A 55,258-nucleotide genomic window follows, 5' to 3' on the forward strand; every position below is an offset into this window, starting at 1 on the left:
GGATCCCGATGGGCGCCGGTTTCCGCTCGGGCCGCTCGGTAGGGCGAAACCGCAGGTCAGCGCGGTGTGAGGGAGCGGGATGGCCACGCAGCGTGGCTGTCGCCGCACGCGGCGGGTTCGGGGCGTTGTGCAACCCTTTTCCGAGTTTCTCCGTCTGACCCGGCGGAGCGACGATGGAGCGGAGACGACCGCGCCCGACCCTGATCACAGGGGGTACCCGACCGCCGAGACCTAGGAGCGATGTGGTCGCCGAGAGCACTCAGCCCGCCATACCCGACCCGGACGCCGGTCCGCGCCGCCGGGGCAGGGGACGCCGCCGCAAGGCGCCCAGCACCGGCCGCAGGGCGTTGCGCGCGACGGCATGGACGGCCGCGGGTGTGGTCGTCCTGGGCGGCGCCGGCGCCGGGTACGTCTACTTCAAGCTCAACGGCAACCTCCACAGCGTCGACATCGACCAGGCGCTCGGCAGCGACCGGCCCACGAAGATCGACAACGGCTCCCAGAACATCCTGGTCCTGGGCTCGGACAGCCGCTCCGGCAAGAACAAGAAGCTCGGCGGCGGCACGGACGACGGCAGCGCCCGCTCCGACACGGCGATGATCGTCCACGTCTACGAGGGCCACAAGAAGGCCAGCGTGGTCTCCATCCCCCGGGACACCCTCGTCGACCGCCCCCAGTGCACCGACACCAAGGGCACCGCCCACCCCGCCGCGTCCGGCGTGATGTTCAACGAGGCGTACTCCACCGGCGGCGCGGCCTGCGCGGTGAAGACGGTGGAGTCGATCACCGGTATCCGCATGGACCACTACCTGGAGGTCGACTTCGAGGGCTTCCAGCGGCTCATCAACGACCTCGGCGGGGTCGACGTCACCACCACCCGGCCCATCCGGGACCCGCAGAGCCACCTGGACCTCAAGGCCGGCACCCACACCCTGGACGGCGAGCAGGCCCTCGGCCTGGTCCGCACCCGGCACGGCGTGGGCGACGGCTCCGACCTGGGCCGCATCCAGCTCCAGCAGGCCTTCGTCAAGGCCCTGATCGACCAGGTCAAGCACGTCGGCGTCTTCACCGACCCGAAGAAGCTGTACGACCTCGCCGACACCGCCACCAAGGCCGTCACCACCGACTCCGACCTCGGCTCGGTCAACTCCCTGATCGACTTCGCCGACGGCCTCAAGGGCATCAGCTCGTCCCACATGAAGATGGTCACGATGCCCGTCGAGTACGACCCGGCCAACCCCAACCGCGTCCTGCTGGCCAAGTCCAAGGCCCAGCTGGTCTGGAACGCCCTGAAGAACGACAGGCCGATCCCGGCGTCGGCCACGAAGGGCACGGCCACCGGCGAGGCCAAGGGCGTCGTCAGCGCCGGCTAGGGGCGCCTCGGCGAACCCCACCCACCCGGGCCGGAATAGAACAGCCGCACCCCCGGTTTGGGAGGATGGCACCAGTCCTGGCAGACTGGTACGTCGGCTCCGGTTCACGCCACCGCACCCCGCGGCAGCGACCCGGCGCCCTCCCGAAACCTAGGAGACACCTTGAAGCGCGACATCCACCCCGAGTACGTCGAGACGCAGGTCAGCTGCACCTGCGGTGCGTCGTTCACCACCCGTAGCACCATCGAGTCCGGCACCATCCGGGCCGAGGTCTGCTCCGAGTGCCACCCGTTCTACACGGGCAAGCAGAAGATCCTCGACACCGGTGGCCGTGTGGCCCGCTTCGAGGCCCGCTTCGGCAAGGCTGCCGCCGGCTCCAAGAAGTAGCGAGCCCCATTTCGCCGGTCCACGGTCACGCCCCCGCGGGGGTGTGCCCGGGACCGGCGTTTTTGGTCGCCCGCCCTTCCCTTCACCGCAGTACAGGAGCCCAAGATGTTCGAGGCCGTCGAGGAACTCGTCGCCGAGCACGCCGACCTGGAGAAGAAGCTCGCCGACCCGTCGGTCCACTCCGACCAGGCCAACGCGCGCAGGCTGAACAAGCGCTACGCCGAGCTGACCCCGATCGTCGCCACGTACCGCTCCTGGAAGCAGACCGGCGACGACATCGAGACCGCGCGCGAGTTCGCCGCCGACGACCCCGACTTCGCGGCCGAGGTCAAGGACCTGGAGAAGCAGCGCGAGGAGCTGACCGAGAAGCTGCGCCTGCTGCTCGTACCCCGCGACCCCAGCGACGACAAGGACGTCATCCTGGAGATCAAGGCGGGCGCGGGCGGCGACGAGTCGGCGCTGTTCGCCGGCGACCTGCTGCGCATGTACCTGCGCTACGCCGAGCGCGTCGGCTGGAAGACCGAGATCATCGACGCCACCGAGTCCGAGCTGGGCGGCTACAAGGACGTCCAGGTCGCGGTGAAGACCAAGGGCGGCCAGGGCGCCACCGAGCCCGGCCAGGGCGTGTGGGCCCGGCTGAAGTACGAGGGCGGGGTGCACCGGGTGCAGCGCGTCCCGGCCACCGAGTCCCAGGGCCGTATCCACACCTCCGCGGCCGGTGTGCTGGTCACGCCGGAGGCCGAGGAGGTCGACGTCGAGATCAACCCCAACGACCTGCGCATCGACGTCTACCGGTCCTCCGGCCCGGGCGGCCAGTCCGTCAACACCACCGACTCCGCCGTGCGCATCACGCACATCCCGACCGGGGTCGTCGCCTCCTGCCAGAACGAGAAGAGCCAGCTGCAGAACAAGGAGCAGGCGCTGCGCATCCTGCGCTCCAGGCTGCTCGCCATCGCGCAGGAGGAGGCCGAGCGGGAGGCCGCGGACGCCCGCCGCAGCCAGGTCCGCACCGTGGACCGCTCCGAGAAGATCCGCACCTACAACTTCCCCGAGAACCGCATCTCCGACCACCGCGTCGGCTTCAAGGCGTACAACCTGGACCAGGTCCTGGACGGTGACCTCGACGCGGTCATCCAGGCCTGCGTCGACGCCGACTCGGCGGCGAAGCTCGCCGCCGCGTAACACCCGTACGCACGAGTACGACACGGAGGACTCGCGTGAACCTGCTGCTCGCGGAGGTGGCCCAGGCCACCCAGCGGCTGGCCGACGCCGGCGTGCCCTCGCCGCGCACCGACGCGGAGGAGCTGGCCGCGTTCGTGCACGGCGTGAAGCGCGGCGAACTGCACTCCGTGAAGGACGCCGACTTCGACGCCCGGTACTGGGAGGTCATCGCCCGGCGCGAGCAGCGCGAGCCGCTGCAGCACATCACCGGGCGCGCCTACTTCCGGTACCTGGAACTCCAGGTCGGCCCGGGGGTGTTCGTGCCCCGGCCGGAGACCGAGTCGGTGGTCGGCTGGGCCATAGACGCCGTGCGCGCCATGGACGTGGTCGAGCCGTGCATCGTCGACCTGTGCACCGGCTCCGGCGCCATCGCGCTCGCCCTCGCCCAGGAGGTGCCGCGCTCGCGCGTGCACGCCGTGGAGCTGTCCGAGGACGCCCTGGTGTGGACCCGGAAGAACGTGGCCGGCTCCCGCGTCGACCTGCGCCAGGGCGACGCGCTGAGCGCCTTCCCCGACCTGGACGGCCAGGTCGACCTGGTCATCTCCAACCCGCCGTACATCCCGCTCACCGAGTGGGAGTACGTCGCCCCGGAGGCCCGCGACTACGACCCCGAGCTGGCGCTCTTCTCCGGCGAGGACGGTCTCGACCTGATCCGCGGCATCGAGCGCACCGCGCACCGGCTGCTGCGCCCCGGCGGTGTCGTCGTCATCGAGCACGCCGACACCCAGGGCGGCCAGGTGCCGTGGATCTTCACCGAGGAGCGGGGCTGGGCCGACGCGGCCGACCACCCCGACCTCAACAACCGCCCGCGCTTCGCCACCGCCCGCAAGGCGCTGCCGTGAGCACCCCGCAGACTTCGACCCCGCAGCACGTGTACGAGGAGGCCAGCTAGACATGGCACGGCGATACGACACCAACGACGCGACCGACCGCGTGACGGGTCTGCGCGAGGCCGCGTCCGCCGTCCGCCGGGGCGAGCTGGTGGTGCTGCCGACCGACACGGTGTACGGCATCGGCGCCGACGCGTTCTCCTCCGAGGCCGTCACCGACCTGCTGGCCGCCAAGGGCCGGGGCCGCACCATGCCCACGCCCGTCCTCATCGGCTCCCCGAACACCCTGCACGGCCTGGTCACGGACTTCTCCGAGCTGGCCTGGGAACTGGTCGACGCGTTCTGGCCGGGCGCCCTGACGATCGTCGCCAAGCACCAGCCGTCCCTCCAGTGGGACCTCGGCGACACCCGGGGCACGGTCGCCGTGCGCATGCCCCTGCACCCGGTCGCCATCGAGCTGCTCACCGAGGTCGGCCCGATGGCCGTCTCCTCGGCGAACCTCACCGGCCACCCGGCGCCGGAGGACTGCGACGCCGCCCAGGAGATGCTCGGCGACTCCGTCTCCGTCTACCTCGACGGCGGCCCCACCCCGGCCAACGTGCCGTCGTCCATCGTGGACGTCTCGCGCGAGGTCCCGGTGCTGCTGCGCGCCGGCGCGCTCTCCGCGGAGGAGCTGCGCAAGGTCGTACCCGACCTCGAGGTGGCGAATTGACGGCCCCTGAAGCGGGGCGTGGCATAGGCGGCGGGGGCTACGGCGCGGAGGAGACGACGACGTTCGGGTTCCCCCGCGACACCTTCCGCATCCTCCACGTCAGCACCGGCAACGTGTGCCGCTCGCCCATCACCGAGCGGCTGACCCGCCACTTCGTCACGGAGCGGCTCGGCGTGCTCGGCGGCGGGCTGATCGTGGAGAGCGCCGGCACCTGGGGCCACGAGGGCGCGCCCATGGAGTCCCACGCGGAGACCGTGCTGGCCGAGTTCGGCGCGGACGCCTCCGGGTTCGTCGGCCGGGAGCTGCTGGACGAGCACGTCATCATGGCCGACCTGGTGCTGACCGCGACCCGCGACCACCGCGCCCAGGTCATCTCCATGGGCCACTCGGCGGGTCTGCGCACCTTCACGCTGAAGGAGTTCACCCGGCTGGTGCGGGCGATAGACCCGACCACCCTGCCGCCGCTGGAGGACGGCGTGGTCCTGCGCGCCCGGGCACTGGTACGCGCGGCGGCGGCGCTGCGCGGCTGGCTGCTCGCGCCGACCGCGGAGGCGGACGAGGTGTACGACCCGTACGGCGCCCCCCTGACCTTCTTCCGCTCGATCGGCGACGAGATAAGGGACGCGCTGGACCCGGTGGTGACGGCGCTCACGGGCGTACCGGCACGCACCTAGGCACGGTCGGCCCCGGCGCGGGCGGACACGGGCGGGTGGGACGGCCGCGCGGGTGCGGTGGCCCGGGCCTACATTGGGGTTACGTCACCGTCGACCGCCCGGGAGCCCGCCATGTCGGTCACCCACACCCTCGAGACCGACGTCCTGCGGCACCAGGACCCCGCGATGGCCGAGCTGCTCCTGACCGAGCTGGAGAGGCAGTCGACCACCCTTCAGCTGATCGCCGCCGAGAACTTCTGCTCGCCGGCCGTGCTCGCCGCCCTCGGCTCGGCGTTCGCCAACAAGTACGCCGAGGGCTATCCCGGCGCCCGGCACCACGGCGGCTGCGAGATCGTCGACGTCGCCGAACGCGCCGCCATCGACCGGGCCAAGGCCCTGTTCGGCGCCGAGCACGCCAACGTGCAGGCCCACTCCGGCTCCTCGGCCGTGCTGGCCGCCTACGCGGCCCTGCTGCGCCCCGGTGACACCGTCCTCGCCCTCGGCCTGCCCTACGGCGGCCACCTCACGCACGGCTCGCCGGCCAACTTCTCCGGCCGCTGGTTCGACTTCGTCGGCTACGGCGTCGACGCCGAGAGCGGGCTGATCGACCACGACCAGGTGCGCCACCTGGCGCGGGGCCACCGGCCCAAGGCGATCGTGTGCGGCTCCATCGCCTACCCCCGGCACATCGACTACGGCTTCTTCCGCGAGGTCGCCGACGAGGTCGGGGCCTATCTGATCGCGGACGCGGCGCACCCGATCGGGCTGGTGGCCGGCGGCGCGGCGCCCAACCCGGTGCCGTACGCGGACATCGTGTGCGCGACCACGCACAAGGTGCTGCGCGGCCCGCGCGGCGGGATGCTCCTGTGCGGGGCCGAACTGGCCGAGCGCGTCGACCGGGCGGTGTTCCCCTTCACCCAGGGCGGCGCCCAGATGCACACCATCGCCGCCAAGGCCGTCGCGTTCGGCGAGGCGGCGACACCGGCGTTCGCCGCGTACGCCCATCAGGTGGTCGCCAACGCCCGGGTGCTCGCCGGTCACCTGGCCGCGGAGGGGCTGGCGGTGACCACCGGCGGCACGGACACCCACCTGATCACCGCGGACCCGGCGCCGCTCGGCGTGGACGGCCGCGACGCCCGGGGCCGGCTCCTGGCGGCCGGTCTGGTGCTGGACTGCTGCGCGCTGCCGCACGGCGACGGCCGCGGCCTGCGCCTGGGCACGGCGGCGGTGACCACCCAGGGCATGGGCGAGCCGGAGATGGTGCGGATCGCGGCGCTGCTGGCGGCCGTGCTGCGGGGTGCGGCGGAGCCGGCGGCGGCGCGGGAGGAGGTGCGTGCCCTCACCGGCCGGTTCCCGCCGTATCCCGGCTGAGCCGGGGGGCCGGCCCGGGTGCACAGCCAGGCGTGCAACCATCGTCGCTACCCGGAAGTCCTCATCCATATGCGTCCGTCGCTAGGGTGTGAGGCTGTGATGGCCAGCGAGACCTGTGGGGAAGCCCGTGCGTGAATACCTGCTGACGCTCTGCATCACGGCCGCGGTGACGTATCTGCTGACAGGGCCGGTACGCAAGTTCGCGATCGTGGCCGGGGCGATGCCGGAGATCCGGGCCCGGGACGTGCACCGGGAACCGACCCCGCGTCTCGGCGGTATCGCCATGTTCTTCGGGCTGTGCGCGGGTCTGCTGGTCGCGGACCACCTGAGCAATCTGAACGAGGTCTTCGCGAAGTCGAACGAGCCGCGGGCGCTGCTCTCCGGGGCCGCCCTGATCTGGCTGATCGGCGTCCTGGACGACAAGTTCGAGATCGACGCGCTGATCAAGCTGGGCGGCCAGATGATCGCCGCGGGTGTGATGGTCATGCAGGGTCTGACGATCCTGTGGCTGCCCATCCCGGGCGTCGGCAACGTCGCGCTGACCCAGTGGCAGGGCACCCTGCTGACGGTCGCCCTGGTGGTCATCACGATCAACGCGGTGAACTTCGTGGACGGCCTGGACGGCCTCGCGGCCGGCATGGTGTGCATCGCGGCCGGCGCGTTCTTCCTGTACGCCTACCGGATCTGGTACTCGTACGGCATCGAGGCGGCCGCCCCCGGCACGCTGTTCGCGGCGATCCTGATGGGCATGTGCCTGGGCTTCCTGCCGCACAACATGCACCCGGCGCGGATCTTCATGGGCGACTCCGGCTCGATGCTGATCGGCCTGGTGCTGTCGGCCGGCGCGATCTCCATCACCGGCCAGGTGGACCCGGACGCCCTCGCCCTGTTCACCGGTTCGGAGAAGGCGGCGGTCCACCAGACGGTCCCGGTCTACATCCCGCTGCTGCTGCCGCTGACGATCATCGCGGTGCCGGCCGCCGACCTGGTCCTGGCGATCGTCCGGCGCACCTGGCGCGGCCAGTCGCCGTTCGCCGCCGACCGCGGGCATCTGCACCACCGCCTGCTGGAGATCGGGCACTCGCACAGCCGGGCCGTGCTGATCATGTACTTCTGGTCGGCGCTGATCGGTTTCGGGGCGCTGGCGTACTCGGTCAACTCGGCGTCGATGTGGATCGTCCTGGGCGTGGTGTTCCTCAGCTCGGTGGGCCTGGTCCTGCTGCTGCTCCCGCGCTTCACCCCGCGGGTGCCGGTGTGGGCCCAGCGGTTCGTGCCGCCGCGGTACCGCAGGCGGCGACCGGCCGAGGAGGCCGTCACCGCCCTGGAAGCGGCGGTCGCGGACGGCGAGGGCGAGGAGCGGTCCCCGGTCCCGGCGGGTGTCTCGGGCGTCAACGGGGCGACCGCCATCGGCGCCCGATCGCGTTTCATCGACCGTCGTTGAGATGACCAAGGTAAGAATCTGACTAGAGCATTGCCAACTCGTGGGGGAGCGAACACCCCCAATACCAGACAAGTCGGCTCGGTTTTTGCGCAGACGGGCACTGTCACTCTCATGTGTGACAGCAAGCACACCGAACAGGTAAAGACCTCATCAAATAGTTTGTGATACGGTTCACGAGAACCCCGGATAGAGCCGAAGGACCTGAGTGCGACGGTCCATTGGTGTGAGGTCTCGACCACTCAGCCCGGGACTACGCTCGTCCATGACGACACCTGCCCCCTGTGAAAGCGGAGTTGCCGCCATGCCGTCCAATGACGCCCGGAACCTCCTGCGGATCGCTGTGCCCACAGCGGCCGTGGGCGCGATCACCGTCGCCGTGAGCGCCGCGGTCGCGGGGGGCAAGGGTGCTCTCGGCGCGGCTGTCGGCGCGGTGCTGGCCGTCCTGTTCATGGGAGTCGGCCTCCTCGTGCTGCAGTGGACGGCAAAAACGCTCCCGCAGCTCTTCCAGGCGATGGGGCTGATGCTCTACGTCGCCCAGTTGTTGCTCCTCCTGATCTTCGTCGCCGTCTTCAAGGACACCTCCCTCTTCGACGCGAAGGCGTTCGCGCTGTCGCTCGTCGTCGCGACCGTCGTGTGGATGGCCGCGCAGGCGCGCGCCCACATGAAGGCCAAGATCTTCTACGTCGATCCGGACTCCGATCCGAACTCCGCGCAGAGTGGGAAAGCCGAGAAGACAGGGCCGAAGCCGTGAGGCGTAGGGGCGGGATAAAGGCTTGTGAGATCTCCTGCTATCGTCCGGTGCCAACTGCGGCATCGCGGGCGCGGGCATCTGAGCTGACGCCTGCTCGATCGCGAGGCTCGATGCCCCCCAGCCGCCCCCACATCCGTAACACCAGTCCGGTGCCGATCCGCGGCCGCGTGCCGCGCCGACACAACGAGGTTGCCGTACCCATGCGTCACGCCGAAGGAGCCCGCGGTGAGTGCTGACCAGACCCAGCTCGCCTTTGACTGGAGTTGTCGGATCATGTCCGACAACGGGTGCGGCTTCCCGGCTCCGGGCCTTCAGTCGTTCCTCTTCAAGCCGCTCGCCACGGTCGGGGGCTTCGAGTTCAACAAGGTGATGCTGCTCGCGCTCATCACCACCGTCCTCGTGATCGCCTTCTTCTGGGCCGCGTTCGGCAAGGCCAAGGTCGTCCCGGGCAAGCTCCAGATGGTCGGCGAGGCCGGCTACGACTTCGTGCGCCGCGGCATCGTCTACGAGACGCTCGGCAAGCGCGAGGGCGAGAAGTACGTCCCGTTCATGGTCTCGCTGTTCTTCTTCATCTGGATCATGAACATCTGGTCCGTGATCCCGCTGGCGCAGTTCCCGGTGGCCTCGGTGATCGCCTTCCCGATGGTGCTGGCCGCGGTCGTCTACATCACGTGGGTGGCGCTCACCTTCAAGAAGCACGGCTTCGTCGGCTTCTTCAAGAACGTCACGGGCTACGACAAGTCGCTCGGCGCCGTCCTCCCGCTGGTCATGGTCATCGAGTTCTTCTCGAACCTGCTGGTCCGCCCCTTCACGCACGCCGTGCGACTGTTCGCCAACATGTTCGCCGGTCACCTGATGCTGGTCATGTTCACCGTGGCCTCCTGGTACCTGCTGAACAGCTGGCTGGTCGTGGGCGCCGGTGTGTCGTTCCTGATGACCATCGCCATGATCCTCTTCGAGCTTTTCGTCCAGGCCGTCCAGGCGTACGTCTTCGTGCTGCTGGCCTGCTCCTACATTCAGGGCGCTCTCGCCGAGCACCACTGAGCCGAACCACCCGCCCCCATCCCAGTCGTCCGGTGGCCAACCCCCACCGGTCCGTAAAAGAGAAGGAAGAAACGGCATGTCCGCTGCCATCGACCTCGCCGCCGGCGTCTCCGGTTCCCTCGGTTCCATCGGCTACGGCCTCGCGGCCATCGGCCCCGGCATCGGCGTCGGCATCATCTTCGGTAACGGCACCCAGGCCCTGGCCCGCCAGCCCGAGGCCGCCGGTCTGATCCGCGCCAACCAGATCCTCGGCTTCGCCTTCTGTGAGGCGCTCGCCCTCATCGGCATCGTTATGCCGTTCGTGTTCGGTCGGTAATCACCCCTCCACCGACACGTTTCGACGAAAGGCACTGATGTGATCGCCAACCTGGCACAGCTGGCGGCCGAGGAGACGGAGCAGAACCCGCTCATCCCGGCCGGCCCCGAGCTGCTCGTCGGCACCATCGCCTTCGCCATCGTGTTCTTCTTCTTCTGGAAGAAGCTGCTTCCGAACATCAACAAGGTTCTGGAGGAGCGTCGCGCGGCGATCGAAGGCGGCATCGAAGAGGCCGACGCCATGAAGGTCGAGGCCCAGAGCGTCCTTGAGCAGTACAAGGCCCAGCTCGCCGAGGCCCGGCACGAGGCCGCGCGCCTGCGCCAGGAGGCGCAGGAGCAGGGTGCCGCGCTCATCGCCGAGATGCGGGCCGAGGGCCAGCGGCAGCGCGAGGAGATCGTCGCCGCCGGTCACGCCCAGATCGAGGCCGACCGCAAGGCCGCCGCGTCGACGCTGCGTCAGGACGTCGGCAAGCTCGCCACCGACCTGGCCGGCAAGCTCGTCGGCGAGTCCCTCGAGGACCACGCCCGCCAGAGCCGTGTGATCGACCGCTTCCTCGACGACCTCGAGGAGAAGGCCGAGGCCACGCGATGAACGGAGCGAGCCGCGAGGCCCTGGCAGCCGCGCGCGAGCGTCTCGACGCGCTGACGGACTCCACGTCCGTGGACGCCGGGCGGCTCGCCGACGAGCTGGCGGCCGTCACCGCGCTGCTCGACCGCGAGGCCGGCCTGCGCCGGGTCCTCACCGACCCGGCGCAGCCCGGGGAGGCGAAGGCGCAGCTGGTCCAGCGCCTGCTCGGCGGCCAGGTCAGCGGCACCACCGCCGACCTGGTGTCCGGACTGGCCCGGTCCCGCTGGTCGCAGCCCCGCGACCTGGTGGACGCGCTGGAGGAGCTGGCGGGCATCGCCGACCTCACGGCCGCGGAGAAGACCGGCACCCTCGACGACGTCGAGGACGAGCTGTTCCGGTTCGGCCGGATCGTCTCCTCCAGCACCGAGCTGCGCGCCGCGCTCACCGACCGTGCCGCCGGCACCTCGGCCAAGACCGAGCTGCTGCACCGGCTCCTCGGCGGGCGGGCCAAGCCCACCACCGAGCGTTTGGTGACGCGTCTGGTCACCGCACCGCGTGGACGTAGCCTGGAAGCGGGACTGGAGTCCCTGTCCAAGCTCGCCGCCGATCGCCGGAACCGCATGGTCGCCGTCGTCACCTCGGCGGTGCCCCTGAGCGACGGGCAGAAGCAGCGCCTCGGCGCCGCCCTGACCAAGCTCTACGGTCGTCGGATGCACCTGAACCTCGACGTCGACCCCGAGGTCGTCGGCGGTGTCCGGGTGCGGGTCGGTGACGAGGTCATCAACGGTTCCCTCGCGGACCGGCTGGACGAGGCCGCCCGCCGCATGGCGAGCTAGCCGACAGCAACTCGATATCTCGAGAAAAGTAGTACGTACTTACGGCCCTGGTTGGGCCGTGCAGAGGATTCACCTCCTGTTGGGGGGAGTCCCCATCCCCCCAAAGTGAAACTTCGGGCCCAACAAGGAGAGCAGGGAACCCAGATGGCGGAGCTCACGATCCGGCCGGAGGAGATCCGGGACGCACTGGAGACCTTCGTCCAGTCGTACAAGCCGGACGCGGCCTCGCGCGAGGAGGTCGGGACGGTCACCGTTGCCGGCGACGGCATCGCCAAGATCGAGGGACTGCCCTCGGCCATGGCGAACGAACTGCTGAAGTTCGAGGACGGATCCCTCGGTCTCGCGCTGAACCTGGAAGAGCGCGAGATCGGTGCGGTCGTCCTCGGTGAGTTCAGCGGCATCGAGGAGGGTCAGCCGGTCACCCGCACCGGTGAGGTCCTCTCCGTCGCGGTCGGCGAGGGCTACCTCGGCCGCGTCGTCGACCCGCTCGGCAACCCGATCGACGGCCTCGGCGAGATCGAGACGTCCGGCCGCCGTGCGCTGGAACTGCAGGCCCCCACGGTCATGCAGCGCAAGTCGGTGCACGAGCCGATGGAGACCGGCTACAAGGCCGTCGACGCGATGACCCCGATCGGCCGCGGCCAGCGCCAGCTGATCATCGGTGACCGCCAGACCGGCAAGACCGCGCTGGCCATCGACACGATCATCAACCAGCGCGACAACTGGCGCTCGGGCGACCCGAAGAAGCAGGTCCGCTGCATCTACGTCGCCATCGGCCAGAAGGGCTCCACCATCGCCGGCGTGCGCCGCGCGCTGGAGGAGAACAACGCCCTGGAGTACACGACCATCGTCGCCGCCCCGGCGTCCGACCCGGCCGGCTTCAAGTACCTGGCGCCGTACACCGGTTCGGCCATCGGCCAGCAGTGGATGTACGAGGGCAAGCACGTCCTCATCATCTTCGACGACCTCTCGAAGCAGGCCGACGCCTACCGCGCCGTGTCCCTGCTGCTGCGCCGCCCGCCGGGCCGTGAGGCCTACCCGGGTGACGTCTTCTACCTGCACTCCCGTCTGCTGGAGCGCTGCGCCAAGCTCTCCGACGACATGGGTGCCGGTTCGATGACCGGTCTGCCGATCGTCGAGACCAAGGCCAACGACGTCTCGGCGTTCATCCCGACCAACGTCATCTCCATCACCGACGGCCAGTGCTTCCTGGAGTCGGACCTGTTCAACGCCGGTCAGCGCCCCGCGCTGAACGTCGGTATCTCCGTCTCCCGAGTCGGTGGATCCGCGCAGCACAAGGCGATGAAGCAGGTCTCCGGCCGCCTCCGTGTCGACCTCGCCCAGTTCCGTGAGCTGGAGGCGTTCGCCGCCTTCGGTTCCGACCTGGACGCGGCCTCGAAGGCCCAGCTGGAGCGCGGTCAGCGCATGGTCGAGCTGCTGAAGCAGGACCAGTACCAGCCGATGTCCACCGAGGACCAGGTCGTCTCCGTCTGGGCCGGCACCACCGGCAAGATGGACGAGGTGCCCGTCGCCGACATCCGCCGCTTCGAGAAGGAGCTGCTGGAGTACCTGCACCGCAAGGAGCAGGGCCTCATGACCTCCATCCGCGAGGGCGGCAAGATGTCCGACGACACGCTGACGGCCGTGGCCGACGCGATCGTCGAGTTCAAGAAGCAGTTCGAGACCTCGGACGGCAAGCTGCTCGGCGAGGACACTCCTGCCGCTGCCGCCAAGTGACGTAAGGAAGGGACCTGACTCATGGGAGCCCAGCTCCGGGTCTACAAGCGTCGCATCCGATCCGTCAGCGCGACCAAGAAGATCACCAAGGCGATGGAGATGATCGCCGCCTCGCGCGTCGTCAAGGCGCAGCGCAAGGTGGCGGCCTCCACGCCGTACGCGACCGAGCTGACGCGCGCGGTCACGGCGGTCGGTACGGGGTCGAACACCAAGCACCCGCTCACCACGGAGGCCGAGAACCCGACCCGTGCCGCGGTCCTGCTCCTCACGAGCGACCGCGGTCTGGCCGGCGCCTTCAACTCCAACGCCATCAAGGCGGCGGAGCAGCTGACCGAGCGCCTGGAGCGCGAGGGCAAGCAGGTCGAGACGTACATCGTCGGCCGGCGGGGTGTCGCCCACTACAACTTCCGTGAGCGCAGGATCGCGGAATCGTGGACGGGCTTCACGGACGAGCCGACGTACGCGGACGCCAAGAAGGTGGCGGCGCCTCTGATCGAGGCGATCGAGAAGGACACGGACGACGGTGGTGTGGACGAACTCCACATCGTCTTCACCGAGTTCGTCTCGATGATGACGCAGACGGCGCTGGACGCCCGGCTGCTGCCGCTGCGCCTCGAAGAGGTCGCCGAGGAGGCCGCGCCGAAGGGCGAGATCCTCCCGCTGTACGACTTCGAGCCGTCGGCGGAGGACGTCCTCGACGCCCTGCTGCCGCGCTACGTGGAGAGCCGCATCTACAACGCGCTGCTCCAGTCGGCCGCTTCGAAGCACGCCGCCACGCGGCGCGCGATGAAGTCGGCCACCGACAACGCGGGTGAGCTGATCAACACGCTCTCCCGGCTTGCCAACGCGGCCCGCCAGGCCGAAATCACCCAGGAAATCAGCGAGATCGTCGGTGGCGCGAGCGCCCTGGCCGACGCGACCGCGGGGAGTGACCGCTAATGACCACCACTGTTGAGACCGCGACGGCTACGGGCCGCGTCGCCCGGGTCATCGGCCCGGTCGTCGACGTGGAGTTCCCCGTCGACGCGATGCCGGACATCTACCAGGCGCTGCACGTCGAGGTGGCCGACCCGGCCAACGCCGGCGAGAAGAAGACGCTGACCCTGGAGGTCGCCCAGCACCTGGGTGACGGCCTGGTCCGCACCATCTCCATGCAGCCGACCGACGGTCTGGTCCGCCAGGCCCCGGTCATCGACACCGGCGCGCCGATCTCGGTGCCGGTCGGCGACTTCACCAAGGGCAAGGTGTTCAACACCCTCGGTGAGGTGCTCAACGTCGACGAGCAGTACGACGGCGAGCGCTGGCCGATCCACCGCAAGGCCCCGAACTTCGACGAGCTCGAGTCGAAGACCGAGATGTTCGAGACGGGTGTCAAGGTCATCGACCTGCTCACCCCGTACGTCAAGGGCGGCAAGATCGGCCTGTTCGGCGGCGCCGGCGTCGGCAAGACGGTGCTCATCCAGGAGATGATCTACCGTGTCGCCAACAACCACGACGGTGTCTCCGTGTTCGCCGGTGTCGGCGAGCGCACCCGTGAGGGCAACGACCTCATCGAGGAGATGACCGACTCGGGCGTCATCGACAAGACCGCGCTGGTCTTCGGTCAGATGGACGAGCCCCCGGGCACCCGTCTGCGCGTCGCGCTGGCCGGCCTCACCATGGCCGAGTACTTCCGTGACGTCCAGAAGCAGGACGTGCTGTTCTTCATCGACAACATCTTCCGCTTCACGCAGGCCGGTTCCGAGGTCTCCACGCTGCTCGGCCGGATGCCGTCCGCGGTGGGTTACCAGCCGAACCTGGCCGACGAGATGGGCCTCCTCCAGGAGCGCATCACCTCGACCCGCGGTCACTCGATCACCTCGATGCAGGCGATCTACGTCCCCGCCGACGACCTGACCGACCCGGCCCCGGCGACCACCTTCGCCCACCTCGACGCGACGACGGTGCTCTCCCGTCCGATCTCCGAGAAGGGCATCTACCCGGCCGTGGACCCGCTGGACTCCACGTCCCGGATCCTGGACCCGCGCTACATCACGCAGGACCACTACAACGCGGCCATGCGCGTGAAGACGATCCTGCAGAAGTACAAGGACCTCCAGGACATCATCGCGATCCTCGGTATCGACGAGCTCGGCGAGGAGGACAAGCTCGTCGTCCACCGTGCCCGTCGCGTGGAGCGCTTCCTGTCCCAGAACACCCACGTCGCCAAGCAGTTCACCGGCGTGGACGGTTCGGACGTGCCGCTGGACGAGTCGATCGCCGCGTTCAACGCGATCTGCGACGGCGAGTACGACCACTTCCCGGAGCAGGCGTTCTTCATGTGCGGTGGTCTTGAGGACCTCAAGGCCAACGCCAAGGAGCTGGGCGTCTCCTGAGCCCCGTGCTCATGTGAGGGGGCGGGTGCGTCCCGCCCCCTCATCCACGCCCCCTAGAATTGACCCCAACACCCGGCACCCCCGCCGGGTGGTGACCCGAGGAGCCACCCTTGGCTGCTGAGCTGCACGTCGAGCTGGTCGCCGCCGACCGCCAGGTCTGGTCCGGCGAGGCCACCCTGGTCGTCGCGCGCACCACGTCCGGCGACATCGGCGTCATGCCCGGTCACCAGCCGCTGCTCGGTGTGCTGGAGTCGGGCCCGGTGACCATCCGTACGAGTGATGGTGGAACGGTCGTCGCCGCGGTGCACGGCGGTTTCATCTCGTTCGCGGACGACAAGCTCTCGCTGCTGGCCGAGATCGCCGAGCTGTCGGACGAGATCGACGTCCAGCGCACGGAGCGGGAGCTGGAGCGCGCGAAGGCGGAGGGCGACGCCGCCGCCGAGCGCCGCGCGGACGTCCGACTGCGTGCTGCGACGGCGCGCTGAACAGGCGCCGTACGTTGACGTGACTCAGCCGCGGCTGGGACCTTTCGGTCCCAGCCGCGGCTGAAGTAGATGTGGGTGTTTTTTCCGTTCCATTACCTAGGAGACGAGGAGGTCGGTGCCGATGGTCCTCGCTCTGACTGTGTGCGGGATCGTGGTCGCGCTCGTGGTGGTGGGGCTGTTCCTGTTCGGGCTGCGCCGCCGGCTCATCCAACGCTCCGGCGGTACCTTCGACTGCTCGCTGCGCTGGGACGTGTCCGGGAAACCGGACACGGGCGGCAAGGGCTGGTCCTACGGCGTCGCCCGCTACAACGGGGACCGCATCGAGTGGTACCGGGTCTTCTCCTACGCCCTGCGTCCCCGCCGCGTCCTGGAACGGGCGCAGATCGAGGTGGCCGGCCGCCGGCTGCCCGAGGGCGAGGAGGAGCTGGCGCTGCTGTCGGACGCGGTGGTGCTGGCCTGTACGCATCGGGGCACACGCCTCGAACTCGCCATGAGCGAGGACGCGCTGACCGGATTCCTCGCGTGGCTCGAAGCGGCCCCGCCCGGACAACGAGTGAACGTGGCGTAGCCACGTTCACTCGTTGGAGGATTTTCTACAGGTTGCTGCTGATGGCGTTCACCAGCTCACCGTCGCCGGTGTCGCCGCTGAACTCCCAGAAGAACGCGCCGCCCAGGCCCTGGCTGTTGGCCCAGGCCATCTTGGACTTGATGGTGGCGGGGGTGTCGTACGACCACCAGTTGCTGCCGCAGTGGGCGTACGCCGTGTCGGCGATGGTGCCGGTGACCGGGCAGGACGTCTTGAGGACCTTGTAGTCCTCGATGCCCTGCTCGTAGGTGCCGGCCGCCGGTCCGGTGGCCGTGCCGCCGGGAGCGTCCTGGGTGACGCCGGTCCAGCCGCGGCCGTAGAAACCGATGCCGATGAGCAGCTTCTTCGCGGGGACGCCGGCGGACCTGTACTTGGCGATCGCGTCGGCGGTGGTGAAGCCCGCCTTGGGAATGCCGTCGTACGAGGTGAGCGGGGAGTGCGGGGCCGTCGGGCCCTTGGCGTCCCAGGCGCCGAAGAAGTCGTACGTCATCACGTTGTACCAGTCGACGGAGGCGGCGGCGCCCGCGTAGTCGGCGGCCTCGATCTTGCCGCCGGCCGAGCCGTCGGCCGTGGTGGCCGCGGTGACCAGGTTGTTCGCGCCGAACTTGGCGCGCAGCGCGGACATCAGGTTCTTGAAGGCCGCGGCCCCGCTGGTGTCACAGGACAGACCGCAGGCGTTGGGGTACTCCCAGTCGATGTCGATGCCGTCGAAGACGTCGGCCCAGCGCGGGTCCTCGACCAGGTCGTAGCAGGACTGGGCGAAGGCGGCCGGGTTCTTCGCGGCCTCGCCGAACCCGCCGGACCAGGTCCAGCCGCCGAAGGACCACAGCACCTTGATGTTCGGGTACTTGGCCTTCAGCTCGCGCAGCTGGTTGAAGTTGCCGCGCAGCGGCTGGTCCCAGGTGTCGGCGACGCCGCTGACCGACTGGTCGGCGGTGAAGGCCTTGTCGTAGTCGGCGTAGGAGTCGCCGATCGCGCACTTGCCGCCGGTGACGTTGCCGAAGGCGTAGTTGATGTGCGTGATCCTGGCGGCGGAGCCGGACGTCACCAGGTTCTTGACGTTGTAGTTGCGGCCGTAGATGCCCCACTCGGTGAAGTAGCCGAGCTTGACCTTGCCGCCGGTGGGCGGGGGAGTGGTGCCGCCGCCGGTCGTGTGCACCTTGACCGCGCCGCTGGCGGGGCCGGTCTGGTCGGCGGTGTCGCGGGCGCGCACGGTGTAGGAGTAGTCGGTGCCTGCGGTCAGGCCGGTGTCGGTGTACGACGTAGTGGTGACCGTGGCGACCTTGGTGCCGTCGCGCAGTACGTCGTAGTTCTTGACGCCCTTGTCGTCGGTGGCCGCGCTCCAGCCGAGCTTCACCGAGGTGTCGGTGACGGAGGAGGCGGTGGGGGTGCCGGGCGCGGAGGGGGCCGCGTCGCCCGGGACCGTCGTACCGTCGCAGCTGTCGCCGTTCAGCCTGCAGTTGGACGGGGAGCCGGGGCCCGTGCCGTTGAAACCGAAGGAGACGGTGGCGCCGGGGGCGATGGTGCCGTTGTAGGACTTGTTCTTCGCGGTCCAGTGGGTGCCGGAGCCGGTGACGTCCGCGTCCCAGGCGGAGCCGACCGAGGTGCCGGAGGGGAAGTCCCACTCGACGGTCCAGGAGCTGATGCTGCTGGTGCCGGTGTTCTTGATGGTCCACTGGCCGCCGAAGCCGGTGCCCCAGTCGCTGGTCTTGGTGAAGCTCGCCGTGGCGTTCGCGGCGGCCTGCGCGGGGCTCGCGAGACCGACCAGGCCGGCCAGGGGGAGCAACAGGGTCGCGAACCCTGCCGCGGCTCTGTGTCTGAAGCGCATGCTGCGCCTCCCTCGTCGTCGGGGGTGTCCGGGGCATGACTGAGCCTTCACGCCCCACGGTGCTGCGAGGGTAGAAAGGTCTGGACCACAGGTCAATAGGTCTGGACCACTTCGGGACAGGACGGGACTAGAGGCCCAACTCGCGTGCCAGGACCGCCGCTTGCACCCGGCTGCGCAGCCCCAGCTTCGCCAGCACCCGGCTGACGTGTGTCTTCACCGTGCCCTCCGCCATGTCCAGCCGGGCCCCGATCTGCGCGTTCGACAGCCCCTCGCCGATACGGCCCAGCACCTCGCGCTCCCGCCGGGTGAGGCCCTCCAGCACGGCCGCACCGGCCCCCCGCACCGGCGTCGCGGCGAACTCCGCGATCAGCCGCCGCGTCACGGCCGGCGCCACGATCCCCTCGCCGCGCGCCACCGTCCGCACCGCCTCCAGCAGCTCCCGCGCCTCGGCGTCCTTCAGCAGGAAACCGGCCGCGCCCGCCCGCAGCGCCCCGAACACGTACGCGTCCAGGTCGAAGGTGGTCAGCACGAGCACGTCCGCGAGCCCCTCGGCGACGATCAGCCGGGTCGCGGACACACCGTCCAGCCGCGGCATCTGAACGTCCATCAGCACGACGTCCGGCCGGGTGCCGCGGGCCAGCTCGACCGCGCGCTCGCCGTCCGCGGCCTCGCCGACCACCTCGATGTCCGGCGCGCTGCGCAGGATCAGCACCAGCCCGGCCCGGACGGCGGACTGGTCCTCGGCGACCACGACACGGATCACGCGGGATCTCCTTCGGTGAGGGGAAGCACGGCGCGTACGGTCCACAGCGCGCCCCGCGCCCCGGCCTCGAACGTGCCGCCGAGCAGCGCGGCCCGCTCCCGCATGCCGGTGAGACCGGCACCGGAACCGGGCACCCGCGGGGCGTCGCCGGGCCGGTAGGGACTGGTCACGCGGATCTCCAGCATTCCGTCCCGCTGCCGCAGCGACACCCGGACGCCTCCCTCCGCCGCGTGCTTCAGCGCGTTGGTCAGCGACTCCTGCACGATCCGGTACGCGGCCAGCTCCACCGGCACCGGCACCCTGCCGTGGCCGGCGTCGAGCGTGACGTCCAGACCGTTGGCCCGGGCTCCGTCGACCAGGGCACCGAGACCGTCCAGCGTCGGGGACGCGGCGGGCTCCCGGTCCCCGGTGCCGTCCCGCAGGATGCCGATCAGCCGGCGCATCTCGGCCAGCCCCGCCACGCTGTTCTCCCGGATGACGGCCAGCGCCTGCCGGGAGGTCGCCGGGTCGTCCAGGGAGAGCGCCGCCGTGGAGTGCAGGGCGATGGCCGAGAGGTGGTTGGCGACCATGTCGTGCAACTCGCGCGCCATCCGGGCGCGTTCGGCGCCGACCGCCTGGGTGCGGTCCATCTCGGCCAGCAGCGCGGTCTGTTCGGCACGCAGCCGGGCCGCTTCGGCGGCGTCACGGTGGTTGCGCACCAGCGCGCCGGTCGCGGCCGGCGCCAGCGCGACCACGCCGACGCCCACGCCGATCAGCAGCCCCTGCGGGTCGCGCCACAGCGTCGCCGGGACGATCCCGCCGATGACCGTCAGCATGCCGGTGATCCACGGGATGCGGCGGGCGGCGGCCGGGGTGCCGTACAGGACGGCCGCGTACACCAGGTCGGTGTACAGCACGATCGTGACGATGCTGCCGAGCGTCACCGTGTCCAGGGCCAGCGCGGCCGTGCCGGCCAGCAGCCCGGCACCCGGCCGGATGCGGCGCAGCGGCTCGCACGCGGCGGTCAGCGCCAGCGGCACCAGCGGTGCCCAGGGCGCGTGCCACAGCACCAGGGGATCGGACGCCAGGCGGGGACTGATGCCGAGCGCCCACAGCAGCACCCCGCCGAGCAGTCCGCCCACGGCGATGCGCAGGTCGTCGCGGTGCGGGCGGGGGAGCGGGCGGGGCATGGCCCCATCCAACACGGCCGCGCGACGGGCCGCCTGCCCCTGGGGAAGGAGGCCGTACTACGACTTTCGCTTACGGCCCTCTCCTCTGCGCCGACGACGTGAGCGGCGGGCCGGGGCGGGAGCCTGGGAAGGTGGACGAGGGGAGCGAACCGTGATCGTCGGGATGATCATCGCCTGCGAGGTGGCGTTCTGGGTGCTGCTGGCCGCCGGTCTGGCGTTCCGGTACGCGCTGCGGATGCCGCGCACCGGCCTGGCCCTGTTGCTGTGCGAACCGCTCCTGGAGGTGGTGCTCTTCGCCGTCACCGCGATCGACCTGAGGAACGGCGCCGCACCGGACTGGCGGCACGGGCTGGCCGCGGTGTACATCGGCTTCACGGTCGGCCTCGGCCACTCCACCCTCGCCTGGGCCGACGCCCGGGTGGCCCACCGCTTCGCCGGCGGGCCGCCCCCGGTCCGGCCGCCGAGGTACGGCACCGCCCGGGCCGTGCACGAGTGGAAGGTCGCGGGCCGCTGGATCCTGGCCTCGGTCGTCGCCCTCGCTCTGCTCCAGGCCGCCGTCTGGTACGTCGGCGACGCCGGGGACACCGGCCCGCTGCGGGTGTGGCAGCTGCGCATGCTGTGGGTGATCGGCGTCAACCTGGTCATCGCCGCCAGTTACACCGTCTTCCCCAAGCGCGACAAGCACGAGCCGAAGGACGGGTCCGCCGGAAAACCCCTCGACACCGACGCGGAGGCCGGGAGATCATCCCGGCGATGACACGCACCGACACGCCTCCCGCCTGGGACGAACGCACCCAGCTGACCACCTTCCTCACCTACGTCCGGGCCACCGCGCGCGCCAAGTGCGAGGGGCTCTCCGACGAGGACGCCCGCAGGGCGCACCTGCCCGGCTCACCGCTGATGACCCTGAGCGGGCTGATCAGCCACCTGCGCTGGGTCGAGTACCACTGGTTCCGGGTCGTCTTCCTGGGGGAGGAGGACCAGGGCCCCTGGACCGACGAGGACCCCGACCGCGAGATGCGGATCGCCGTGGACATCCCGCTGTCCCGGCTGCTCGCGGAGTACGCCGAGGAGGCCGCGCGGCACGACGAACTGATCGCCGCGCACGACCTGGACACCAAGGCGCGCCGGAAGCGGAGGGACGGCAGCCCGGTCGACCTGCGCTGGATCCTGCTCCACCTCGTCGAGGAGACGGCCCGGCACAACGGCCACCTCGACATCCTGCGCGAGCTGACCGACGGCAGCACCGGCGACTGACCGGGGGCCCGGAGGCCGGGGGCGGGGGGCCGGAGGGGCTGGGGCCTAGCGTTCCCCGCCCGGGACCCACAGCACGTCGCCGGTCTCCCCGTTGGCGCTGCGGGCCAGGATGAACAGCAGGTCGGAGAGACGGTTGAGGTAGGTCGCGGTGAGCGGGTTCATCGTCTCGCCGTGCACCTCCAGGGCCGCCCAGGTGGACCGCTCGGCCCGGCGCACGACCGTGCAGGCCTGGTGCAGGAGCGCGGCGCCCGGGGTGCCGCCCGGCAGGATGAAGGAGCGCAGCTTCTCCAGCCGCTCGTTGAAGCGGTCGCAGTCCGCCTCCAGCCGGTCGACGTAGAACTGCTCCACCCGCAGCGGCGGGAACTCCGGGTTCTCGGCCACCGGCGTCGACAGGTCCGCACCCACGTCGAACAGGTCGTTCTGGACGCGGGTGAGGACGGTGGTGATCTCCTCGTCCAGTCCGCCCAGCGCGATGGCGGTGCCGATCACCGCGTTCGCCTCGTTGGCGTCCGCGTAGGCGGAGATCCTGAGGTCCGTCTTGGGCACCCGGCTCATGTCGCCGAGACTCGTGGTGCCCTGGTCGCCGGTCCTGGTGTAGATGCGCGTCAGATTGACCATAAGGCCAGCGTAGTTACGTCCCGGCGGTCCGGGACACCCGTGTGCCCACCGTCACGGACACCACGGTGAGCCCGACGGCCACGAGAAGGCCGTAGCGCATGCGCGCACGGGCGTACCGGCCGGCGTACGCGTCCCGCGCCGCGTCCACCGGACAGCGCATGCCGAGCGCGTACGACAGCGACGCCGGCGACGGCGTGAGCAGGGCGACGCAGCCGAAGCCGATGAGGACCTCACCATCGGCCGCGAGACGCCCGCCGGGCGCAAACCGGCCGAAGTGTCACGAGAGGTACTCGTCCTCCTGGACGACATCGAGGACCTGTTGAGCGAAAAGGTGCTCAACTACGCCGTCCGAGGCGCGGAATGACCCCTGCCGGTGTGATGTCCGTCAAATGAGACGTGACGCGCGTTACTTACCGGTCACACAGCGGTGCCGGAGCGCTAGGGTCCGCCGGAGAGGCAGACCTTCAGCGCGTTCATAGGGAGTCGGAGTGGCACGGAAGCTCGCCGTCATCGGGGCCGGTCTCATGGGAGCCGGCATCGCTCAGGTCTCCGCGCAGGCGGGCTGGGAGGTCGTCCTGCGGGACGTCACCGACGAGGCGCTGAAGCGCGGCACCGACGGCATCAAGGCCTCGTACGACAAGTTCGTCGGCAAGGGCAGGCTGGCGGCCGAGGACGCCGAGGCCGCCCTCGCGCGCATCACCGCGACCACCGACCTGGACGCCGCCGCCGACGCCGACATCGTCGTCGAGGCCGTCTTCGAGAAGCTGGAGGTCAAGCACGAGATCTTCCGCACGCTCGACAAGCTCGTGCGCGAGGACACCGTGCTCGCCTCCAACACCTCCGCCATCCCGATCACCAAGATCGCGGCCGCCACCGAGCACCCCGAGCGGGTCGTCGGCGTGCACTTCTTCTCGCCGGTGCCGATGATGCAGCTCGTCGAACTCGTCCGCGGCTACAAGACCAGCGACGAAACCCTGGCCGCCGCCCGGGAGTTCGCCGAGTCCGTCGGCAAGACCTGCATCGTCGTCAACCGGGACGTCGCCGGCTTCGTCACCACCCGGCTGATCTCCGCCCTCGTCGTCGAGGCCACCAAGCTCTACGAGTCCGGCGTCGCGACCGCCGAGGACATCGACCTCGCCTGCAAGCTGGGCTTCGGCCACGCCATGGGCCCGCTCGCCACCGCCGACCTCACCGGCGTCGACATCCTGCTGCACGCCGCGAGCAACATCTACACCGAGTCCCAGGACGAGAAGTTCGCCCCGCCGGAGCTGATGCGCCGGATGGTGGACGCCGGTGACATCGGCCGCAAGAGCGGGCAGGGCTTCTACAAGTACTGAGCCGTCCATCCCGGAACAAAAACCCCGGGGGGATCACTCCCGGGGGTGAATCCGGTATCGGTTCGCTTACAAGCAGCAACCGCACCGCCACCCGCACAGTCAGACGTTGCACAGCACCGTCACCCAGTACGCCGTCCGCACTCAACGGGGAGCGCATATGTACATCAGGGGCGACCACGCCGAGCTGGTCGTCGGGGGCCGCCTCGACGTCCGCAGCGCGGCGGACGCCCGTACGGCCCTGCACTCGGCCGTCGACACCGGAGTCGGCGACCTGGTGCTCGACCTGTCCGAACTGGACTCCTGGGACGCCACCGGACTCGGGGTGATCATGGGTGCCCACCGGCGGGCCGGTCGCTGCGGGCGCCGCCTGGTGCTGCGGGGCGTGCCACCCCAGATGCAGCGCCTGCTGGTCGCCACCCGGCTGCACCGCATCCTCGCCATCGAGGGCGGCATCGGGGTGGAGTCGCTGCCCCGGGTGTGACGCCCGTACGACGGTGCGGTGCGCGTGGGGCAGAGGCGCGCACGAGGGGCGGCGGGCGACGGGACGGACCCGGGTGCACCCGTCGAAGCGCACGTCAGCGCCGTGTGAGGGCAATCCTCACAAGACCGTGACGTCTCGGACCGCATGGCACCCCGCCCTGTCGGAGATACTGAGCCAAGGTTTAGGGTGCGGTCGCCCGCCGCCTCGCAACCCTCGACCGAGCGGGCCCGGACCAGAAGCGACAGCGCGGTGTGCGACAAGGCCGGGAGGGGCCGGAACGCGAGCACACGACGCTTTTGGGGGGCACGAACCCATGGACCCGATCGACCAGGGACCCGAGGAGCACGGTCAGGCGCACAGCCGCCGCCCGCCCCGGGACCCCCTCACCGCCGACTTCGCCCCGGGTACGGCCGCACCCGCCCGCATGGCCCAGCTCGTCTCCGGCGACCTCCAGCTGACCGTCAACCCGGTCGACGGCAGCGAGATAGAGCCCTGCCCGCCCTCCCGGCGGCCCGGCCCGCCCCGCAGGCGCACCGCCGCCGAACGCGCCGAGACCGAACGCGCCGCGCGCCCACCCGTACCGCCCGGCCCCGCCCAGCCGGCGCTCTCCCTGCTGGAACGCCAGGACGAACGCGAACGCCTGGTCCGCCTGCTGTCCCGCGGCCGCTCCGTCCGTCTCACCGGACCGGCCGGCTCCGGCCGCACCGCCCTGCTCGACCTGGTCGCCGAGGACTGCCTCGACCTCGCCCCGGACGGCGTGGTCCGCCTCAGTGGCTTCCACCGCACGGCCGGCGACCTCCTGCACGACCTGTTCCACGCCGTCTACGACGCCCCCGGCCACCGCCCCGACCCGGCGGAGCTCCTCGCCCACGTCCAGGAGATAGGCGCCGTCGTCGTCCTGGACGACCTGGAGTTCGGCGGCGCCGCCCTGGAGGAACTGCTCGACGCCACCCCCGAGTGCGCGTTCCTGTTCGGCGCCACCCCCGACGTGCCCGCGCCCTCCGCCGAGTCCGAGGTGGAGGAGGTCTTCCTCGCCGGCCTCGACCGCGCCGCCGGCGTGGAGATCCTGGAGCGGACCATCGGCCGGGTGCTCACCGAGGAGGAGGCCAACTGGGCCGGCGACCTGTGGTTCGAGTCCGAGGGGCTCCCCCTGCGGTTCGTCCAGGCCGGCGCCCTGCTCCGGCAGCGCGACGAGCTGCGGGCCGGCACCGGCGCGGTGGACGAGTACGGCGTCTTCGCGGACGTACGCCCGCCGGTGGACGTACCGGTGGACCTGGAGGACCCGGCCGCGCTGCCCTCCCTCGGCGAGGCCGCGGCCCCCGCCCCGCTGCTCGCCTCCCGGCTCGGCCCCTCCGCCCGCTCCGCCCTCCGCTTCGCGGTCGCCCTCGGCGGCGAGATACCCCACCAGGCGCACCTGCCCGCGCTGGTCGGCGACACCCACGCGGACGCCGCGCTCGGCGAGCTGGCCGCGTGCGGCCTGGTCTCCCCGGTCGGCTCCCGCTACCGGCTCGCGGCCGGTGTGAAGACCCAGCTGGAGGCCGCCGGATACGCCGCCGACGCCGTCGAGCACGCCCGCACCGCCGCCCGGCACTACGCCTGGTGGGCCGGCCATCCCTCGGTCACCCCGGAACGGGTCTGCGCGGAGGCCGACGCGGTGCTGGCCGCGCTCGCCGCCGTCGTACCGCGCACGTGCCCGCCCGAGGAGGGCGAGGAGAGCGGCGCCCTGCCGCTGGCCCGTACGGCCGCGCCCGCCTTCGCCGCCGGACTGCACTGGAGCGCCTGGGAACGCGCCCTGCGGTCCGGCGCGGAGGCCTCCCGGCTCGCCGGAGACGTCACTGAACAAGCCTATTTCCACCACGAGTTGGGCATCCTCGCGCTCTGCACCGGACAGTTCGACCGGGCCCGCGCCGAGTTGGAGGCCTCCGGTGGGCTGCGCGGCGCCCTCGCCGACAAGCGGGGCGCGGTGGCCGGCCGCCGCGCGCTGGCCCTGCTCGCCGACCGGTCCGGGGAGGTGCCCGGCCCGCCGGCGCTCCCGGCGGGGGAGGAACCGGCGCAGCCGCGTCCCGCGGAGCCGACGCCCACGCCCTTGGGCCCCGCCGGGGACACCCTGGTCACCCGGCGGCTCCCGCGGCCGGCGGCGCAGAGCGGCGGCCTGCGGCGGCTCGCCCGGCGCAACGTCGTGGCGGCCGGTTCCGGCGCGCTGCTCGCCGCCGTGCTCGGCACGGTCGTCGCGCTCGGCATGACGTCCCCCGACGACACCGGGCGGAACCCGGCCGGCAAGGTCGACGCCAACCCGTCCGCGACCCAGGGCCTGACCGACGGCGGCATGAGCGAGGCCCCGGCCGACACCGGCGACGTCGGCGTCCGTCCCACGTCACCGGGGCCCGACGGTGCCTACGGCACGGCCCACGACCCCGTCCCGCCGGCCCGTACCCCCGGGCCGTCCCAGAGCGCCGAGCCGTCCCCCTCCGGCACGTCGCCCTCCGGCTCCCCGTCCAAGTCGCCCAAGCCGAGCGGCTCGTCGGGCAGGCCCTCGACGGGCGGCACGACGACCGGTGGCGGTGGTACGTCGACCGGGGGTACGACTTCGGGCGGCAGCGGAACCGGCGGCACGACCGGCACGACGGGCGGCGGCACCACCGGAGGCTCCTCGGGAAGCACGACGAACGGTGGCACCACGAACGGCGGCACGACGAACGGCGGCACGACGAACGGCGGCACCACGAACGGCGGTTCGGGGGACGCCACGGGCGGCGGCACCGGTGACACCGGCGGGGCCGGCGGGACGACCGCGGGTGGTGCGGACGGCTCCGCCGGGGGTACGTCGAGCGGCGCGTCGGCGTCGCAGAGCGCCCCGGACGCGACCGGCACGGCGGCGTGACGCCGGCCCCGGGGCGGGGGGTCAGAACAGGCGGAGCTTGTCGTCCTCGATGCCGCGCAGGGCGTCGTAGTCCAGGATCTGGCAGTTGATGCCGCGGTCGGTGGCGAGGACGCGGGCCTGGGGCTTGATCTCCTGGGCGGCGAAGACACCGCGGACCGGTGCGAGGTGCGGGTCGCGGTTGAGGAGTTCGAGGTAGCGCGTGAGCTGCTCGACGCCGTCGATCTCGCCCCGGCGCTTGATCTCGACCGCGACCGTCCCCCCGTCGGCGTCCCGGCACAGGATGTCCACGGGGCCGATCGCGGTCATGTACTCGCGGCGGATGAGGGTGTAGCCCTCGCCCAGCGTCTCGATGCGGTCGGCCAGGAGTTCCTGGAGGTGCGCTTCCACGCCGTCCTTGATCAGGCCCGGGTCCACGCCGAGTTCGTGCGAGGAGTCGTGGAGGATCTCCTCCATCGTGATGATCAGTTTCTCGCCCGCCTTGTTGACGACCGTCCACACGCCCGCGTCCTCGCCCGTCCCCTCCTTCAGCGTGCAGGGCGGTGACATCCAGTTGAGCGGCTTGTAGGCCCGGTCGTCGGCGTGTACGGAGACGCTGCCGTCCGCCTTGACCAGGATCAGACGCGGTGCCGAGGGCAGGTGGGCGGTGAGCCGGCCGGCGTAGTCGACCGAGCACCGGGCAATGACGAGACGCATGGTCGGCAACGCTACTCGACGCCCCCGGGTGCTCGCGATCCGCCCGCCCGGCTCCCGTGGATCACCCCATTTGTCCCTGGAAACTCTTGTTCATCCCTGGCCGATTGTGGGCGTAACGGGACCGTTCCATATACGCATTCTGCTGGTGTGGTCACCTACGGTTGCCTACCGTAGGTGCGGGAGGTTGCGGTCCATGTACCGAGCGTGTTCGAAATCGCGAACTCCCCTATCTGTCCGGCAACCCCTGCGCTTTCGGGGGTGCGAGAGGAGAACCCATGTCGCTCGACGTCTCACCGGCCCTACTCGAACAGGCCGAGCGAGGCGAGGTCGACGAAGCAGCATTCGTCGACTGCGTCCGGACCTCCCTGCCCTACGCATGGGAGATGATCAGCTCCCTGGTGGCCCAGCTGAAGGTGGACGGCGGACCCTTCGCCGACAACCAGACGCCCCCGCCGGACGAGCAGGCACGCGGTCAGCTGCTGCGTGCGCTGGCGAGTGACGCGATACGCGGCGCGCTGCAGCGGCACTTCGGTGTGCGGCTGGCCTTCCAGAACTGCCACCGCGTGGCGGTGTTCCCGCTGGACGACGCGGTGGACGAGACGTTGGCCCGCTTCACGTCGGTGCGCAGCCAGTTGCTGAACCAGTCGCCGGAGCTTCGGGACTGCTGACGCGCGGTCTCGGCACGGCCGGGGCGGAGAGCCGACGGCTTGCCGCCCCACCCCTGGGAGGTGCACGCGGTACCGGGGCGGCGAGGCCCGGGCGGCGCCCCCGCGGGGGAGCCCGCGGGTCAGCGCAGCTGGGGCAGCACCTCGGCGCCCAGGCGCCGCAGGTTCTCCTCGGTGGCCGCGAGGTCGCCCGAGCCCTCCACCAGGAGGGCGAAGCGGGAGATGCCGGTGCGCTCCGAGGTGGCCGCGAGCCGGTCGGCCGCGAGCCGCGGGGTGCCCACCGGGTGCAGCCCGCAGAGCAGTTCGGTATAGGCGTGCGGGTCGCGCATCGTGCGCGCCCGTCCGTCCACCGTCACATGGGCCGCGAGGCCCTCTTTCAGCCAGCCCGGCATCGCCTTCGTCAGCGTCTCGACGGCGTCCGTGCGCCGGTCGGCGAGCTGGCAGACCCCGGCCGAGACATGGGCGGCGTCCGCGATCTCCTCGGCCGGCCGGCCCGCCGCGCGGGCGCAGCGCCGCCACAGGGCGACCATCTCGGCCTTCTCCTCGTCCCCGACGTGCATGCCGAGCAGCATCGGCAGCCCGCGCTCGGCAGCCAGCCGTACGCTCGCCGGCGAGGTGCAGGCGAGGACGACCTCCGGGCCGGGGGTCTCGACCAGGGCCTCGGAGGGGCGGGGCACGACCGGCACCTCGCGGAACGAGAACCGCTCGCCGGAGGCGGCCACGGACGGCTCGCTCAGCCAGCGCAGCAGCAGATCGAGGGACTCCGGGAACCCGTGTTCGTACGCACCCAGGCCCGCGCCGAAGACCTCCAGGTCGACCCAGGGGCCGCCGCGTCCGACGCCCAGCGAGAACCGCCCCCCGCTGGTGTGGTGGAGCAGTGCGGCCTGCTCGCCCAGGGCGACCGGGTGGGCCGTGGGCAGTACGCTGACCGCCGTGCCGACCCGGATGCGGTGGGTGCGGCCGAGCAGCAGCGCGGCCAGGGTCACCGCGGACGGGCAGGTGCCGTAGGGCACGAAGTGGTGCTCGGCGAGCCACACCGCGTCCAGCCCGGACTGCTCGGAGACCTCGGCCGCGCGGACCGCCCGGTGCAGGGCCTCCCCGGGGCCCTGGCCCGGGAACTGGGCCGCCAGCACAAAACTTCCTACGTACATCGCGTTCCTGCTCTTCCTCGGCTCCGACGGGAGCTCCCCCACCCGGCATAACCGTCTGACACGTGCCCAGGACACGGCCTGGCGGAGAGATTGGCGGATTGTCTGCAGAATGGGTCGCCCTGGAGGGGGACTTGTACGGGTTGGTTCCCTACGCGTACCCCACACGTACCCCCCGCGGCGACGCGTAGGCTGGACGGAGCCCGTGCTCCCTGTATAGCCCCGAGAGGTGTCCCGTGTCCCCGCGTCGCAACCGACCGAAGACAGCCGGATCACCGGACCGGAGCGCCGAGGGCGACCGCGCCGGCCGGTACGGCGGCTGGCAGTCCACCGAGAGCTGGCAGGGCGACGACTGGAGCGTGCGGCATGTCGCCGGGGCCAGCGCGGAGGGCAAGACCTACCGCTGCCCGGGCTGCGACCAGCTGATCCCCTCCGGCGTCCCGCACGTGGTGGCCTGGCCGGAGCACTCGGGCGTCGACGACCGCCGGCACTGGCACAAGGCCTGCTGGAACGCGAAGGACCGCCGCACCACGCGGGTGCAGCGGTCCCGTAACGCGCCGAGGTTCTGAGTCCGGGCCCTCCCTCACACGTCCCGGGTCCGCAGCAGCGAGTACGCGCCCGCGTACACCGCCGCCGTCACCACGAGCATGATCCACAGCGGGTCCCAGCCGGACGGCCCCGACCGGCCCAGGGAGGTGGAGTAGAAGACGCTCAGCTGGTTCGGGATCGAGTACTCGAACAGCCACGTGCGCAGCTTCTCGAGCGACTGCGTGGCCATGAACATCGCGAGCACCAGCGGCGCCAGGACCACGCCGATCATGATGGTGATCGCGCCCGCGGAGTGCCGGATCACCGAGCCGATCAGCAGCGAGACCAGGCCCAGCAGCGCCATGTAGAGGCTGACACCGACAGTGGCCTTGAACCACTCCCCGCCGGACGGGGTGCGCGCGCCGGTGTTCTCCAGCATGGACGCCTGGACCAGGGCCACGAACGTGGCGGTGACCAGGGTGACGGCGAAGGCGACGGCGAAGAACACGATCGACTTGGCGGCGAGCACCCGGGCCCGGCTGGGGCACGCGGTCATCGTCGTACGGATCAGGCCGGTGCCGTACTCCGAGGCGGTGGTCAGCACGCCGAGCGTGATGACGCAGATGCTGCCGACGAGCAGGCCGAAGAAGCCGAACGACAGCGGGTTCTCGCCGGACAGGCTTTCAGAGTCGGAGTTGGCCTCGATCACGGCGCCGGCCAGCAGGCCGATGCCGACGACGAGCACGATGAACACGCCGAGCGTCCACATCGTGGAGCGCACCGACCTGATCTTCGTCCACTCGGAGGCCAGCGCGTGCCCGAGGTGGGTGCGCACGACCGGGATGGGCGAGGTGTAGCCGGGGTACGGCCCGCCGGGCGCCGCCTGCCAGTCGGGCGCGGCGGCCGGAGCCTGCGGCATCGGGGGCTGGTGGGTGCTCATCGGGCGTCCTCGGTCTGGATCGGGTCGGCGGAGTCGGAGGCGGGCGCGGAGGCGGCGGCCGCCGGGGCCGGGGGAGAGGCGGGGGCGGGCGGCGCCGCGGGTGCCTGCGGGGCCGGCGGTGTCTCCTTGCTCAGGACCGGCGGCTGGGCCTGCGGGGCGGCGGCGGCCGACGGGGCCTGCGCGGGCTGGGCGGAGGGCTGGGCGGCCGGGGCGGCGGGCTGCGGGGCCTGCGCGGTCGGCTGGGCGTACGGGTTGCCCGCCCCCGGAGCCGCGGCCTGGGCCTGCGCGGTCGGCTGGGCGTACGGGTTGCCCGCCCCCGGAGCCGCGGCCTGGGCCTGCGCGGTCGGCTGGGCGTACGGGTTGCCCGCGCCCGGCGCGCCGCCGTACACCGCCCCCGACTGCTGCTGCGGTGGCGGCGGGGCGTACCAGCCGGGCTGGCCCTGGCCGGGGACCGGGACGGGGGGCTGGGCGCCGGGCGGGAGGGGCTGCTGGAGGCCCGCCTTCTGGTCGACGGTGGAGCGGTAGTCCACGGCGCCCTGCGTCAGCCGCATGTACGCCTCCTCCAGCGAGGCCTGGTGCGGGGACAGCTCCCACAGCCGGACGTCCGCCTCGTGCGCGAGGTCGCTGATGCGGGGCAGTGGCAGCCCCGTGACCCGCAGCGCGCCGTCCTGCTCGGGCAGCACGTGGCCGCCCGCCTCGGTGAGCGCGGAGGAAAGCTTCTCGCGCAGCTGCGGCTCGGTGTCCGGGGTGCGCACGCGCGCGAAGTCGGCGGAGTTGGCCGAGATGAAGGCCGTCACGCTCATGTCGGCGAGCAGCTGGCCGCGCCCGATCACGATGAGGTGGTCGGCGGTCAGCGCCATCTCGCTCATCAGGTGGGAGGAGACGAAGACCGTCCGGCCCTCGGCCGCGAGCGCCTTCATCAGGTTGCGGACCCAGAGGATGCCCTCGGGGTCGAGGCCGTTGACCGGCTCGTCGAAGAGCAGCACCTGGGGGTCGCCGAGCAGCGCGGCGGCGATGCCGAGGCGCTGGCCCATGCCGAGCGAGAAGCCCTTGGAGCGCTTCTTGGCCACGCCCTGGAGGCCGACCACGCCGAGCACCTCGTCCACGCGGCGGGCCGGGATGCCCGACATCTGGGCGAGGCTCAGCAGGTGGTTGCGGGCGCTCCGGCCGCCGTGCACGGCCTTGGCGTCGAGCAGCGCGCCGACCTGCCGGGGGGCGTTGGGGAGCTTTTGGTACGGGTAGCCGCCGATGGTGACCGACCCGGACGTGGGGTTGTCCAGCCCGAGGATCATCCGCATCGTCGTGGACTTGCCCGAGCCGTTCGGCCCGAGGAAACCGGTGACGGCTCCCGGCCGCACCTGGAAGGAAAGGTTGTACACGGCGGTCTTGTCGCCGTAGCGCTTGGTCAGGCCGACAGCCTCGATCATGCTCCGCACCCATCAGAGGTTCAGGACAGCGGGGCACACGCCCCCGTAAGGGTTAGGAGGATATCGGGGCGCTGACGGTTCCGCCCAAGAGCGGGTAAAGACCGGAGCGCGGTGTGACGTGACCGCCGGTGCTACTGGGCGTCCCGGCGCCTGAGGAGGACGTAGCCGCCCGCCAGCGCGGCGAGCACCCACAGTGCCATGATCCCGAGCCCGGTCCAGGGCCCGTACGGCGTGTCGTCGCCCAGTCGGGGGACCACCTGCATGATCCGCTTGCCGGCCTGGTCGGGCAGGTACTGGCCGATCTTCTTGGTGGCGTCGACGTTGCCGAGGATGTTGGAGATCAGGAAGAAGAACGGCATCAGGATGCCGAGGGACAGCATCGGCGAGCGCAGCATCGCGGCGACGCCCATGGAGAACACCGCGATCAGCGTCATGTACAGCCCGCCGCCGCACACCGCGCGCAGCACACCGGGATCGCCGATGGCGGCCCGGTGGGAGCCGAGCATCGCCTGGCCGAGGAAGAACGCGGCGAAGCTCGTCACCATGCCGACGGCGAGCGCGAGCGCCGCCGCCACCGCGACCTTGCAGAACAGGAAGGTGCCGCGGCGCGGTACGGCGGCCAGGGAGACCCGGATCATGCCGGTGCTGTACTCGTTGGACACGACCAGCACCCCGAACACGATCATCGCGAGCTGGCCGAGGGTCATGCCCGCGAAGCTGATCACCGTGGGGTCGAAGGAGAGCCGCTCCCGGGCGGGCATGTTCGCGTACTGGTGGTTCGTCAGCGCGGAGATCAGCGCCCCGAGGGCGACGGTGACCACCACGGCGAGCGACAGCGTCCACACCGTGGACGCCACCGTCCGGATCTTGGTCCACTCGGACCGGATGACCTGTACGGCCGCCATGGCTCAGGACTCCTTCCAGCCGGCGCCCCAGCCCGGCTCGGCCGCGGCCGGCCCGGCGTGCGCGTGGTACTCCACGGTCTGGGCCGTCAGCTGCATGAACGCCTCCTCCAGCGAGGCCTGCTGCGGGCTCAGTTCGTGCAGCACGAGCCCGTTGCGCGCGGCCAGTTCCCCGATCTGCCCGGCCTTGTCGCCGGCCACCTCCAGTGCCCCGCCGCCCGCCTCCACGACGGTGATCCCCGCCTGGTGCAGCACGTCGAGCAGCCGCTCGCGCTGCGGGGAGCGGATGCGCACGTACGTCCGCGAGTTCGCCTGGATGAAGTCGGCCATCGAGGTGTCCGCGAGCAGCCGGCCCCGCCCGATGACCACCAGGTGATCGGCGGTCAGCGCCATCTCGCTCATCAGGTGACTGGACACGAACACCGTCCGGCCCTGCTCGGCCAGCGACTTCATCAGGTTCCGGATCCAGTGGATGCCCTCCGGGTCCAGACCGTTCACCGGCTCGTCGAACATCACGATCCGCGGGTCGCCGAGCAGCGCGGCGGCGATCCCGAGCCGCTGCCCCATGCCGTACGAGAACCCCTTGGCCTTCTTGCGGGCCACGGCGGTGAGCCCCACGGTCTGGAGCACCTCGTCCACCCGGCTGCCCGGGATGCCGTTGCTCTGGGCGAGGCAGAGCAGGTGGTGGTAGGCGCTCCGGCCGCCGTGCACGGCCTTGGCGTCCAGCAGGGCGCCGATGCACGTCAGCGGGTCCTTGAGTCGGTCGTACCGCGTACCGTCGATGCGGACGTCGCCGGCCGTGGGGTGGTCGAGCCCGAGGATCATCCGCATGGTGGTGGACTTCCCGGCCCCGTTGGGCCCCAGGAACCCCGTCACGACACCCGGCCGGACGGTGAAGGTGAGATCGTCGACCGCCACCTTGTCGCCGTACCGCTTGGTCAGCCCCTCAAGCTCGATCATGCGGCCACGCTAGGACGGGCTCCGGACGCCTGCCACTCGAAGCGGCCGCAGGGTGGTCCCACGTCCTTGCCCTACGGCCCAAGGCCCGCGCCGGCGACGGAGGCCGGACGGCGGAGGCGCGGCGGGAGCGGACGGCGGAGGCGCGGCGGGAGCGGACGGCGAAGGGGCGGCGGGACCCTGCCCACCGCCCCTTCGAGCGTCGTACGCCTGCCCGGCCTACCGGGACTGCTGCGCCGGAACGCCCCGGGACATCGGCTCGTCGTCGGTGGACGTGCCGGCCGCGGCAACGGCGGCACCGGTCAGCGTGGCGAGCATCTCGCGGACGTTCGTCAGCTGGGCGTTGATGCTGTCGCGGCGGTTGGTGAGCGCCGCCAGCTCCCGCTCGGACTCCGAACGGATCCGGTCGGCCTTGGCGTTGGCGTCCGCCACGATGTCCTCGGCCTGCCGCTGGGCGGTCTCCACCGTCTGGCGGGCCCGGCGCTCGGCGTCGGTGCGCAGCTTCTCCGCCTCCAGGCGCAGCTGCTCGGCGCGGTGCTCGATCTCCGCGAGCCGCTTCTCCGCCTTCTGCTGACGGGAGGCCAGGTCGCGCTCGGACTGCTCGCGGCGCTTGGCCAGGTTGGTCTCGAAGTCCGCGGCGGCCTGCGCGGCCTTGGCGCGGGTCTCCTCGAAGAGGGCGTCCGCCTCCTCGCGCTTGGACTGCGCGTCCTTCTGCGCCTCGGCACGCAGCTGGGTCGCGTCGGCCTTGGCCTTCTCGACGATCCGGACGCCCTCGTCCTCGGCCTTGGACTTGCGCTCGGCCGCGTACGACTCGGCGTCGTTGCGGACCTGCTGGGCCGCCGACTCGGCGAGGTCGCGGTGCTGCTCGGCCGCCCGCCGGGCCTCCTCACGCAGCTCCTTTGCCTCTTCCTCGGCCAGGCGCAGGATCTTCTCGACCCGCGCGCCGAGACCCGCGTACGACGGCTCGGCGTCGGTGATCTGCGCCTGGGCGTTCTGCGTTTCGAGGTGCAGCTCCTCGATGCGCTTTTCCAGAGCGGTGATGCGGGCGAGAGCGCTGTCACGGTCGGAGACGAGCTTGGAGATACGTTCGTCCACCTGAGCGCGGTCGTACCCACGCCGCACAAGCTCGAAGCCGTAGGGGGAAGTGTCGCTCATGGGGTTCCTGTCGAATGAGACCGGTGAGTGAGGTGATAGGGGGAATCCTAGGGGCCGAAGCGGTGTGTCATCGAGCGGATACGGTTTTGGTCTGGAGAATGGCACCTCTTTCGGGTGGCTGACCGTCACATGGCTTGCTGACGAGCAGGGCAAAGCACCCAGAAGACACCCGAACGCACCTCCCGCGCTAGCTTTCCGGCGACTTACCACCCGAACGGGGGGCACCCACCGTGGCGCCCGCCTTGACCCCGTTGTCCTTGCCGGACGTGGGCGCCTCGAAGGACTCCAACGCCTCCAGGACGTCCTGCACACGCGAGATCTCGGCGTTGATGTCCTCGCGCCGGCGCATCAGGACCTCCAGCTCCCGCTTGCCCTCCTCGACCGTGCGCCGGGCCTCGCGGATGGCCTCCGCCTTCAGCTCCTCGGCCTCCTTGACCAGGCGGGCCTTCTTCTGCTCGGCCTCCTTGAGCAGCCCCTCCGCCTTCTTCACCGCGGCGATCCGCACCTTGCCCGCCTCGGAGTCCGCGTCCGACACCAGCTCCTTGGCCTTGGCCTCGGCCTTCGCCAGCTGCTCCTCGGCGGCCTTGATGAGCGCGTCGCAGCGGTCGCCGGTGGACTTCATCGTCTCGGCGGCCTCACGGCGGGCCCGCTCGTGCAGCTCCTCGATCTCGCCGGTGATGCGGTCGCGCAGCTCCTCCGCGCGCTGCCGGATCGCGGTGGCGTCCCGGCGGGCGCCGACCAGCAGCTCGTCCGCGTCCGTACGGGCCTTCTCCACCAGCGAGTTGCCCTCGATGGTCGCCTCGGAGACGATCCGGTCGGCCTCGCTGCGGGCCGCACCGACCATCGTGTCGGCCTGCGACTCGGCGTCCGCGGTGGCCTTCAACGCCTGCTGCTGCGCCTCGGCGAGCAGCTTGTCGGCCTCGGCCGTGGTCTCCGTGATGAGCTTGTCGACCTGCTCGGCCGCCTCCGAACGCCGCTTGTTGGCCTCCTGGCGCGCCTCGTCCAGGGTCCGCTCGGCCTGCTCCCGCGCGGAGTTGACGAGCCGTTCGGCCGCCGCCTCCGCGTCCGCCCTCGTCCGGTCCGCCTCGGCCCGCAGCCGCTCCGCGTGCGCCTGCGCCGAACCGACCGTCTCGGCGGCCTCGGCGCGCAGCCGCTCGGCCTCCTCGGTGGCCTCCCCGAGCAACTGCTCGGCCTCGGCCAGCGCCTCGGCGCGGACCCGGTCGGCCTCGGCGACGGTGTCGTTCTGGAGCCGTTCGGCCTCGTGACGGGCCTCGGTGATGAGGGTGTCGGCCTGGGTGGCGGCGTCGGAACGGATGCGGTTGGCGTCCTCGCGGGCGTCCGCCCGGGCCCGGGCCGCCGCCTCGGTGGCCTCGGTGAGCGTCTGCGACGCCTCCGTGCGGATCCGCTCGGCCTCGGCGGCCGTCTCCGCCTGCAGCTGCTCGGCCTCGGCCAGCGCCTCGGCGCGGACCCGGTCGGCCTCGGCGACGGTGTCGTTCTGGAGCCGTTCGGCCTCGTGACGGGCCTCGGTGATGAGAGTGTCGGCCTGGGTGGCCGCGTCGGAACGGATGCGGTTGGCGTCCTCGCGGGCGTCCGCCCGGGTACGAGCGGCCGCCTGGTCGGCCTCGGCGAGCGCGTCCGACGCCTCGGTGCGCACCCGCTGGGCGTACTCGCCCGCGTCCGCGCGCAGCCGCTCGGCCTCGGCGATCGCCTCCGTCATCGTCCGCTCGGCCAGTGCCTTGGCGGCCTCCGACTCCTCGCTCGCCTCGCGCCGGAGCCGGGAGGCGTCCTCGCTCGCCCGCTCCCGCTCGGCGTAGGCGTCGGCGCGGACCCGGTCCGCCTCCTCCTCGGCCTCCCGGCGGGTACGGTCCGCCGCGTGCTCGGCGGCCGAACGCAGCCCGGTGATCTCCTCCTGCGCCTGCTCGTGCAGCCCCGCGACGGAGTCCCGCACCTGCTGCGCGTGCTGCTCGGCGGCGGACACCATCTCCGTGGCCCGCCGGTCGGCCTCCTCCACCAGCCGGGTGGCCTCGGCCTGCGCCTCCTCCACCCGCTTGCGGGCGGACGCCAGCAGCTCCTCGCTCTGCTCGCGGGCCCGCTGCCGCTCCTGGTCGGCTTCCTCGCGGGCGGAGCCGAGGAGTTCCTCGGCCTCGCGGCGGCGCCGGGCGGCCTCCTCCTGCGCGGCGGCCAGCGTCTCGGACGCCTCGGTGCCCAGCCGCTCGGCGGCGGCCTGCGCCTCGGCACGCACCCGGTCGGCGGTGTCCTGGGCCTCCGCCTTCAGCCGCTCGGCCTCGGCGGCGGCCTCGGACCGCAGCCGTACGGCGACGGCCTCGCCCTCGGCGCGGGACGCGGACGCATCGGACGCGGCCTCGTCCCGCAGCCGCTCGGCCTCGGTCTCGGCCTGCTGCTGGAGCGTCCGGATACGCTCGGCGGCCTCCGTGCGCAGCCGCTCGGCCTCCTCGGCGGCCTCCCGGCGGATCCGGGCCGCCTCCTCCCGGGCGTCGGTCAGCGCCTGCTCGGCCGACGCGAGCCGCTCCTGCGCCTCCGTCTGGAGCCGCGCCAGCTCCTCGGCGGCCTCCGCACGGCGGGCCTCGACGGCCCTCTCGGTCTCCTCGCGCAGCTCCCGCGCGGCCTTCTCGGCGTCCGCCCCGGCCTTCTCGGCCTGCTCGGCGGCCTCCGCGCGCAGCCGCTCGGCCTCCTTGCGGGTGCGCTCCAGGGTCTCCTCGGCCTGCCGGCGCAGCGCGGTGGCCCGCTCGATGGCCTCGGTGCGGACCTTCTCGCTGTCGCCGGTCGCGCTCTTGCGCATCTCGTCGGCGTCCGCCTTGGCCTTGGCCAGCAGCTCCTCGGCGGACCTGGCCGCCTCCTCGATCTGCGTCACCGCCTCCCGGCGGGCCTCGGCACGGATCGACTCGCCCTCGGCGACCGCGTCGGCACGCAGCTGCTCGGCCTCGCCCCGCAGCCGGCGGGCCTCCTCCTGCAGCTCGACCGTCTTGGCGCGGTACTCCTTGGTGTCGTCCTTCGCCGCGCCCTTGAGCTGCGCGGCGATGTCGTGCGCCTCGGCGCGCAGCCGGTCCGCCTCGGTCTCGGCCTCCGAGCGGATCCGCTCGGCCTCCTCGGCGGCGGCCCTGGTGGTCTTCCGGGCGTCCTCGGAGGCCTTGTTGAGGACCTCCTCGGCGGTCCTCGCCGCCTTCGACAGCTGGGTGGCCGTCTCCTCGGCGGTGATCGAGCGGGCCTTCTCGGCGGCCTCGGCGACGATCTTCTCGGCCTCGGCTCGGGCGTCCGCGACCAGTTGCTCGGCCTCCGACCGGGTGTTCTCGGCCTCCTTGGTGGCCTCCTCCACCAGCCGGGCCACCTGCTCCTTGGCCGTGCGGGTACGCGTCTCGTTGGCGGTCTCGGCGGTCGCGAGGGCCTTGGCGGCGGCCTCCTTCGCCTCCGTGACCACCTTCTCGGCCTCGGCCTGCGCCTTGCGCAGCGCCTCCTCGGCCGCCGTCATCCGCTCCTCGGCGGCCCGGCTCAGCTCGGCGGCCTGCCGGCGGGCCGTGTCCGACTCGGTGACCGTGGCCGTACGCAGCTGCTCGGCGTGCTCGGTGGCCTCCTGCGCCTGCGTGGAGGCCGCGTTCAGCAGCCGCTCGGCGTCCGTACGGGCCCGGCGCAGGATCTGCTCGGCCTCCGCGCGCGCCGCCTCGGCGTCGCTCTGCAGCCTCTCCCGGGCCTCCCGGGTCAGCCGCTCGGCCTCCGCGCGGGCGGTGGCCATCGCCTGCTCGGCCTCCGCGCGGGACTCCTCCAGCAGCCGGCGGGCCTGCTGCTCGGTGCGGGCCCGCAGCTGCTCGGCCCAGGCCACGTTCTCGTTGACGTGCGACTCGACGGTGGCCCTGCGCTCGGCCAGCTCCTGGTCCAGCTGCTGGCGCCGGGTCACCGCCTCCTGGTGCAGCTCGGCCTGGAGCCGGGCGGCCTGCTCGGCGTGCTCCTGCAGGATGCGCTGGGTCTGCGCGCGGGCCTGGCTCAACTCCCGCTCGGCGTCCTGGCGCAGCTGCTCGGCCTGCATCTGGGCGTTGCGGAGCAACTGCTCGGCCTGGTAGCCGATGTCACCCGCGTCGTAGGCGGGCCGGGTCATGAGGGTGCGGCGCGCCTCGTGCAGCTTGGCGCGCAGCACCTCGACCTGGTAGCCGAGGTCCTCGGCGTGCTGGATCGCCTTCTCCCGCTCGGTCCTCAGCCGCTTCATCTCGGCCTCGAACCGAGAGAGGTGGTCGACGTCAGCCGCCGGCTCTCGCTCCTGGCTCTCGTAGCCCCGCACTGCGCGGTCCCATCCGTCCCCTGGTCAGCTTCTCCAACGAGCACCGTTCATCCGCCGAACGGGGCCCCCGGGGAATGGTGTCAGACAGACGGCGGAGCACGGGCTGCTGCCCCGACGCTCGTCCCCCGAAACCCGGACCCCGGCATGCGGCCGCCCCGGTGGAGGGGACGACCGCCCCCAACCCTACCGGCCCCTTTGTACGGGGGTCAGTGCTCAGGTGACTCAACAGGGGCCGAAGTGACCAGTTCTGTCAGAACGCCATGGCAGTCCTTGGGGTGCAGGAAGGTGATCCGCGACCCCATGGAGCCGCGTCGTGGCTCGTCGTAGAGCACCCGGACGCCCTTGCCGCGGATCTCCTCGGAGTCCGTGTCGACGTCCGCCGTGCCGAAGGCGATGTGGTGGACGCCCTCCCCGTTCTTGGCCAGCCATTTGCCGACCGCGGAGTCCTCCCGGGTCGGTTCCAGCAGCTGGAGGTAGGAGGCGCCGCCGTCCGAGGTCTCGTTGATCCTCAGCATGGCCTCGCGCACGCCCTGCTCCTCGTTGACCTCGGTGTGGAACACCTCGAAGCCGTACGTGGCCCGATAGAACTCGACGGTCGTGTCGAGGTCGTGGCAGGCGATCCCGATGTGGTCGATTCGCGTCAGCATGGATTCAGTGCAGCGCTCCCGGGGTGGTTACGCAACGTGCGCGCGATCACACCGACAGGCCGGTGACGCCATGTCCAACCGCTCAGTACATTCGAAGTAAACCCTCGTTCACTCCTCGGCTGCGAGCGCAGCTGGAAGGGGATCGCACCTCATGTCTTCTGGAACGACCAGCTCGGTGATCGTCGCGGGCGCCCGGACGCCCATGGGGCGACTGCTGGGCTCGCTCAAGTCCTTCTCCGGAGCCGACCTGGGCGGCTTCGCGATCAAGGCCGCCCTCGACCGTGCGGGGATCGGCGGCGACCAGGTGCAGTACGTCATCATGGGCCAGGTGCTCCAGGCCGGCGCGGGCCAGATCCCGGCCCGCCAGGCCGCGGTCAAGGCCGGCATCCCGATGAACGTACCGGCGCTCACCGTCAACAAGGTGTGCCTGTCCGGCCTCGACGCGATCGCCCTCGCCGACCAGCTGATCCGCGCCGGCGAGTTCGACATCGTCGTGGCGGGCGGCCAGGAGTCCATGACCAACGCCCCGCACCTGCTGCCCAAGTCCCGCGACGGCTTCAAGTACGGCGCGGTCCAGATGCTCGACGCGATGGCCTACGACGGCCTGACCGACCCGTGGGAGAACATCCCGATGGGCGAGTCCACCGAGAAGCACAACACCCGCCTCGGCATCGGCCGCGCCGAGCAGGACGAGATCGCCGCCCTGTCCCACCAGCGGGCCGCCGCCGCCCAGAAGAACGGCCTGTTCGAGGCCGAGATCACCCCGGTGGAGATCCCGCAGCGCAAGGGCGAGCCGGTGCTGTTCAGCAAGGACGAGGGCATCCGCGGCGACACCACCGCGGAGTCCCTCGGCAAGCTGCGCCCGGCCTTCGCCAAGGACGGCACGATCACGGCCGGTTCCGCCTCGCAGATCTCCGACGGCGCGGCGGCCGTGGTCGTGATGAGCAAGGCCAAGGCCGAGGAGCTGGGCCTGGAGTGGCTGGCGGAGATCGGCGCCCACGGCAACGTGGCCGGGCCGGACAACTCCCTGCAGTCCCAGCCGTCCAACGCCATCCGGCACGCCCTGAAGAAGGAGGGCCTGGACGTCTCCGATCTGGACCTCATCGAGATCAACGAGGCCTTCGCCGCCGTCGCCGTGCAGTCGATGAAGGACCTCGGCGTGTCCACCGAAAAGGTGAACGTGAACGGTGGTGCGATCGCCCTGGGTCACCCGATCGGCATGTCCGGCGCCCGGCTCGTGCTCCACTTGGCGCTGGAGCTGAAGCGGCGCGGCGGGGGTGTCGGCGCGGCGGCGCTGTGCGGCGGTGGCGGCCAGGGTGACGCGCTGATCGTGCGGGTACCGAGGGCCTGAGGTCCGGTCGGTCTCGTGCAGCGGTACGTCGGTGAAGTGAACGGAGCTGTGATGCAGGACGTCTCCTCTCTGGTGGCCCAGGCCAGGGAAGGCCGGCCGCGGGCCGTGGCCCGGCTGATCTCCCTGGTGGAGGGGGCGTCCCCGCAGCTCAGGGAGGTGATGGCGGCGCTGGCCCCGCTGACCGGCAACGCCTACGTGGTCGGTCTGACGGGCTCACCGGGCGTCGGTAAGTCGACGTCCACCTCCGCGCTCGTCACCGCGTACCGCAAGCAGGGCAAACGGGTCGGCGTCCTGGCCGTCGACCCCTCGTCGCCGTTCTCCGGCGGCGCCCTGCTCGGCGACCGGGTCCGGATGTCCGACCACGCGTCCGACCCCGGTGTCTACATCCGCTCGATGGCGACCCGCGGCCACCTCGGCGGCCTCGCCTGGGCGGCCCCGCAGGCCATCCGGGTGCTGGACGCGGCGGGCTGCGACGTGATCCTCGTGGAGACGGTCGGCGTCGGCCAGTCGGAGGTCGAGATCGCCTCCCAGGCGGACACCTCCGTGGTGCTGCTGGCCCCCGGCATGGGCGACGGCATCCAGGCGGCGAAGGCCGGGATTTTGGAGATCGGCGACGTCTACGTCGTCAACAAGGCCGACCGGGACGGCGCCGACGCCACCGCCCGGGAGCTGAACCACATGCTGGGCCTGGGCGAGGCCCGGGGCCCGGGGGACTGGCGCCCCCCGATCGTCAAGACGGTCGCGGCCCGCGCGGAGGGCGTCGACGAGGTCGTGGAGGCCCTGGAGAAGCACCGGGCCTGGATGGAGGAGCGGGGCGTCCTCGCCGAGCGCCGCAGGGCCCGCGCGGCCCACGAGGTGGAGACCATCGCCGTCACCGCACTGCGCGAGCGCATCGGCGACCTGCGCGGCGACCGCCGCCTGAGCGCCTTGGCCGACCGCATCACGGCCGGCGAACTGGACCCGTACCGCGCGGCGGACGAACTGGTCGAGGGCCTGACCCAGACCTGAGAACCCGCCGCCCGCCTCCTCACCGGGAGCGGGAGCCCAGGGCCGCCACCACGCACCCACATCGGCGAGACCCCACCGCCCCGGCCCCTCGTCGGGGGCGGGGACCATCCCTGTCACCGCGCCGCGCGACCGCACGTGCTCCGGCCCTCGTCGGGGCTGGGGACCATCGCCGTCACCGTGCCGCGTGAGCGCAGGTGCCGGCCTGCGCGGCGACCGCCGTTCGAGCGCGCCGGCCGAGCGGATCACCGCCGGTGGATCGGCCTGACGCAGGACTGAGGGCTCGCCGCCTTTTCCCCCCGGGGGCGGCGACCGTGGACGTGACAGCGGCGCGCGACCGCGTCGGCGACCGTCGCCGACCGAGCGGTGGACGGGCCGGTCGCGGGCCCGCCCCAGGGCTGAGGGACCGCCGCCCCCCGCCCTCGCCGGGACGCGGGGCATCATCGCCGCCACCGCGCCGCGCGACCGCACGTGCTCCGGCCCTCGCCGGGGGTGGGGACCATCGCCGTCACCGTGCCGCGTGACCGCACGTGTCGGCCTGCGCGGCGACCGCCGTCCGAGCGCGCCGGCAGGGCGAAACGGCGCCGGAGCGAACCGGCCTGACGCAGGCTCAGGGCTCGCCGAGCCGGTGATCGTCCTGCTAGCGTGACGGGCATGTTCCTCTCCCTGGCGTAGAGCGCACCCGGGATCGCGGCGGCCGAGTGGCGGCCACCGCCCCCTTCGGTGTCCCTGCTTCCGCCTCTCCCTGAGGAACTTCCCGCATGTCCACGCACACCCCGCGGCCCTCGTACGCCGCCGTCCTGCGCGTCCCGCATGCCCGCCGCGCCTTCACCGCCGCCCTGGCCGCCCGCCTGTCCTACGGCACGGTCGCCCTCGCGGTCCTGCTGTCCGTCTCCGGGGCCACCGGGTCCTGGGCCGCCTCCGGCACCGTGCTCTCCCTGTTCGGCGCCACGACCGTCTTCCTGATGCCGCTGCGGGCCTCGCTGATCGACCGGCACGGCCCGCGCCGGGCCCTGCCGCCCATGTCGGCGCTGTACGGCGCCCTGCTGAGCCTCCTGGCGGCGCTCACCTGGCGGCCCGGCGCCCCGGCGGCGCTCATCGCCGTGTCCGCCGCCCTGGCGGGGGCCTGCGCGCCGCCCCTGGGCCCCACCATGCGCGCCCTGTGGTCCGAAACGGTCGCGGACCGGGCCCTGCTGCAGCGCGCCTACAGCCTCGACGGCGTCGCCGAGGAACTGCTGTACGTCTGCGGTCCGGCACTGGTCGGCGCGCTTGTCGGTTTCACCCCGCCGGCCGCCGCCATCCTGCTGAGCGCGGCCCTGAACGTGGCCGGCACCTGTGTCTTCGTCACCTCCCCGGCCCTGCCCGGCCCGCGCCCGGCACCCCGGCTGGAACGCCCCGCGGCGGTCCGCGGCCTGCTGCCCCCGGTCGCGGTGGCCCTGGGCGTCGGACTGGCCCTCAGCGCGGTGGAACTGCTGGTCATGGCCTTCGCCACGGAACGCGACCACGACCCCGCGCTCGTCCCCTGGGTCCTGGGCGCGCTCTCGGCGGGCAGCGCGCTGGGCGGGCTGGCCAACGGAGCGGTGCGCTGGCGTACGACCGCCCGGACCCGGCTGTGCCGGTTCGCGGCGGCCCTCGGCCTGGTCCTCGCCCTCGCGGGCCTGGCCCCCGACCTGTGGACCCTCACCGGTGTGCTGGCCCTCGCCGGCGCGTTCCTCGCCCCGGCGCTGACGACGGCCTACCTCCTTGCCGACGAGACGGCCGCGGAGGGTTCCCGGACCCGGGCCGGCGCGTGGGTGAACACCGGGATGAACGCGGGAAGTTCGGCCGGAGCGCTGGCGGCGGGGCTGCTGATCGGCCGCCTCCCGCTGGCCTCGTGCTTCGCCCTGGCAGGCGCAACGGCCCTGCTCGCCGCGGCTGCGGCGCGGCCGCAGGTCGCGGGCGGCCGGCCGTGGGGTTCCCCGCGCTCCTGGGGGAACCGCGACGAGCCGCCCGCGGCCTGAGGGCCCGGCGACGCTCAGGGGCGCCCCCGCTGCCCCCTCAGGTGCTCGGCGATCGGCCTGAGCGCCTTGTCCAGCTCCATCAGCGCGTCCGCGGACAACAGGTCGATGAAATGCCGCCGTACCGATGCCACATGGTGCGGCGCGACCTTCTTCATCGTCTCCATGCCGTGCTCCGTGAGCACGGCGTACAGCCCCCGCCGGTCCGACTCGCAGTTCTCACGGCGCACCAGGTTCGCGTTCTCCATGCGCGTGATCTGGTGCGAGAGCCGGCTCTTGGACTGCATGGTCGCGGAGGCGAGGTCGCTCATCCGCATCCGTACGTCGTCCGACTCGGACAGGTTCACCAGGATCTCGTAGTCGTTCATTGTCAGGCCGAACGGCTGCAGATCCTTTTCGAGCTGGTACGTCAACAGCCTGTTGACCTCCAGGTGGGTGCGCCAGGCGCACTGCTCCGCATCGGTCAGCCAGCGCGTGGCCGTCTCGGTCTCCATGAATGAAGTCTACCTAAGAAGTTGAATGACGAACTACTTCGGGTGGTGTGACGGTGCGCACGCGTTCGACGTCACACTCCGCAGACTACCGCTCACAGCCCGAAGCGACGCTGGAGGTCCCCCAGCTGTCCGGGAAGGCGCGGTGCGCCCGACGATTGCGGACCGTGTCCACCCGACGCCGTTCCGCCACCTCCGGGGACCCCCGGTTCGGGAGGAACCGCCCCCGTGGACGCCTCCGCCATCAGGGTCTCCGTCGACTGCAGCAGCACCGTTCCGGCACCCACGAACTCGAACTGGTGCTCCTCCCCGGAAGCCCCGCCCAGGCCCGTCACCGCACGGATTCCGCCCAGTACACCCGCCATGTACCCATGGTCGTAGTGATGGCACGGGGACGGGCAGTCGGCCCACCCGACGAGCGCCTGGGGGTCGACCCGGATCGGAGGTTCCATGAACACCACCGGTCCGTTGGATGCGGCCACGAACTTGCCGGTTCCGATAAGGGTCAGAAAGCCCGGCACGATCGACTGCTTGAGCGCGAGACTTGGCTGAAAAGCGAGCAGATTGCCCGCGCGAATGGTCAAGTTCCCGTCGTCCAGGTCGTAGGAGTTGACGTCGAAGGCCCGGTCGGCCAGCAGCATCTTGCCGGAGCCCGCCGCCACCACCCAGTCGCTCGCGTGCAGTGGCGAATGGAACGACGTACGGACAAGTCGGTCGAGTCGCCCGTGCCCGATGCCGTTGAACTCGATCGCCCCGTAGTAGGCGATCATCTTCCCCTTCTGGAGGAACCACTGCCCGCTCTTCAGCTCGACGCAGAAGGTGTACTTGTTCACGTTGTCGTCGGCGGGCAGGGTCACCGGGTCGTACACGACCGGTCCGGCGGCCGGGGTCCCGTAGGTGCTCACAGCTTCTCCTCCGACGCCTGGACGTAGACCGTGCCGGTGCCGCTCAGCTCCAGTTGAAAGGCCTCGCCGGAGCCACGGCCGACCATCTCGCGCCAGCCGAGGGCGGTGGACAGCCTGTTGCGGACCTCGCCGTGGTGGGCGACGTACGCCTGCGGGTCGACGTGGACCGGGCGCTGCGGGGTGATCGGGATCCCGAAGACACCGCCGTGCGCCATCACGGCCACCGAGCCGTGGCCCTGGAGGGTCGTCGTGAACAGGCCCTGGCCGGTGACCTGGCCCCGGACCATGCCCATGACCCCGCCCTGCGAGCCCAGGAACATCGTGCCCTGACGCAGCGTGCCCTCGAAGGCGAGCAGCCGGTCCGCCTCGACGTAGAGCGTGTCGCCGGTGAGGCCGATCACATGGACGTGGTGGCCGCCGTGCCCGAAGAACACCGTGCCGCTGCCCTCCACGGTCATCAGCGGGGTCGCCTCGCCGGCCACCCGGCGCCCGAGCATGGACATCAGGCCGCCCTGGCCGCCCTGGAGGTTGGGCGTGAAGGACACCTCCCCCTTGTAGGCGAGCATCGCGCCGCGCTGGCTGAACAGACGCTGCCCCGGTGCCACGGTCGCCTCGACCATCTTGGAGTTGATCTCTCGGAAGGTCATCTCACAGGTCCCCCGCGATCGTGTTCCGCTCGCTCGGCTGCACGTACACCAGGCCGTCGCCCTCGAAGCGGATCTGGAACGCCTCGCCGCCGCCCTCCCCGAGGAGCGTGCGGAACGTCACACCGGACTGGAAGGACTGCCGGACATCGCCCTGGTGGGCGACATAGGCACCCGGGTCGACGATCAGCGGGTACTGCGGGCTGACCCGCAGGACGACCGCCGGCCCGTCGGAGACGATCGCCGCCTGGCCGTGGCCCTCCACGGTGGTCGTGAACAGGCCGTTGCCCTGCGAGGCCCCGCGCAGCCCCGTGAAGGTCGTGCCCGTCCGCAGGCCGGCGTCGGTCGCCAGCAGGTTGCCCGCCTCGACGTACAGCTTCTCGCCCCGCAGGCTGACCAGGTTGATCTCGGACGCCCGGTCCGCGAACCAGCAGGTCCCCTGCCCTCTCACCTCCATCACCGTCATCTGCTCGCCGGTGAGCCGCCGGGTCACCATCCCGCGCAGCCCCTCGCCGCCGCCGCTCAGCTTCTTGAAGGCCATCTGCCCGTCGTACGCGACCATCGAGCCGTTCTTCGCCTTGACGGCGTCCCCGGTCATGTCGACGGCGAGCACCTTGCTGCCCTGGAGTCGGAACATCGCCACGCTGCGAAAGTAGCGGCCGGGCGGGTGGACGGAACAGGGCCCACGGGTGGAGACCCACCCTGAGCGGACCCCTAGGGGCGTGGTTTGCCACAATGGGGGAGCGCTTGTGCGTGCGTTCACAAATGATTACTCCCACCGAAACCGAAGGTGACCCGTGGACATCAAGACCGCCACCGCCCTCCGCCGTCTCCGTCTGGTCTCGGCCCCGGAGGCCGTGTCCTTCCTGATCCTGCTCCTGTGCTCGGTGCTGAAGCGGACCACGGACTTCAACGCGGTGCCCGTGATGGGCGGGATCCACGGTGTCCTGTTCATCCTGTACGTGATCTTCTGGGCGGACGCCTGGAACCGCACCAAGTGGCCGCTGAGGACGGCGGCCCTCTACTTCGTCCTCTCGGTGCTGCCCACCGGCGGCTTCTTCGCCGAGCGCAAGCTGCGCCGCGAGGCCGAGGACGCCGTCATCGCCGCCCGGGCCCGCCAGGAAGGGGTCGTGAACGCATGATCGTCGCCTTCTCCGTGACGCCGCTCGGCGTCGGCGAGGACGTGGGGGAGTACGTCGCCGACGCCGTCCGCGTGGTCCGCGAGTCGGGCCTGCCGAACCGCACCGACGCCATGTTCACCTCGGTCGAGGGCGAGTGGGACGAGGTCATGGACGTCGTCAAGCGCGCCGTCGCCGCCGTGGAGGCGCGCGCCCCGCGCGTCTCGCTCGTCCTCAAGGCGGACATCCGGCCCGGGGTGACGGACGGACTCACCTCCAAGGTGGAGACCGTCGAACGGCACCTCGCGCAGTAGCCGGCGGCCCCGGCACGACCCGCGAAACCCCGGTCCTCTGGGCCGGGGTTTTCTCGTCCTCATCGTTTGAGCGATCGCTCAAAGAAGGGGTAGATTCGTCGTCAGATGATTTGAGCAGACGCTCAAAAGCCGCGCACACCGTGCTCACGTGGGGGAACACATGGGTCTCTACATAGAGACGCACATCCGCACCGGCCTGGACGAGTTGTGGGCCCACACCCAGGACCCGGCCCGGCACCAGCGCTGGGACCTGCGCTTCACCGAGATCCGCTACCTCCCGCGCGCGGAGGGCGAACCGCAGCGCTTCCGTTATGCCACCCGGGTCCTGCCGTTCCTCACCGTCTCCGGAACCGGCGTCAGCGCCGGCGAGAAGGAACGCCCCGACGGCACCCGCACCTCCGCCCTGCGCTTCGCCTCCCCGCACCCCCTCTCCCTGATCGCCGAGGGCAGCGGATACTGGCGCTACGTCCCCGACGCCCAAGGCGTCCGCTTCCTCACCGGCTACGACTACCGCCCCCGCTGGGGAGTCCCCGGCGCCCTCGCCGACCGCCTGCTGCTCCGCCCGCTCATGGGCTGGGCGACCGCCTGGTCCTTCGACCGGCTCCGGCTCTGGCTGGAGCGGGGCATCACCCCCGAGCGGGCCCTGGCCAACTGGCTCGCCGAACTGACGGCCCGCGCGCTGCTGCTCGCGCTGTGCCTGACCGCGCTCGGCCGGGGCCGGCTGCCCGGCCCGGCGCCGCTCGCGGACTCGCTGGCCTACCTGGGCCCGCTGCTGCTCGTCCTCGGCATCTTCCTCGCCCTGTTCAAGGCGCCCCTCGCCGCGACCCCGGCCGCCCGCCGCTGCCGCCGCGCCCCCGCCACCCGGGCCCGCGCGCCCCGGCTGCTGAAGACCCTGGAGGAGCACGGATGACATCGATCTTCCAGACCGCGATGGGCCCGGACTTCCGCCGCCTCCACCCGGCCCTGCGGCGCCGCTTCTCGGTGGGCCTGGCGGGCGGCGAGGCGTGCACCGGCCGGGGCGTGATGGACCGGATCTGGCACGGCCCGGCGTTCGTCCGGCCGTTCCTCGCCCTCGGCGCCACCCGGAACATCCTGGTCCCGCGGGCCGGCCGAAACGTCCCCTTCGTGATCGAGAACGTGCCGTACACCGACACGTTCGGCCGTGAGACGGTGAGCTTCGTGCGCACCTTCGACCTTCCCGGCCGGGCCCGGCGCTTCGACGCGCAGATGGTGCTCGACCCCCGGGGCGACCGCGTCCTCGACTACCTCGGCACCCACCAGCACCTCGCCAGCGAGCTGCACCTCCGCGCCGAGCCCGACGGCTCCCTGCTCATCCGCTCCGGCGAACACCGGTTCCGGGAGGGCCCGGTGGACGTCCGGGTCCCCGAACTCGTCGGCGCGACGGCGGAGGTACGGGAGTCGTACGACGACAGGGCCGGCCGTTTCCGTATCCGCGTGCGCGTGGTGAACCGCTGGTTCGGGCCGCTCTTCGGCTACGAGGGCTCCTTCACCGCGTCCTACACCGACGCCCGCGCGCGTGGTGTGCGGCCGGGGCTGCGGCCGGTGCGGGAGGAGGCGCGCGCATGAGCCCGGAGACGGCGAAGTCGCAGGAGACGAAGACCAAGCTGCTGGAGGGCGCGCTGCGGACACTCACCGACCAGGGCATCGCCAGGACGTCGGCCCGTACGGTGGCGGCGGCGGCGGGCGTCAACCAGGCGCTCGTCTTCTACCACTTCGGATCGGTGGACGAACTGCTCGCCGCGGCCTGCGGGTACGGTGCCGAGAAGGCCGTGGGCCGGTACCGGGAGCGGCTCGCCGCGGTGGGCTCGCTTTCCGAACTCCTCGCCGTCGGGCGGGAGATCCACGAGCGCGAGCGGGCCGGCGGGCAGGTGGCACTGCTCGGGCAGCTCCTGGCCGGCGCCCCGGCCCACCCGGCCCTCGGCCCGGCCACCGCCGCCGGTCTCCAGCTGTGGATCACCGAGATCGAGCAGGTACTGCGCCGGGTGCTGGCGGCGACCCCGTTCGGCGAGTTCACCGACCCGTCGGGCCTGGCGCGCGCCGTGGCGGCGGCGTTCGTGGGCATCGAGCTGTACGAGGGCGTGGACGAGACGGGCGCGAACGCGGCACTGGACGCCCTGGAGCAACTGGGGGCACTGGTGAGCGCGGTGGAGTCCCTGGGCCCGGTGGCCCAGCGGGCGGTCCGGCATCATCTGCGACGCCGGGGGAGGGGGGCCTGACCAAGGCGCCGGGCGCGCGGGTGGTCCTGGGCACCGCCCGGAGGAACGTCGGTGCTGGGTGGCTGAGGGTGCGGTGGGGCTGGTCGTGGGGGTCCGAGCGTCCCTCGGGGGTGGTCGCGCGAGCCGTTCGCCGATGCCCCTGGGGGCTCGGGGATGTAAGAGGCCCTCGTGGGCCCGGGAAGCACGTTCCGAGCCGTCCGGGGACCCGGCACGCGGCCGCAGGGCCGTCACGGGGGGCGCCAGGAACCGCGCGATCATTCGCACCACGCGCGCGGCCGGCCGCGAACCAGGGCATCCCAGCACCCCGCGTCTCTTCGGGCGGAGCCCATGTTCGTCCGGGGGCGCCCCTGCCGTCCCGTCGGGCGCACGCCGCGTCTCTTCGGGCGGCACCCACGGCCCTCCGGGCGCCCCCGGCGCCCCTTCCGGCGGCCCCCGCACCCGCTCCCGCCGGACGCCCCCCGGCTCCCCCTCCGGGCGCCCCCCCGCACCCCCGGCCGCCACCGTCAGCCACACGCCGGTGTCCTGGTCGTGTCGACGTGGGCGGAGGGTGACCGAAAGGCGAGACGGAGCTGACCGGCATATGACCGGCCGGTAGGGTCTGAAGACGTGCCGAAGCCTCTCAGCCTCCCCTTCGACCCCATCGCCCGCGCCGACGAGCTCTGGAAGCAGCGCTGGGGAAACGTGCCGTCCATGGCCGCGATCACCTCGATCATGCGGGCCCAGCAGATCCTGCTCGCCGAGGTGGACGCGGTGGTCAAGCCGTACGGGCTGACGTTCGCCCGCTACGAGGCACTGGTGCTGCTCACCTTCTCCAAGGCCGGTGAGCTGCCGATGTCCAAGATCGGCGAGCGGCTGATGGTGCATCCCACATCCGTGACGAACACCGTGGACCGGCTGGTGAGGTCGGGGCTCGTCGCCAAGCGGCCCAACCCCAACGACGGCCGCGGCACCCTCGCCGTCATCACCGACAAGGGCCGCGAGGTGGTCGACGCGGCCACCCGCGACCTGATGGCGATGGACTTCGGGCTGGGGGCGTACGACGCGGAGGAGTGCCAGGAGATCTTCGCCCTGCTGCGCCCCCTGCGGATCGCGGCGCACGACTTCGACGCGCGGTGACCCGCGGCAAGATCTCCCGGAACGGGTGGTTACGCTCGACCCCATGAAAAAGAGCGTGCTGACCCGCTACCGGGTCATGGCCTACGTCACCGGTGTGCTCCTGGTGCTGCTGACCCTCGGCTGCATCGCCAAGTACGCCCTGCAGCTCGACGGGGCCGACAGCTTTGTCGAGGTCGTCGGTATCGCCCACGGCTGGCTGTACGTGGTCTACCTGATCTTCGCCTTCGACCTGGGCTCCAAGGCGAAGTGGCCGGTCGGCAAGCAGCTCTGGGTGCTGCTCGCGGGCACCATCCCCACCGCCGCCTTCTTCGTGGAGCGGAAGATCAGCCACGAGCTGGAGGCCCGGGTCGCCGACGAGGCCCCGGCCGTCGCCGAGGTCTAGCCGGCAGCCGGCGGACACCGCCGTACGGACGCCGTACGGCGGTCTGCCATCGACATTTACTAGGACGTCCTAGTAAATTCGAGGGTATGGACGCTCACGCCATCGAGGAAGGCCGCCGACGCTGGCAGGCCCGCTACGACGCCGCGCGCAAGCGCGACGCGGACTTCACCACGCTCTCCGGCGACCCCGTGGAGCCGGTGTACGGGCCCCGACCGGGCGACACGTACGAGGGATTCGAACGGATCGGCTGGCCCGGCGAGTACCCCTACACGCGCGGGCTCCATCCGACCGGCTACCGCGGACGTACCTGGACGATCCGCCAGTTCGCCGGCTTCGGCAACGCCGAGCAGACCAACGAGCGGTACAAGATGATCCTCGCCGCCGGCGGCGGGGGCCTGTCGGTCGCCTTCGACATGCCGACGCTCATGGGCCGCGACTCCGACGACCCGCGCTCGCTCGGCGAGGTCGGGCACTGCGGGGTCGCCATCGACTCGGCCGCCGACATGGAGGTGCTGTTCAAGGACATCCCGCTGGGGGACGTGACGACGTCCATGACCATCAGCGGGCCGGCCGTGCCGGTCTTCTGCATGTACCTGGTCGCCGCCGAACGGCAGGGCGTGGACCCGGGCGTCCTCAACGGCACGCTCCAGACCGACATCTTCAAGGAGTACATCGCGCAGAAGGAGTGGCTCTTCCAGCCCGAGCCCCACCTGCGGCTGATCGGCGACCTGATGGAGTACTGCGCGGCGGGCATCCCCGCGTACAAGCCGCTGTCCGTCTCCGGCTACCACATCCGGGAGGCCGGGGCCACGGCCGCGCAGGAGCTGGCGTACACGCTGGCGGACGGGTTCGGGTACGTCGAGCTGGGGCTCAGCCGCGGCCTGGACGTCGACGTCTTCGCCCCCGGGCTCTCCTTCTTCTTCGACGCGCACGTCGACTTCTTCGAGGAGATCGCCAAGTTCCGCGCGGCCCGGCGCATCTGGGCGCGCTGGATGCGGGACGTGTACGGCGCGAAGACCGACAAGGCGCAGTGGCTGCGGTTCCACACCCAGACCGCGGGTGTCTCGCTGACCGCGCAGCAGCCGTACAACAACGTGGTGCGTACGGCCGTGGAGGCGCTGGCCGCCGTGCTCGGCGGGACCAACTCGCTGCACACCAACGCCCTGGACGAGACCCTCGCGCTGCCGTCCGAGCAGGCCGCGGAGATCGCGCTGCGCACCCAGCAGGTGCTGATGGAGGAGACCGGCGTCGCCAACGTGGCCGATCCGCTGGGCGGTGCGTGGTACGTCGAGCAGCTGACGGACCGGATCGAGGCGGACGCGGAGAAGATCTTCGAGCAGATCAGGGAGCGGGGGCTGCGGGCCCACCCGGACGGGCGGCACCCGATCGGGCCCATCACGTCCGGGATCCTGCGCGGGATCGAGGACGGGTGGTTCACCGGGGAGATCGCGGAGTCCGCGTTCCGATACCAGCGGGCGCTGGAGAAGGGGGAGAAGAGGGTCGTCGGCGTCAACGTCCACACCGGGTCCGTCACCGGCGACCTGGAGATCCTGCGGGTCAGCCACGAGGTGGAGCGGGAGCAGGTGCGGGTGCTCGCCGAGCGGAAGGCCGGGCGGGACGAGACGGCGGTGCGCGGGGCGCTGGACGCCATGCTGGCCGCGGCACGGGACGGCTCCAACATGATCGAGCCGATGCTGGAGGCCGTACGGGCCGAGGCGACCCTGGGCGAGATCTGCGGCGTCCTGCGGGACGAGTGGGGGGTGTACACCGAGCCCGCCGGGTTCTAGGCGGCGGGCTGGGCGGTGAGGCCCAGCAGGAGCAGTCGGGTGAAGGTGCGGACCCAGTGTTCGTCCGCCGGTTTGCCGCTGACCAGGGTGCGGTGGACCACCGCACCCGCGACCACGTCGAAGATGAGGTCCACCGTGCGGGCGGACTCGCCGGGGTCCGGCTCCGGGGGGAGTTCGCCCCGCCGCTGCGCCCGGGCCCGGCCCTCCAGGACCAGGCGCATCTGGCGGTCCACGATGGAGGCGCGGATGCGTTCGCGCAGGGCGTCGTCGCGGGTGGCCTCGGCGACCACCGCCATCAGGCCACTCTTGGCCTCCGGCCGGGCCAGGATCGCGGCGAACTGGAGCACGACCCCCTCGATGTCGGCGGCGAGGCTGCCCCGGTCGGGCAGTTCCAGCTCGTCGAAGAGTTCCGCCACGGCGTCCACGACCAGCTCGTTCTTGCCCGCCCAGCGGCGGTAGAGCGTGGTCTTCGCAACCCCGGCCCGGGTGGCGACGTCTCCCAGAGTGAGCTTGGACCAGCCGAGTTCGACCAGAGCCTCCCGGGTCGCGGCCAGGATCGCGGTGTCCGCCGCGGCGCTGCGCGGGCGCCCGGCACGGCTGGCGGGGGTGCGGCTCTGCATGCCACGACCATAACCGGCGGGATCTGTGCGGTCGTGAGGGAGATCACCGGGGTGTGGTGTCGCGGGATGCCCTCTTGGTATTACGCTACGAGTCGTAGCGAAAGCCCGTGTGGGACGTACACGGGCGACGACCAGGCGTGGGGTGGGGACCCGGCGCCGCACATCGCTTTTTTCACTCAGGCGCGGTATCGGGGGAGGATAGACGCATGCAGCCACGGAACATGTCCATGAGCGGTGTCGTCGACCTCGCCGCGGTGAAGGCGGCCCAAGAGGCCAAGGCCAAGGCCGAGCAGACGCGCGCCGAAGCCGCCCGGCAGGGCGGGACGGGAGCCGTCTCCCCGGCCGATCTCGTCATCGACGTCGATGAGGCGGGGTTCGAGCGGGACGTCCTGCAGCGCTCCGCCGAAGTCCCGGTCGTCATCGACTTCTGGGCCGAGTGGTGCGAGCCCTGCAAGCAGCTGAGCCCGGTCCTGGAGCGGCTGGCCGTCGAGTACAACGGGCGCTTCCTCCTCGCCCGGATCGATGTCGACGCCAACCAGATGCTGATGCAGCAGTTCGGGATCCAGGGCATCCCGGCCGTCTTCGCCGTCGTGGCCGGACAGGCCCTGCCGCTCTTCCAGGGGGCGGCCGGCGAACAGCAGATCCGCCAGACCCTGGACCAGCTGGTGCAGGTCGCCGAGCAGCGCTTCGGTCTGACCGGTCTGACCGTCGACCCGGACGCCGAACCGGGCGGTGCCGTCGCGGGGGCCGAGATGCCGGAGGGGCCCTACGAAGCGGCCCTGAACGCGGCCGCGCAGGCGATGGACGCGGGTGACCTGGGCGGGGCGATCCGGGCGTACCAGAACGTGCTGGCCGAGGACCCGGGCCACCCGGAGGCCAAGCTGGGCCTGGCGCAGGCCGAGTTGCTCCAGCGGGTGCAGGG

55 protein-coding genes and 2 pseudogenes (1 of these 57 only partly in view) are annotated in these 55,258 nt (G+C 71.7%); 38 read left to right on the forward strand and 19 right to left on the reverse strand.

The annotated features are described in order from the left end of the window. Window positions 1-242: 242 nt before the first annotated feature. From ACZ3ZD_RS29075 to ACZ3ZD_RS29160, 18 genes are all read left to right on the forward strand, one after another. A complete protein-coding gene (locus ACZ3ZD_RS29075) occupies window positions 243-1,373 on the forward strand; it encodes an LCP family protein (RefSeq protein WP_467403422.1) in 1,131 nt (376 codons plus the stop codon). A 162-nt stretch (window positions 1,374-1,535) separates the two neighbouring features. Then, complete coding sequence (gene rpmE / locus ACZ3ZD_RS29080) at window positions 1,536-1,760, forward strand: 50S ribosomal protein L31 (protein ID WP_019326867.1); 225 nt, start codon at window positions 1,536-1,538, stop codon at window positions 1,758-1,760. Between the two features lie 105 nt (window positions 1,761-1,865). Next, window positions 1,866-2,942, forward strand: coding sequence for a peptide chain release factor 1 (gene prfA, locus ACZ3ZD_RS29085; RefSeq protein WP_467403428.1), 1,077 nt, complete (start codon window positions 1,866-1,868; stop codon window positions 2,940-2,942). A 35-nt stretch (window positions 2,943-2,977) separates the two neighbouring features. Further along, window positions 2,978-3,823 (forward strand): peptide chain release factor N(5)-glutamine methyltransferase, encoded by an 846-nt coding sequence (gene prmC, locus ACZ3ZD_RS29090; protein WP_467403431.1) that lies wholly within the window; start codon window positions 2,978-2,980, stop codon window positions 3,821-3,823. Window positions 3,824-3,875: 52 nt separating this feature from the next. Beyond that, window positions 3,876-4,523, forward strand: coding sequence for an L-threonylcarbamoyladenylate synthase (locus ACZ3ZD_RS29095; protein WP_467403434.1), 648 nt, complete (start codon window positions 3,876-3,878; stop codon window positions 4,521-4,523). After that, window positions 4,520-5,197 (forward strand): arsenate reductase/protein-tyrosine-phosphatase family protein, encoded by a 678-nt coding sequence (locus tag ACZ3ZD_RS29100; protein ID WP_467403437.1) that lies wholly within the window; start codon window positions 4,520-4,522, stop codon window positions 5,195-5,197. Before ACZ3ZD_RS29095 ends, ACZ3ZD_RS29100 begins: the two co-directional genes overlap by 4 nt. Before the next feature lie 111 nt (window positions 5,198-5,308). Then, window positions 5,309-6,547: a serine hydroxymethyltransferase gene (locus ACZ3ZD_RS29105; RefSeq protein WP_467403440.1), complete on the forward strand. Its 1,239-nt coding sequence runs from the start codon at window positions 5,309-5,311 to the stop codon at window positions 6,545-6,547. Window positions 6,548-6,674: 127 nt separating this feature from the next. Continuing rightward, window positions 6,675-7,988: an MraY family glycosyltransferase gene (locus tag ACZ3ZD_RS29110; protein ID WP_467403443.1), complete on the forward strand. Its 1,314-nt coding sequence runs from the start codon at window positions 6,675-6,677 to the stop codon at window positions 7,986-7,988. A gap of 301 nt (window positions 7,989-8,289) precedes the next feature. Continuing rightward, window positions 8,290-8,739 carry a hypothetical protein gene (locus tag ACZ3ZD_RS29115; RefSeq protein WP_467403445.1) on the forward strand — a complete coding sequence of 150 codons (450 nt, stop codon included), beginning with the start codon at window positions 8,290-8,292 and terminating at the stop codon, window positions 8,737-8,739. A 273-nt stretch (window positions 8,740-9,012) separates the two neighbouring features. After that, complete coding sequence (gene atpB, locus ACZ3ZD_RS29120) at window positions 9,013-9,783, forward strand: F0F1 ATP synthase subunit A (RefSeq protein WP_467403749.1); 771 nt, start codon at window positions 9,013-9,015, stop codon at window positions 9,781-9,783. Window positions 9,784-9,859: 76 nt separating this feature from the next. After that, window positions 9,860-10,099 carry an ATP synthase F0 subunit C gene (atpE, locus tag ACZ3ZD_RS29125; RefSeq protein WP_009190636.1) on the forward strand — a complete coding sequence of 80 codons (240 nt, stop codon included), beginning with the start codon at window positions 9,860-9,862 and terminating at the stop codon, window positions 10,097-10,099. Between the two features lie 39 nt (window positions 10,100-10,138). After that, window positions 10,139-10,690, forward strand: coding sequence for a F0F1 ATP synthase subunit B (locus ACZ3ZD_RS29130; protein ID WP_467403449.1), 552 nt, complete (start codon window positions 10,139-10,141; stop codon window positions 10,688-10,690). Continuing rightward, complete coding sequence (locus ACZ3ZD_RS29135; RefSeq protein ID WP_467403451.1) at window positions 10,687-11,502, forward strand: F0F1 ATP synthase subunit delta; 816 nt, start codon at window positions 10,687-10,689, stop codon at window positions 11,500-11,502. Before ACZ3ZD_RS29130 ends, ACZ3ZD_RS29135 begins: the two co-directional genes overlap by 4 nt. 144 nt (window positions 11,503-11,646) lie before the next feature. Beyond that, complete coding sequence (gene atpA, locus ACZ3ZD_RS29140) at window positions 11,647-13,239, forward strand: F0F1 ATP synthase subunit alpha (RefSeq protein WP_467403455.1); 1,593 nt, start codon at window positions 11,647-11,649, stop codon at window positions 13,237-13,239. 21 nt (window positions 13,240-13,260) lie between these two features. Next, entirely contained in the window at window positions 13,261-14,178 is a 918-nt protein-coding gene (locus ACZ3ZD_RS29145; RefSeq protein ID WP_467403458.1) for a F0F1 ATP synthase subunit gamma, read from the forward strand. Then, window positions 14,178-15,614: a F0F1 ATP synthase subunit beta gene (atpD, locus tag ACZ3ZD_RS29150; protein WP_467403461.1), complete on the forward strand. Its 1,437-nt coding sequence runs from the start codon at window positions 14,178-14,180 to the stop codon at window positions 15,612-15,614. The genes ACZ3ZD_RS29145 and atpD overlap by 1 nt, the downstream gene beginning before the upstream one ends. 110 nt (window positions 15,615-15,724) lie before the next feature. Next, window positions 15,725-16,099: a F0F1 ATP synthase subunit epsilon gene (locus ACZ3ZD_RS29155; RefSeq protein WP_030339282.1), complete on the forward strand. Its 375-nt coding sequence runs from the start codon at window positions 15,725-15,727 to the stop codon at window positions 16,097-16,099. Window positions 16,100-16,220: 121 nt separating this feature from the next. Next, window positions 16,221-16,667 (forward strand): DUF2550 domain-containing protein, encoded by a 447-nt coding sequence (locus ACZ3ZD_RS29160; RefSeq protein ID WP_467403464.1) that lies wholly within the window; start codon window positions 16,221-16,223, stop codon window positions 16,665-16,667. Window positions 16,668-16,692: 25 nt separating this feature from the next. On the opposite strand, the gene ACZ3ZD_RS29165 is transcribed toward ACZ3ZD_RS29160, so the two are convergent. The 3 genes from ACZ3ZD_RS29165 to ACZ3ZD_RS29175 form a co-directional block, all read right to left on the reverse strand. After that, window positions 16,693-18,513 carry a glycosyl hydrolase family 18 protein gene (locus tag ACZ3ZD_RS29165; RefSeq protein WP_467403466.1) on the reverse strand — a complete coding sequence of 607 codons (1,821 nt, stop codon included), beginning with the start codon at window positions 18,511-18,513 and terminating at the stop codon, window positions 16,693-16,695. A gap of 127 nt (window positions 18,514-18,640) precedes the next feature. Then, window positions 18,641-19,276, reverse strand: a complete 636-nt coding sequence (locus ACZ3ZD_RS29170) for a response regulator (protein ID WP_467403469.1) — start codon at window positions 19,274-19,276, stop codon at window positions 18,641-18,643. Then, the gene (locus tag ACZ3ZD_RS29175; RefSeq protein WP_467403471.1) at window positions 19,273-20,445 is read right to left on the reverse strand and encodes a sensor histidine kinase; all 1,173 of its coding nucleotides are present in this window, start codon (window positions 20,443-20,445) and stop codon (window positions 19,273-19,275) included. The genes ACZ3ZD_RS29170 and ACZ3ZD_RS29175 overlap by 4 nt, the downstream gene beginning before the upstream one ends. Window positions 20,446-20,596: 151 nt before the next feature. On the opposite strand from ACZ3ZD_RS29175, the gene ACZ3ZD_RS29180 reads away from it, so the two are divergent. Continuing rightward, window positions 20,597-21,202 (forward strand): hypothetical protein, encoded by a 606-nt coding sequence (locus ACZ3ZD_RS29180; RefSeq protein ID WP_467403473.1) that lies wholly within the window; start codon window positions 20,597-20,599, stop codon window positions 21,200-21,202. Further along, window positions 21,199-21,702, forward strand: a complete 504-nt coding sequence (locus ACZ3ZD_RS29185) for a DinB family protein (RefSeq protein WP_467403476.1) — start codon at window positions 21,199-21,201, stop codon at window positions 21,700-21,702. The genes ACZ3ZD_RS29180 and ACZ3ZD_RS29185 overlap by 4 nt, the downstream gene beginning before the upstream one ends. 45 nt (window positions 21,703-21,747) lie before the next feature. Here ACZ3ZD_RS29185 and ACZ3ZD_RS29190 read toward each other — a convergent pair whose 3' ends face one another. After that, window positions 21,748-22,320 carry a cob(I)yrinic acid a,c-diamide adenosyltransferase gene (locus ACZ3ZD_RS29190; protein ID WP_467403480.1) on the reverse strand — a complete coding sequence of 191 codons (573 nt, stop codon included), beginning with the start codon at window positions 22,318-22,320 and terminating at the stop codon, window positions 21,748-21,750. A 13-nt stretch (window positions 22,321-22,333) separates the two neighbouring features. Continuing rightward, a pseudogene (locus ACZ3ZD_RS29195) lies at window positions 22,334-22,549 on the reverse strand (ABC transporter permease); the annotation flags it as partial. A gap of 6 nt (window positions 22,550-22,555) precedes the next feature. On the opposite strand from ACZ3ZD_RS29195, the pseudogene ACZ3ZD_RS29200 reads away from it, so the two are divergent. From ACZ3ZD_RS29200 to ACZ3ZD_RS29215, 4 genes and pseudogenes are all read left to right on the forward strand, one after another. Next, window positions 22,556-22,684, forward strand: a pseudogene (locus ACZ3ZD_RS29200) (TetR/AcrR family transcriptional regulator); the annotation flags it as partial. Between the two features lie 124 nt (window positions 22,685-22,808). Beyond that, window positions 22,809-23,657 (forward strand): 3-hydroxyacyl-CoA dehydrogenase family protein, encoded by an 849-nt coding sequence (locus tag ACZ3ZD_RS29205; RefSeq protein ID WP_467403483.1) that lies wholly within the window; start codon window positions 22,809-22,811, stop codon window positions 23,655-23,657. 157 nt (window positions 23,658-23,814) lie between these two features. Then, window positions 23,815-24,138, forward strand: coding sequence for an STAS domain-containing protein (locus ACZ3ZD_RS29210; protein ID WP_030656141.1), 324 nt, complete (start codon window positions 23,815-23,817; stop codon window positions 24,136-24,138). 313 nt (window positions 24,139-24,451) lie between these two features. Then, a complete protein-coding gene (locus ACZ3ZD_RS29215; RefSeq protein WP_467403486.1) occupies window positions 24,452-27,019 on the forward strand; it encodes an ATP-binding protein in 2,568 nt (855 codons plus the stop codon). Window positions 27,020-27,040: 21 nt separating this feature from the next. Here the strand turns inward: ACZ3ZD_RS29215 and nucS are convergent, their stop codons facing one another. Continuing rightward, a complete protein-coding gene (nucS, locus tag ACZ3ZD_RS29220) occupies window positions 27,041-27,712 on the reverse strand; it encodes an endonuclease NucS (RefSeq protein ID WP_467403489.1) in 672 nt (223 codons plus the stop codon). Window positions 27,713-27,987: 275 nt separating this feature from the next. Between nucS and ACZ3ZD_RS29225 the strand changes: the two genes are divergently transcribed. Beyond that, window positions 27,988-28,380, forward strand: coding sequence for an SCO5389 family protein (locus ACZ3ZD_RS29225; RefSeq protein WP_467403492.1), 393 nt, complete (start codon window positions 27,988-27,990; stop codon window positions 28,378-28,380). Between the two features lie 119 nt (window positions 28,381-28,499). Here the strand turns inward: ACZ3ZD_RS29225 and ACZ3ZD_RS29230 are convergent, their stop codons facing one another. Next, window positions 28,500-29,528, reverse strand: coding sequence for an LLM class flavin-dependent oxidoreductase (locus ACZ3ZD_RS29230; RefSeq protein ID WP_467403494.1), 1,029 nt, complete (start codon window positions 29,526-29,528; stop codon window positions 28,500-28,502). 233 nt (window positions 29,529-29,761) lie between these two features. Between ACZ3ZD_RS29230 and ACZ3ZD_RS29235 the strand changes: the two genes are divergently transcribed. Beyond that, the gene (locus ACZ3ZD_RS29235) at window positions 29,762-30,094 is read left to right on the forward strand and encodes an ATP/GTP-binding protein (RefSeq protein WP_467403497.1); all 333 of its coding nucleotides are present in this window, start codon (window positions 29,762-29,764) and stop codon (window positions 30,092-30,094) included. Window positions 30,095-30,108: 14 nt separating this feature from the next. Here the strand turns inward: ACZ3ZD_RS29235 and ACZ3ZD_RS29240 are convergent, their stop codons facing one another. From ACZ3ZD_RS29240 to mce, 7 genes are all read right to left on the reverse strand, one after another. Continuing rightward, window positions 30,109-30,993, reverse strand: coding sequence for an ABC transporter permease (locus ACZ3ZD_RS29240; RefSeq protein WP_467403500.1), 885 nt, complete (start codon window positions 30,991-30,993; stop codon window positions 30,109-30,111). Beyond that, the gene (locus ACZ3ZD_RS29245) at window positions 30,990-32,420 is read right to left on the reverse strand and encodes an ABC transporter ATP-binding protein (protein WP_467403504.1); all 1,431 of its coding nucleotides are present in this window, start codon (window positions 32,418-32,420) and stop codon (window positions 30,990-30,992) included. The genes ACZ3ZD_RS29240 and ACZ3ZD_RS29245 overlap by 4 nt, the downstream gene beginning before the upstream one ends. 131 nt (window positions 32,421-32,551) lie before the next feature. Beyond that, entirely contained in the window at window positions 32,552-33,325 is a 774-nt protein-coding gene (locus tag ACZ3ZD_RS29250; protein WP_467403508.1) for an ABC transporter permease, read from the reverse strand. A gap of 3 nt (window positions 33,326-33,328) precedes the next feature. Further along, window positions 33,329-34,282: an ATP-binding cassette domain-containing protein gene (locus ACZ3ZD_RS29255; protein ID WP_467403511.1), complete on the reverse strand. Its 954-nt coding sequence runs from the start codon at window positions 34,280-34,282 to the stop codon at window positions 33,329-33,331. 216 nt (window positions 34,283-34,498) lie between these two features. After that, window positions 34,499-35,434: a cellulose-binding protein gene (locus ACZ3ZD_RS29260; protein ID WP_467403516.1), complete on the reverse strand. Its 936-nt coding sequence runs from the start codon at window positions 35,432-35,434 to the stop codon at window positions 34,499-34,501. Between the two features lie 187 nt (window positions 35,435-35,621). Continuing rightward, entirely contained in the window at window positions 35,622-39,722 is a 4,101-nt protein-coding gene (gene scy / locus ACZ3ZD_RS29265; protein ID WP_467403518.1) for a polarized growth protein Scy, read from the reverse strand. A 206-nt stretch (window positions 39,723-39,928) separates the two neighbouring features. Continuing rightward, on the reverse strand, window positions 39,929-40,369 hold the full coding sequence (gene mce / locus ACZ3ZD_RS29270) for a methylmalonyl-CoA epimerase (RefSeq protein ID WP_467403521.1): 441 nt from the start codon (window positions 40,367-40,369) through the stop codon (window positions 39,929-39,931). A 151-nt stretch (window positions 40,370-40,520) separates the two neighbouring features. Between mce and ACZ3ZD_RS29275 the strand changes: the two genes are divergently transcribed. From ACZ3ZD_RS29275 to ACZ3ZD_RS29285, 3 genes are all read left to right on the forward strand, one after another. After that, the gene (locus ACZ3ZD_RS29275) at window positions 40,521-41,720 is read left to right on the forward strand and encodes an acetyl-CoA C-acetyltransferase (protein ID WP_467403523.1); all 1,200 of its coding nucleotides are present in this window, start codon (window positions 40,521-40,523) and stop codon (window positions 41,718-41,720) included. A gap of 51 nt (window positions 41,721-41,771) precedes the next feature. Next, entirely contained in the window at window positions 41,772-42,728 is a 957-nt protein-coding gene (gene meaB, locus ACZ3ZD_RS29280) for a methylmalonyl Co-A mutase-associated GTPase MeaB (protein ID WP_467403527.1), read from the forward strand. A 758-nt stretch (window positions 42,729-43,486) separates the two neighbouring features. Further along, window positions 43,487-44,725, forward strand: a complete 1,239-nt coding sequence (locus tag ACZ3ZD_RS29285) for an MFS transporter (protein WP_467403530.1) — start codon at window positions 43,487-43,489, stop codon at window positions 44,723-44,725. A gap of 14 nt (window positions 44,726-44,739) precedes the next feature. On the opposite strand, the gene ACZ3ZD_RS29290 is transcribed toward ACZ3ZD_RS29285, so the two are convergent. The 4 genes from ACZ3ZD_RS29290 to ACZ3ZD_RS29305 form a co-directional block, all read right to left on the reverse strand. Further along, complete coding sequence (locus ACZ3ZD_RS29290) at window positions 44,740-45,216, reverse strand: MarR family winged helix-turn-helix transcriptional regulator (protein WP_467403532.1); 477 nt, start codon at window positions 45,214-45,216, stop codon at window positions 44,740-44,742. A 92-nt stretch (window positions 45,217-45,308) separates the two neighbouring features. Next, complete coding sequence (locus tag ACZ3ZD_RS29295; RefSeq protein WP_467403535.1) at window positions 45,309-46,118, reverse strand: AIM24 family protein; 810 nt, start codon at window positions 46,116-46,118, stop codon at window positions 45,309-45,311. Further along, window positions 46,115-46,765 (reverse strand): AIM24 family protein, encoded by a 651-nt coding sequence (locus tag ACZ3ZD_RS29300; RefSeq protein WP_467403539.1) that lies wholly within the window; start codon window positions 46,763-46,765, stop codon window positions 46,115-46,117. Before ACZ3ZD_RS29300 ends, ACZ3ZD_RS29295 begins: the two co-directional genes overlap by 4 nt. A gap of 1 nt (window position 46,766) precedes the next feature. After that, entirely contained in the window at window positions 46,767-47,399 is a 633-nt protein-coding gene (locus ACZ3ZD_RS29305; RefSeq protein WP_467403753.1) for an AIM24 family protein, read from the reverse strand. Window positions 47,400-47,559: 160 nt separating this feature from the next. Between ACZ3ZD_RS29305 and ACZ3ZD_RS29310 the strand changes: the two genes are divergently transcribed. The 8 genes from ACZ3ZD_RS29310 (at window position 47,560) to ACZ3ZD_RS29345 (ending at window position 53,716) form a co-directional block, all read left to right on the forward strand. Continuing rightward, complete coding sequence (locus tag ACZ3ZD_RS29310) at window positions 47,560-47,904, forward strand: DUF3817 domain-containing protein (protein WP_467403543.1); 345 nt, start codon at window positions 47,560-47,562, stop codon at window positions 47,902-47,904. Beyond that, entirely contained in the window at window positions 47,901-48,194 is a 294-nt protein-coding gene (locus ACZ3ZD_RS29315; RefSeq protein WP_393737810.1) for an MTH1187 family thiamine-binding protein, read from the forward strand. The genes ACZ3ZD_RS29310 and ACZ3ZD_RS29315 overlap by 4 nt, the downstream gene beginning before the upstream one ends. A 160-nt stretch (window positions 48,195-48,354) precedes the next feature. Next, window positions 48,355-49,104: a hypothetical protein gene (locus tag ACZ3ZD_RS29320; RefSeq protein WP_467403546.1), complete on the forward strand. Its 750-nt coding sequence runs from the start codon at window positions 48,355-48,357 to the stop codon at window positions 49,102-49,104. Then, window positions 49,101-49,781 carry a DUF4166 domain-containing protein gene (locus tag ACZ3ZD_RS29325; protein WP_467403549.1) on the forward strand — a complete coding sequence of 227 codons (681 nt, stop codon included), beginning with the start codon at window positions 49,101-49,103 and terminating at the stop codon, window positions 49,779-49,781. Before ACZ3ZD_RS29320 ends, ACZ3ZD_RS29325 begins: the two co-directional genes overlap by 4 nt. Further along, window positions 49,778-50,431: a TetR/AcrR family transcriptional regulator gene (locus ACZ3ZD_RS29330; protein ID WP_467403553.1), complete on the forward strand. Its 654-nt coding sequence runs from the start codon at window positions 49,778-49,780 to the stop codon at window positions 50,429-50,431. Before ACZ3ZD_RS29325 ends, ACZ3ZD_RS29330 begins: the two co-directional genes overlap by 4 nt. Window positions 50,432-51,037: 606 nt before the next feature. After that, window positions 51,038-51,547: a MarR family winged helix-turn-helix transcriptional regulator gene (locus ACZ3ZD_RS29335; protein ID WP_467403555.1), complete on the forward strand. Its 510-nt coding sequence runs from the start codon at window positions 51,038-51,040 to the stop codon at window positions 51,545-51,547. 43 nt (window positions 51,548-51,590) lie between these two features. Then, entirely contained in the window at window positions 51,591-51,929 is a 339-nt protein-coding gene (locus ACZ3ZD_RS29340; protein ID WP_467403558.1) for a DUF3817 domain-containing protein, read from the forward strand. An 86-nt stretch (window positions 51,930-52,015) separates the two neighbouring features. Beyond that, window positions 52,016-53,716 carry an acyl-CoA mutase large subunit family protein gene (locus tag ACZ3ZD_RS29345; RefSeq protein WP_467403561.1) on the forward strand — a complete coding sequence of 567 codons (1,701 nt, stop codon included), beginning with the start codon at window positions 52,016-52,018 and terminating at the stop codon, window positions 53,714-53,716. On the opposite strand, the gene ACZ3ZD_RS29350 is transcribed toward ACZ3ZD_RS29345, so the two are convergent. Beyond that, window positions 53,713-54,336 (reverse strand): TetR/AcrR family transcriptional regulator, encoded by a 624-nt coding sequence (locus tag ACZ3ZD_RS29350; RefSeq protein ID WP_467403566.1) that lies wholly within the window; start codon window positions 54,334-54,336, stop codon window positions 53,713-53,715. The two genes, ACZ3ZD_RS29345 and ACZ3ZD_RS29350, sit on opposite strands and share 4 nt — an antisense overlap. A 206-nt stretch (window positions 54,337-54,542) precedes the next feature. Between ACZ3ZD_RS29350 and ACZ3ZD_RS29355 the strand changes: the two genes are divergently transcribed. Then, on the forward strand, window positions 54,543-55,258 hold the 5' portion of the coding sequence (locus ACZ3ZD_RS29355) for a tetratricopeptide repeat protein (protein ID WP_467403569.1). It continues 259 nt past the right edge of the window; only the first 716 of its 975 coding nucleotides appear in the window; it begins with the start codon at window positions 54,543-54,545; its stop codon lies beyond the right edge, outside the window.

The sequence above is a fragment of the Streptomyces sp. NPDC023481 genome (assembly GCF_055560195.1).

Bases quoted from the DNA above. Each gene is read 5' to 3' on its own strand.
- prfA (WP_467403428.1), top strand. From the start codon at position 1,866: ATGTTCGAGGCCGTCGAGGAACTCGTCGCCGAGCACGCCGACCTGGAG.
- ACZ3ZD_RS29095 (WP_467403434.1), top strand. From the start codon at position 3,876: ATGGCACGGCGATACGACACCAACGACGCGACCGACCGCGTGACGGGT.
- ACZ3ZD_RS29105 (WP_467403440.1), top strand. From the start codon at position 5,309: ATGTCGGTCACCCACACCCTCGAGACCGACGTCCTGCGGCACCAGGAC.
- ACZ3ZD_RS29115 (WP_467403445.1), top strand. From the start codon at position 8,290: ATGCCGTCCAATGACGCCCGGAACCTCCTGCGGATCGCTGTGCCCACA.
- atpB (WP_467403749.1), top strand. From the start codon at position 9,013: ATGTCCGACAACGGGTGCGGCTTCCCGGCTCCGGGCCTTCAGTCGTTC.
- atpE (WP_009190636.1), top strand. From the start codon at position 9,860: ATGTCCGCTGCCATCGACCTCGCCGCCGGCGTCTCCGGTTCCCTCGGT.
- ACZ3ZD_RS29135 (WP_467403451.1), top strand. From the start codon at position 10,687: ATGAACGGAGCGAGCCGCGAGGCCCTGGCAGCCGCGCGCGAGCGTCTC.
- atpA (WP_467403455.1), top strand. From the start codon at position 11,647: ATGGCGGAGCTCACGATCCGGCCGGAGGAGATCCGGGACGCACTGGAG.
- ACZ3ZD_RS29145 (WP_467403458.1), top strand. From the start codon at position 13,261: ATGGGAGCCCAGCTCCGGGTCTACAAGCGTCGCATCCGATCCGTCAGC.
- atpD (WP_467403461.1), top strand. From the start codon at position 14,178: ATGACCACCACTGTTGAGACCGCGACGGCTACGGGCCGCGTCGCCCGG.
- ACZ3ZD_RS29160 (WP_467403464.1), top strand. From the start codon at position 16,221: ATGGTCCTCGCTCTGACTGTGTGCGGGATCGTGGTCGCGCTCGTGGTG.
- ACZ3ZD_RS29165 (WP_467403466.1), bottom strand. From the start codon at position 18,513: ATGCGCTTCAGACACAGAGCCGCGGCAGGGTTCGCGACCCTGTTGCTC.
- ACZ3ZD_RS29175 (WP_467403471.1), bottom strand. From the start codon at position 20,445: ATGCCCCGCCCGCTCCCCCGCCCGCACCGCGACGACCTGCGCATCGCC.
- ACZ3ZD_RS29185 (WP_467403476.1), top strand. From the start codon at position 21,199: ATGACACGCACCGACACGCCTCCCGCCTGGGACGAACGCACCCAGCTG.
- ACZ3ZD_RS29190 (WP_467403480.1), bottom strand. From the start codon at position 22,320: ATGGTCAATCTGACGCGCATCTACACCAGGACCGGCGACCAGGGCACC.
- ACZ3ZD_RS29210 (WP_030656141.1), top strand. From the start codon at position 23,815: ATGTACATCAGGGGCGACCACGCCGAGCTGGTCGTCGGGGGCCGCCTC.
- ACZ3ZD_RS29215 (WP_467403486.1), top strand. From the start codon at position 24,452: ATGGACCCGATCGACCAGGGACCCGAGGAGCACGGTCAGGCGCACAGC.
- nucS (WP_467403489.1), bottom strand. From the start codon at position 27,712: ATGCGTCTCGTCATTGCCCGGTGCTCGGTCGACTACGCCGGCCGGCTC.
- ACZ3ZD_RS29225 (WP_467403492.1), top strand. From the start codon at position 27,988: ATGTCGCTCGACGTCTCACCGGCCCTACTCGAACAGGCCGAGCGAGGC.
- ACZ3ZD_RS29230 (WP_467403494.1), bottom strand. From the start codon at position 29,528: ATGTACGTAGGAAGTTTTGTGCTGGCGGCCCAGTTCCCGGGCCAGGGC.
- ACZ3ZD_RS29240 (WP_467403500.1), bottom strand. From the start codon at position 30,993: ATGAGCACCCACCAGCCCCCGATGCCGCAGGCTCCGGCCGCCGCGCCC.
- ACZ3ZD_RS29245 (WP_467403504.1), bottom strand. From the start codon at position 32,420: ATGATCGAGGCTGTCGGCCTGACCAAGCGCTACGGCGACAAGACCGCC.
- ACZ3ZD_RS29250 (WP_467403508.1), bottom strand. From the start codon at position 33,325: ATGGCGGCCGTACAGGTCATCCGGTCCGAGTGGACCAAGATCCGGACG.
- ACZ3ZD_RS29255 (WP_467403511.1), bottom strand. From the start codon at position 34,282: ATGATCGAGCTTGAGGGGCTGACCAAGCGGTACGGCGACAAGGTGGCG.
- ACZ3ZD_RS29260 (WP_467403516.1), bottom strand. From the start codon at position 35,434: ATGAGCGACACTTCCCCCTACGGCTTCGAGCTTGTGCGGCGTGGGTAC.
- mce (WP_467403521.1), bottom strand. From the start codon at position 40,369: ATGCTGACGCGAATCGACCACATCGGGATCGCCTGCCACGACCTCGAC.
- ACZ3ZD_RS29275 (WP_467403523.1), top strand. From the start codon at position 40,521: ATGTCTTCTGGAACGACCAGCTCGGTGATCGTCGCGGGCGCCCGGACG.
- meaB (WP_467403527.1), top strand. From the start codon at position 41,772: ATGCAGGACGTCTCCTCTCTGGTGGCCCAGGCCAGGGAAGGCCGGCCG.
- ACZ3ZD_RS29285 (WP_467403530.1), top strand. From the start codon at position 43,487: ATGTCCACGCACACCCCGCGGCCCTCGTACGCCGCCGTCCTGCGCGTC.
- ACZ3ZD_RS29290 (WP_467403532.1), bottom strand. From the start codon at position 45,216: ATGGAGACCGAGACGGCCACGCGCTGGCTGACCGATGCGGAGCAGTGC.
- ACZ3ZD_RS29300 (WP_467403539.1), bottom strand. From the start codon at position 46,765: ATGACCTTCCGAGAGATCAACTCCAAGATGGTCGAGGCGACCGTGGCA.
- ACZ3ZD_RS29305 (WP_467403753.1), bottom strand. From the start codon at position 47,399: ATGTTCCGACTCCAGGGCAGCAAGGTGCTCGCCGTCGACATGACCGGG.
- ACZ3ZD_RS29315 (WP_393737810.1), top strand. From the start codon at position 47,901: ATGATCGTCGCCTTCTCCGTGACGCCGCTCGGCGTCGGCGAGGACGTG.
- ACZ3ZD_RS29320 (WP_467403546.1), top strand. From the start codon at position 48,355: ATGGGTCTCTACATAGAGACGCACATCCGCACCGGCCTGGACGAGTTG.
- ACZ3ZD_RS29325 (WP_467403549.1), top strand. From the start codon at position 49,101: ATGACATCGATCTTCCAGACCGCGATGGGCCCGGACTTCCGCCGCCTC.
- ACZ3ZD_RS29330 (WP_467403553.1), top strand. From the start codon at position 49,778: ATGAGCCCGGAGACGGCGAAGTCGCAGGAGACGAAGACCAAGCTGCTG.
- ACZ3ZD_RS29340 (WP_467403558.1), top strand. From the start codon at position 51,591: ATGAAAAAGAGCGTGCTGACCCGCTACCGGGTCATGGCCTACGTCACC.
- ACZ3ZD_RS29345 (WP_467403561.1), top strand. From the start codon at position 52,016: ATGGACGCTCACGCCATCGAGGAAGGCCGCCGACGCTGGCAGGCCCGC.
- ACZ3ZD_RS29350 (WP_467403566.1), bottom strand. From the start codon at position 54,336: ATGCAGAGCCGCACCCCCGCCAGCCGTGCCGGGCGCCCGCGCAGCGCC.